Genomic DNA, 57,671 nt, shown 5'->3' with positions numbered 1-57,671 from the left:
TAAATCTCCAATATGACGTGTAACTGGACCAATAATTCCTAATGCTAACACACCTGTTACGACAATCGTTGTAATTGGTACAACTAATAATTGAATTGCATTTGGTACATGTTTCTTCAAGAAAATTTCCACTTTACTTAATACGAATGCTGCTACTAAAACCGGCAAGATTTGACCTTGATACCCTACCTTTTCAATTTGAAATAATCCTAAAATATCGAAGTACTCAATATTTTTCCCATCTAAACCAGTTGCTGCTTTTCCGTAATCCCACGCGTTTAATAAGGATGGATGCACAAGCATTAATCCCATAACAATCCCTAATATCGGACTACCACCAAAACGTTTTGTTGCTGACCAACCGACAAGTGCTGGTAAGAATACGAATGCTGTATTCGCCATCATATTAATTAAATCCCAAAGCCCACTTAAGTTTGGATATACATCTAATAAATTTTTACCTTCAAAAAATAAGTCCTTTGCTCCTAATAGGTTGTTAATCCCCATTAGTAATCCAGCTGTTACGATTGCTGGTAATATCGGCATAAATACATCTGAAAATACTTTTACAAACTTTTGAGCTGGATTTAATTTTTGATTTCCGGAATCTTTCACGTCAGCTACTGTCGCTTCCTTCATACCTGCAAGCGTTATCAATTCAGCATATACTCGATCAACATCTCCTGGACCGATTACAATTTGAAATACCCCAGCGTTATGAAACGCTCCCTTCACTAATGAAATAGACTGCAATTTATCGTTATCTATTTTACTTTCATCTTTTAAAGCGATACGGAGTCTCGTTACACAGTGTGCAGCTTGTTCAATATTGTCTTTCCCACCAATATACTGCAACACTTCCTCTGCTGTTTTACGATAGTCTTTCCCCATATTCCCGTCCCTCTTTTCTTTTTTTGATACCGTTTACAATTACATATTAACTCGTATATATAAGTTAGTCAACACTCGTATATACGAGTTTGCGATTTTTTTATAAAAAAAGAGATGAAACGTTATTACGTTCCATCTCCTTATTTTCTCCGCGCCACATCTGAAAAATGAAAAATATCTAAGCGATGGCGGGATTCTGTATATTCGAACTGACTTCCATCATAAAAATGCGTAAAGTTTTTCACAACGACAACATAGTCTGTTCCATTTAAATCTAAATACTTTCTATCATCCTCTGTGCATGGCTGCACTTCAATTACCCTCTGTGAGTAACTAATATGAAGACCTAGTTCTTTCTCAATGTATTTATAAATAGACTCTGCTGCAATTTCACTCGTTAATCCAGGAATATATTCCGATACAAAATGATTAATATCCAAAATTACTTTTTCTCCATCAATATTTCGAACGCGTTTCATATGATCTATTTCTGTTTTCTCTTTCACATTTAATAGCTTTGCAACCTCTTTTGTCGCTTTTACTTTCTCCATTTCCACGACTTCTGTAATACAATGGCGTCCTAAACGTTCATTTTCTTCTTGGAAGCTTACAATACCACCAAAGTTAAATTCAATGTTTTTTCGCTTTAAAACGAAGACACCTTTTCCATGTATTTTTTGAACATATCCACGCTCTTGTAATAAATCTACAGCTCTTCTTACCGTACCTCGGCTCGCTTCATATTGCTTCATTAATTCAGTTTCTGATGGGATTTTGCATCCCTCTTTTAATTGTTTATTATCAATAGACTCACTGATATCTGTATAAATTTGTTCATACTTACTCATCATCTACAATAGCCCCTTGTCACCTTCTAATTCTATATGTATTATACCATGCTACACTCTTCTGCCAATCTCTCACTTATTTTCCAGTATAGGAAAAATACAGGTAAATATTTAATCTCTAAAACGTATTTTTATAAAAATTTTTATATTTTTCTTTTCATTCAAAAAAACATGTAGTATACTAACTTCAAAATCAGAGGAGAAAGGGAGCAAAGAACTATGCTTACTTATACAACAATTGTAGTTACATTTGCACAAAAACATCATCATCATACGTAACCCTTGAAACCTAGCGGAAAAATTACGCGTAGGTACAAGGGTTATTCCCGTTGTACCTACGCTTTGGCGAAGAGCCATGTAGGTATTTTTTATCTACATGGCTCTTTTTTTTATTGCCAAAAAGCTAGTAAAAAATGATGTTTCAGCAAAACTTACTACAAAGGAGTTAACAAAAATGGAAACGAAAAAATGGGGATTATGGATTTTAACAGCTTTTGTGATCGGAAATATGGTTGGCGGTGGCGTATTTATGCTCCCAGCAAATTTAGCACAAGTATCAGGTCCAATGGGTTCTACACTTGCATGGAGTATTACAGGTCTTGGCGTATTTATGATTGCACTCGTATTTGGAAATTTAGCAATTCGAAAACCAGAATTAAAAGCAGGACCACAAAGTTATGCTCAAGCGATGTTTCCTTCCAAAAGAGCGGGAAAAGTTGCAGGATATAGTATGGCATGGGGATATTGGGCTGCGAACTGGGCTGCAACAGCATCTGTTATTATTTCCTTCGCTGGATATTTATCAACATTCTTTCCAGTTTTACAAAGTAAGCAAATTCTCTTTTCTATGAACGGATTTTCACTAGAACTCGGAAAAGGATTAACTTTCCTCGTATGTAGCCTTATGTTATGGGGAATTCAATATATTCTCTCTCAAAATATTGACCGCGCTGGCAATATGAATCTTCTTGCTACCATTGCAAAAATTATCGGATTTACAATGTTTATTGTAATCACATTATTCATTTTCAATGCCTCTAATTTCGGAGACGGTCAAACATTTTTGAATGAAGCAGGACAATCCATTTCGTTAGGTGGACAAATTAATTCAGCTGCTATCGCAACACTTTGGGCATTTATCGGTATTGAATCTGCGGTAATGCTTTCTAACCGTGCAAAATCTCAGCGCGATGTAAAAAAAGCTACCCTTCTCGGATTAATTACCGCTCTTCTTATTTACATGTCAATTACTCTACTTACAATGGGAGCTCTCCCACAAGATGCTTTAAAAGAGTCTCAAAAACCATTAGTAGACGCATTAAATTTAGCAATTGGCAATAAAGGCGCCTATATCATGGCTTTACTTGCACTTGTATCTTTATTTGGATCTACAGTTGGCTGGATTGTTGTTAGTTCAGAAGTACCTTATCAGGCAGCAAAGAATGGGCTCTTCCCTAAGTTTTTTGCGAAAACAAATAAAAAAGGTAGCCCTTCAAAATCATTATTTATTACAAATGTGATGACACAAATTTTCTTATTCTCAACGATTTCTGGTACTGTGTCAGAAGCTTATAATTTCGCTATCGTTGTAGCAACATTAGCTTATTTAATTCCATACCTTGTTTCTACGCTGTACCAATTCAAATTGGTTATTACAGGAGAAACATATGATATAATGCCTGGCTCTCGAATAAAGGATGGGATCATTGCTACATTAGCATTTGTATACTCTATTTGGGTTATCAAAACAGGAACTGCTGATTTAAAAACATTCTTCTTAGGAATCGGATTGTTCGTATTAGGTCTTATTCTTTATCCAGTACTAATGAGAAACTCAAAAAAATGAATAAAAAAAAGAGAAGCTACCAGCTTCTCTTTTTTTTAAAAATCTGTAATTAACTTCTCCTTTAACTCTCCTACCGATAAAGGTTTCGCATAATAAAATCCTTGTACATAATCACAACCCATAGATTGTAATAAACTTTCTTGCTCTACTGTTTCTACCCCTTCAGCAACTACTGCTAAATGTAAGCTATGGGCAATTTCAATAACAGATTTTACAATCGTTCGTTCTGGCTGTGCATGATCATAATGAAATTCACGAATAAAATTACGATCAATTTTCACTATATCCAGTGGTAATTTTTTTAAATAATATAAGGAAGAATAGCCCGTTCCGAAGTCATCTAAAGCAATTAAAATACCCATATTTCTTAATTCTTGTAATGTAGCAATAATATAATCAAAATGGCGCACAGCAATGCTTTCCGTTATTTCTAAAATTAAACGATTCGGCGGAAAGCTAGTTCTCCTTAAAATGCTACGCACAGATAAAATAAAACGCTTTTGCATTAACTGTTGTATGGATAAGTTCACAGATAACTTTAGTCCGTCTTGATACTCTGGCAATGTTTTAAACAAGCGACATGACTTTTCTAATACCCAGTCTCCTAATTTTATAATAAGTCCAGATTCTTCAGCTACTGGAATAAATTCGCCTGGCGAAATAGGTCCTTCTTCTGTCGAGCAACGCACTAAAGCCTCAATCCCAATATATTTCTTCGTTTTCAAATCAATAATGGGCTGTAACGCCACCTCTAACTCTTCATCACGAATTGCCTTTTGCAAAGCAAATTCAATTTTCATTCTACGATTTATTTTTGCACGTAACTCGTCTGTAAAGAAACAAGCGGCATTTCTGCCTTGTTCTTTCGCACTGTACATAGCTAAATCCGAATTTTTCAATAGTGTTTCCACATCTTGTCCGTCTTGCGGATATGAGCACAGTCCTAGACTAGCTGAAATATATACTTCATGACCTTCAAGCATAAATGGTGCCTGAAAACACGACAACACAGATGTTGCTAACTGCCTCATTTCATCTTGTGTATGATTTTTTGTTAACAGCACAAATTCGTCGCCACCCAGCCTAGCCAGAACATCTTTCTCTCCTAGCACATAATGCAACCGTGAAGCAACTTCGCTTAAAAGTAAATCCCCTATCATATGACCTAGCGTATCGTTTACTAACTTAAAACGATCCAAATCAAAGTAAATCATACCAAATTCTTTTTTACCTGCAATCATCTCGTTTACAGTCGTTATTAACTGCAATCGGTTCGGTAAACTCGTTAAAGCGTCATGATACGCAAGCTCCCTATAACGACTTTCGCTTAACCGCAACCTCTGTTCAGCTTCTTTCCTACTACTAATATCATTTCGGATCGCAATAAATTGATATGGCTCTCCTTTTTCATTTAAGAATGGAACAATTGTTGTTTTAACCCAATAATATGTCCCATCTTTTGCTTGATTTCGAATTTCACCTCTCCATACTTTTCCGCTCAAAATGCGCTTCCAAAGAATTTGAAAAAATGTTTTCGGGTGATATCCAGAATTTAAAATACGATGATCTTTCCCTATTAGCTCTTCTCGTGTATATTTGGAGATTTCACAAAACTTATCATTTACATATGTAATACGACCATTTCGGTCTGTAATTGCAACAATTGAAGACTCATCTAATGCTAACTTTAAATCTCGCAATGAAGAGTCATATAATGCATGACCTCTTTGTTCTAGCATGCGCCTCTCTCCTTGCTTCCTATCTGACTAAAACACAACTTGTTTCTTTTCATAGAAATAGAGATATTTCATTTTCTAATAATCGTCCTTTACATACATCACTTTTGAAATATGCCGATTCAAATAACATAATATTATTTGTAATAAAAAGCAATATAATACCGTTTCAATTATAAATAGTAGTTTCCTATCGCTCTAATTAGCTTACTTTATTATACCGTATTCATTCTCTTACATTCCTTTATAGCTAGCTCTATACAACCACTGTTTCCTACTAATCTCGCTCACATTTAATCTCTTTACTTTACTAGCGCAATAGAAGTTTGAGCACACTCCCCAACTATTCACGAATAATAATATAAAAATTAAAATTAGTATATATGTTTTTAAATTACAATAACAAAATATTAACATATTTTTACCTTTATTTTGGAAGTATTTTATAAATAAATACTTTATTAAACTAAAAAAAGAGGAAATCCTCTTTTTTTAGTTTAATACGTATATGGTATTTGCTGATAACCCGGATATGGCGTTGGATATGGGGCTGGATAAGTTACTGGATACGGGGCTGGATAGTAGCCTCCACTTGCTGCACCCGTTAACGCGCCAGCTGTAAGTCCACCTAACACGCCTCCTGCAAAACTTCCAGGGAAAAATCCACCGCCCCATGAGCTACCACCCCAGCCCCATCCGCCTCCGTGATGGTGGTGATGATCATGGTGATTGTGACCTCCATGGTGGTGATGTCCTCCATGATTATGACGATAATACAATCCTTTATTTTCTATATAATTCATTATTCTCCTCTCCTTTTCCATTTTCTCGCCTTAATAGTACCTATATAATAAGAAGAATCTGCGTAATACGGATAACCATATCCCCTGTATAAATGGCAAGGGTTTTGTCCCTCCTGCACGGATTATTAACGAACAAATAGCAGGATAATAACGTAACAATATACTGTATGTAGGACAAATGCGGAAAGTATGGGGCAAATGTCTATATTTTGTAAAAAAAATAAAACACTTTATAATAAAGATGTCATATTATATCTTTTATTTAAAAAGTATATATTTAAGAAAGATTAGAGGAATTTTATAGAAATGAAGAAGCCTATCGTTCAATTACTATTAATATTTACAATTGTATCAATCGTTCTTTTCCTTTTAAATACATCTGTTATTTCGTTATATACATTTGTCGGTGCTCTCTGGTCCATCACAATTGTAGGGATTTCGTTCGTTATTTTTATAGAAAATAGATCTCCACAAAGTACCTTAGCTTGGTTTTTAGTATTAGCACTTCTTCCTCTTGTAGGTGTCCTTTTGTATGCGATTTTCGGGCGTAGCCGTTGGAGAAGAAAAAAGCATCTACATCGTTCAGAAGAGCAAAGGAAATTATTCCGTGAAATATTAGAAGGAAGACGAGTAGAACTATCACTCACAGTCCCCTTACATGAACGTTCTACACATTTAACAAAAGTCGTACAAAAATTTGGAGGCGGACCTGCCGCAGATAAAACAACTACAAAACTTTTAACAAATGGAGAGCAAACATTCTCAGAAATTTTGCAATCTATCGAGCATGCAAAACATCACATACATATTCAATACTATATTTATAAGTCTGATGAAATTGGTACAAAAGTGCGGGATGCTTTAATAAAAAAGGCAAAAGACGGTGTTATTGTACGCTTCCTTTATGATGGACTCGGAAGTAACACTTTAAGAAGGCGCTTTTTACAACCTATGAAAGAAGCTGGTATTGAAATTGTAGAATTTGACCCTATTTTTTCAGCTTGGTTACTTGAAACTGTCAATTATCGGAACCATCGAAAAATCGTTATTGTAGATGGAGAAATCGGCTTTACTGGTGGGCTCAACGTCGGTGATGAATATCTTGGCCGATCAAAAAAATTCCCTGTTTGGCGTGATAGTCATTTAAAAATAGAAGGAAAAGCATTATATAAATTGCAAGCCATCTTTCTAGAGGACTGGCTCTATGCATCTAGTGGGTTGAATACTTATTCTTGGGATCAATTTATGAATAGACAATACTTCCCAGGTAAAGAAATTTTAAGTGCAGAAGGTGTTGTGCAAATTGTAGCGAGCGGACCGAGCTCAGATGATAAAAGCATTCGCAATACATTATTAGCTGTTATGGGCTCCGCAAAAAAATCGATTTGGATTGCTACACCGTACTTTATTCCAGATCAAGAAACTTTAACATTATTACGTTTAAGCGCAATATCTGGCATAGATGTACGTATTTTATATCCTGGTAAAAGTGACAGTATTATTAGTGATCAAGCATCTCAGTCCTACTTTACTCCACTTTTAAAAGCTGGTGCCTCTATTTACAGTTATAAAGATGGTTTTATGCATGCAAAAATTGTACTTGTTGATGATCAAATCGCGACAATTGGAACAGCAAATATGGACGTACGCAGCTTTGAATTAAATTACGAACTTATTAGCGTACTTTATGAATCAGAAACTGTTCATGATATAAAACGTGATTTTGAAGAAGACTTTAAGCATTCCACTGAAATTAAATGGAACGCTTTCCAAAAAAGAAGTATCAAAAAACGAATATTAGAGTCTTTCATGCGACTCATTTCTCCATTACTGTAAGCAATCAATGTAATATTGATTGCTTTTTCTTTTGCATTTCTCCTCTTTCCTTTTCTTTGCATACCATATTAAAACGAGTTATCATAAGGTGTATTACTTTATGAAAATAATGTTAGGTGGGAAATACATGTTAGAACAATTTCATATACATGCTGATTTAAAAGAGCAGCTCTCTACAATTCACGAAAAGAATAAGCAAGAAGCTGGTGAAAATGCACATTTAATTGGAAAGAAAATATATAAAGCATCTGATAATAGCATTATTGAAGATGCCATTACAGCGCTTCTTCTTGGAAAAAACATTCTATTAAAAGGGCCGACTGGTAGTGGTAAAACAGTACTAGCTGAAACTCTTTCTTCTTTATTTCAAAAACCAATGCATAGTATTAACTGTTCTGTTGATCTTGATGTAGAAGGTATTTTAGGATACAACACACTACAAACGAAAGATGGCGCATCTGAAGTTACATTCGTTAACGGTCCTCTTATGAAAGCAATGAAGAACGGTCATTTCCTATATATTGATGAAATCAATATGGCAAAACCTGAAACGTTACCACTTCTTCACGGTGCATTAGATTACCGTAAAATGATTACAAACCCGTTTACACAAGAAGTTGTATACGGTGATGACGAATATCGTGTAATCGCAGCGATTAATGAAGGTTACGTTGGAACAAGCGAACTAAACGAAGCATTAAAAAACCGTTTCGTTATTATTGAAGTTCCTTACATCCAAGGTGATACATTAAAAGAACTATTATTAGCTGAATCCAAATTAAATGATGTTGCAACAATTGAAAAGTTCGTTGCATTCGCAAGCGACCTTATGCCTTTAGCTCGTGATGGACGTGTAAGTGAAGAAGCAGCAAGTATTCGTGGCATTATCGACGCATGTGATTTAGGTGTATATATTCCTGTTATGCGCGCAATCGAACGTAGCATTATCGCAAAATTAAACGATGAAACAGAACAAATGACTATCCGTGAATTAGCAGAAAGTTATTTCTTTGAGGGATAATTCATGAGACAAATTTTTAGTGACAAAAAAATTGATGCGTCGCTGTTTCTACAAATGGAAAACTTAATGTATGCTCTTTTAAAAGAAGACGATGCCTACCTTGAGTATGGCTATAAAGCATACTACGACGAAATTGAAAAAAAGGTTGTCATTAGTCACTTTTGGGATGATCGAAAAGAAGAAGATACAGTAATCGGATTAAAAAGCGAAGTGTTTTTAAAAGCACTTGGTAATAAACATTACTCGGACATGACTTTAATTCGTTCTTATGCGATTGAATTACAAGAATCACCTTTAAAAAAGTTTTTAACACAATTATTTGTTCTATTAGAAGATTTACGTGTTGAGGAAATCGTAAAAAACTTACGCCCTGGCACAAAGCATGTTTTTAAAAGAAGAAAAGAAATGTATCGCAATTACTTTGGTTCACAAAATGAAATCAATCGTGTTCGTAACTATCACGGTGATCGTCTATTTTGTCTCTGCTATCTTTCATTAACGAGCGATAAATATGAAATGTTTAATAATGAATATTTCGAGCAAATTGAAGCAATTTTGCATGAAACATTCCAAGCTCGTAATACGGAAGATATTATGTATATCGTTGAAAAGATTCGCTATCGCTTAGAGGAGCTTCTTGAAAGTGATATGCTTAATAATTATTTCGGACATGCTCCGCTTTATTTATCTGTCATTGCAGACGAAAAGAACTGTCGCGTCGAAGATTTAGCAAATGATGATACGCAGCTCATAGATGACGATGAAAATAAAAATAAAATGGATGAAAGTTTCTCCACATGGCATCGTGAAAATAAAAATAACGAAAACGAGAACTTTTTACGCTTTGAATTAGAAAGCGGAACAAAAACAAACATGATGGGCGATACTGCTCGTGAATCAGAAGATGGCGACCAAGCACTTGGTTCTGTGCAAGGTACTTCTCAAAAAAGTACACAATCCAACTTTGATGGCGCTGATACAGAAGAAGCAAGAGCTTCACACGCTTCTAGCCAAAACGAGGGTGCATACGGTAAGTATAACGTTGGTGCTTCTCATATATTTAAAGAAGCTCGCAAATCAAATACCGATGAGAAAAAAGATTACCAAGCTATCAAATCAGTCGTTAATAAAGATGTAAAAGAATTAAAGAAAATTATCGAAAAAACGATTGAAAATAAAACGAATGCAAATAGTGATAAATATTACGGAAGACTTCGTAAGAAATTCCTTCGTATTTATACTGAAAAGCAGCCGCGCATGTTTTATAAAAAAGGACAGGAATCACAAGAACTTGACGTTGCATTCCAATTACTAGTGGACTGCTCTGGTTCTATGTATAACAAGATGGAAGAAACGAAAAAGAGTGTGGTCCTATTCCATGAAGCGTTGAAATCTTTAAAAATCCCGCACGCTATTAGCGGATTTTGGGAAGATGCTTCTAGTGCTAAGCCTGAAGATAAGCCAAACGTTATCCATGAAGTGGTAACGTATAAAAACTCAACGTTACCAAACGTCGGTCCAGAAATTATGCAGCTTCGCGAAGAAGAAGATAACCGCGACGGATATATTATTCGTATCGTTTCTGAAAAACTTGCAAAAAGACCAGAAAAGCATAAATTCTTACTTGTCTTTACAGACGGTGAGCCTTCTGCGCTAGACTATCAACAAGACGGTATTTTAGATACGCATGAAGCTGTCAAACTCGCTCGAAAAAGCGGTATGGAAGTAATCGGGATCTTTATCGAAGAAGGCGAAGCGAAAGAAGCAACTTATCAATTAATGAAGAACATTTATAACCATCACTTCTTAGTTGCAAATCACGCTGAAGATTTACGTCTGAAGATTAAACCACTATTGAAAAAGTTATTACTGAAGACGATTGAGTAGAAAAACAGGAGCCTTGCGCTCCTGTTTTTTCTTTCAATCACTTTGTTTCTGGTTGAAACTTGTATGGAATGGCTATTTCTAATAATGCCTCGAAGCCTCCATCGTAGAATGGGAATCGTTCATTTGCGATTGTTCGATCCACCCACTCTATTGCAGAAATTTCATCTTCATCTTCTGCAATCAGTTCACCCTGTACTACATTTGCTCGGAAAGTAAATAGTATCGCATGATTCCCTGATGCTTCAAAGAATTTTTCATTGATCGCAACAAGTCCACCTGCCACGGCAGTTAAACCTGTCTCTTCTTTTACTTCTCTTATTAGTGCTTCCTCTAACGTTTCATCCTTTTCAACAGCCCCGCCTGGCAATGACCAAACGTTTTGTTCTGCATTATGTACCATTAATACTTTATCCGTTTCTTCATCATGTATTAGTGCATATACGACGTCAACTCTTTGCATGAGACTTCTCTCCCTCCCAAAATAATGAAGAGCCAATTCCTAAGAATCGGCTCTTCCTCTCAATTCATCACTAACTCAGCTGTGAGCTTTTTTTTTAACTTAGCCAACATGTCCGTTGTCATTTTGTCTAAATCGTATTCGGCTTTAAAGCCCCACTCTTTCATTGCTGCTGTTGCATCAATCGAGTTTGGCCAGCTATCGGCGATTGTTTGACGAGCAGGATCTACAGCGTAATCCATTGTAAACGTCGGGATGTGTTTACGAATTGATGCTGCGATTTGCTCTGGCTCAAAGCTCATTGCTGTAATATTGAACGCGTTTCTATGCACAAGTTTACTTGGATCTGCTTCCATTAATGAAATGATTGCTTGTAAAGCATCTGGCATATACATCATATCCATGTATGTTCCTTCTGCAATGTATGAGGTGTATGTGCCTTTTTTAATCGCCTCATAATAAATTTCAACTGCATAGTCAGTTGTTCCGCCTCCTGGAGGAGCTACGTAAGAAATTAAACCTGGGAAACGTACACCGCGCGTATCAACACCAAATTTTTGATGATAATAATCACATAATAATTCTCCTGCTACTTTGTTTACCCCATACATCGTAGTAGGACGCTGAATTGTATCTTGTGGCGTATTATCTTTCGGCGTTGATGGACCGAATGCACCGATAGAACTTGGCGTGAAAAACTTACAGTTTAATTCACGAGCTGCTTCTAATGCATTTACAAGTCCGCCCATATTTAAATTCCATGCAAATAACGGATTTTTTTCTGCTGTTGCTGAAAGTAAAGCTGCTAAATGAATAATTGTATCTACTTCATTACGCTTTGCGATATCATGTAGTTTTTGTCCATCTGTTACATCTAACGTTTCAAATGGACCAGACGTTACTACTTCACTATCTGTTTCACGAATATCTGTTGCAATAACATTTGATGCACCGTATACATCACGAAGTTTCATTACTAGTTCAGAACCAATTTGCCCTAAAGAACCGGTTACTAGAATTTTTTTCATTTTCCCCACTCCTCATTTGCAAGCTATTCAAAAGTTGTCCTTACTTAAATGATGCCCATTTCTTTCCCTACTTTTTCATACTTACGAATTGCTTCATCTAACATTTCTTTCGTATGAGCTGCTGTAGGCATATTACGAACGCGTCCTGTTCCTTTAGCTACAGTTGGGAACACGATAGATTTTGCGTATACGCCTTCTTCATTTAGACGCTTACTAAATTCTTGTGTTAACACTTCGTCACCAATAATACAAGGTGTAATTGGCGTTTCACTTTCTCCGATGTTAAAGCCAAGTTCTTTTAATCCTTGTTTTAAATAGCGACCATTTTCCCATAAACGATCATGTAGCTCTGTGCTTTCCATTAAGATTTCAATTGATCGCATACATGCAGCTGCGTCAGCTGGTGTTAATGCTGTAGAGAATAAGAATGGACGTGAACGAACTTTTAACCAGTCAATTAAGTTTTGTTTCCCTGCTACATATCCACCAATTACCCCAATTGCTTTTGATAATGTACCAATTTGGAAATCAACTTTATCAGACAGACCGAAGTGTTTTACAGTACCTGCACCTTTTCCAAGTACACCTGAACCGTGTGCATCGTCTACGTATGTCATTAAATCTAATTCTTCTGCAATTTCAACAATCTCTGGTAATTTTGCAATATCTCCATCCATTGAGAAAACACCGTCTGTAATTACCATTAATTTATTGTAAAGACCTGATTCTTTCGCTGCGATTGCTTTTTGGCGTAAATCTTCCATATCAGAATGCTTATAAACGATGATTTTCGCTCTTGATAGACGACTACCATCAATAATAGAAGCATGATTTAATTCGTCCGAAAGAATCGCATCATTTTTATCCATAACGGCTGAAATCGCTGCCATATTACAGTTAAATCCTGATTGGTAAGCAATTGCTGCCTCTGTATGTTTAAACTTTGCAATTGTCTCTTCTAATTTAATATGCAAATCTAAAGTACCGTTAATTGTACGAACAGCTCCTGCTCCAACGCCGTACTTATGAATTGCACCAATTGCTGCTTCTTGCAAACGACTATCTGTTGCTAATCCAAGATAGTTGTTTGAAGATAAGTTAATATATTCTTTTCCGCCAATTGTAATGATCGGTCCATTTGAACTCTCAAGCGGATCAATCACGTTATAAAGCCCCTTTGATTTTAAATCCTCTAAATTTTCTTCTAAAAATTTTGCAAGTGTTTTACTAGACATTGTGAAGCCTCCCATCGTTCATGTAAGCGAATTATTGTCTTAATAGTTCTAATAATCCCTCTACTAGCTTAACACGTTTTCAGAATTTATTATAGAAAAATAGCTTAAAGTAACCGCTTACAATTCTAGATTATAAATGATTCATTACAAGAAATCTATCATTTACTTTTCATATTTACGAGCTGGCTCGTCGATGATTATTTTAAAATGGGAAAACGCGTTGAACCGTGGATTGATCAAGAAGTTATTAAATATCATCGTACAATGGAAGAATATTTTACATTATTACAACAAACTGGATTTACGATTACAAACATAAAAGAAGCTACACCAAATCAAACTTATTTTCAGAGTGAAGAAGAATATGAACGACGTTTACGAATTCCCCTCTTCCTCTTATTCTCTTGCCGAAAATAAAAAGACGATGAATTCCTCATCGTCTTTTTTCATTATCTCATTGCCTGAGCAACCTCTTTCACTACACGTCTTCCTTTTCCATGCGGGATACAAAGTGGTGTCCCAAACAATGGATCTGTACTGATTTGACATTCCATTCGGAATACATCACGTACTAGCTTCTCATCCACTACTTCTTCCGGCTTACCTTGTGCATATATTTGTTTATCTTGAATGGCTACAATATTGTCTGCATAACGGCATGCTAAATTTAAATCGTGTAATACCATAACAATTGTTCTTTGTTCTGTTTCATTTAATTCGAATAATAAATCTAGCACTTCAATTTGGTGAGTCATATCTAAATATGTAGTAGGCTCATCCAGTAAAATAATATCTGTATCTTGCGCAAGCGTCATTGCAATCCAAGCACGTTGACGTTGGCCACCTGAAAGAGCATGCACATCACGCTCAGCAAATTCTGTCATACCTGTTGCAGCAAGTGCTTTTTGTACCATTTCCTCATCTTTTTCTGACCATTGTTTCAGCCATGTTTGATATGGATAACGTCCTTGCTTTACAAGTTGCAATACTGTAAGCCCTTCTGGCGCTTGCGGTCCTTGCGGTAAAATTGCCATTTGACGAGCAATTTGCTTCGTTTGCATACTTTGAATGGCTTGATTATCTAACAAAATGTCACCAGTTGTTGGCTTTAATAATCTAGCTAGTGAACGTAATAAAGTTGATTTCCCGCAACCGTTAGAACCAATAAAAATTGTAATTTCGCCTTTTGGAATTTCTAAATTCAACTCATCAATAATAATTGTTTCGCCATAAGACAGCGTCAAACGTTTCGTCTCCAATGCTTTTTGCATATTCATCTCCCTTTATGAATTCCGACTTTTATAAAGTAAATAAATAAAATAAGGTGCACCAATTGCTGATGTAAATACCCCTGCTGGAATTTCAAGTGGGGTAAAAACTGTACGCCCAATTAAATCTGCAGCGAGTACTAAAATTGCACCAACGATCGCCGCAACTGGGAGTAATGCACCGTATAAAGAGCCAACTAGTCTTCGTGAAATATGAGGTGCCATTAAACCGACAAATCCAATTCCTCCAGCAAAGGCAACTGCCCCGCCAATTAAAGCTGTACTCAGTAATAACATGAATACGCGTGACTTCGTTAAAGGAACGCCCAGTCCTACCGCAATATCATCCCCTAGCTCTTGCGCATTTAAATGTCTGGCAGCTATAAATGATATTACCGTTAAAATGAGAACCCACGGCGCAAGTACCATAACGTTTTGCCATGAAGAACCGTAAACAGTACCTGTAATCCATACATTCGCTTGGCTCGCTTGATAAATTGGCGCTAACAACATAAACAAAGTCGTTGCTGCTTTCGTTAATGCCCAAAACCCAACACCTATTAAAACGAGACTAATTGGTGATAATCCGTCATTTCTCCATGCAAATAAATATACAAAAAGCGCTACAATCGTTGCCCCAACAAAGGCTGCGAGCGGCATATAATGAATGCTTACGGTTAGCGCATTATTTTTATCACTAAATATAGCTAAAAATAATACAACTGCAACACTTGCACCACCTGTAATCCCGATGATATCAGGAGAAGCCAGTGGATTTCGAACGAGACCTTGTAAAATACATCCTGCTACAGCAAGTGCGATCCCTACAAGGATGGCAATCAAAATACGCGGCATACGAAACTTATTTACAACCATATTTGACATCGCATCACCATTTCCAGTAATCGCTTGCCATACATCATAAGGAGCAATTTTCATGTCTCCCATACCTGCACTCGCAAAAAATAATCCAATTAAAACAACTAATAAACTGAATAAGACGAGACAAGCTCGTTTATACATTAAAAACGAGAGCCCGCCTTTTCCTATGCGAAACGGAATATACTTCTTCATTTGCTAAGCCCTCTCTTACGTGCAATATAAATAAAGAATGGTGCCCCGATAAAAGCTGTCATGACCCCTACTGGTACTTCTTGTGGCATAATGACATATCTTGCTGCTATATCTGCTAATATTAATAGTATTGCACCTAACAAGCCGCTATACGGTACTCTCCACCTGTGATCTACTCCAACAAGAAATCTGGCAAAATGCGGGGTAACAATACCAATAAATCCAATTGGGCCAGCGACCGCAACTGAACCACCAGACAACAGGACAATAATAAGTAGTACGAATGATTTCATTAAAATTGTTCGTTGTCCAAGCCCTTTCGCAACGTCTTCCCCCATCATTAATGTATTTACTTTCCCTGCCATCATAAGAGATGCGATCCAGCCTACTAATAAATACGGAAATACAGATTGTAAAATTTCTAACTTTCTTCCTTGCACAGATCCGGCAAGCCAAAACAATACCTCTTCAAGTGCTTTTTCATTTAACACAAGTAACCCTTGTGTTAATGATGAAAATAACGCACTAATTGCGACCCCTGCTAACGTTAACTTAAGAGGCGTCGTCCCTTCTTTTCCTAAAGAACTAGAAGCAAATACAAGGACTGCAGCAACTGCTGCCCCTAAAAAGGCAATCCACGTGAAAGCCGATAATGATGTCACGGAAAAAATCACAATTGCTACAACTATGAAAAACGCAGCACCTGAATTTAGTCCAATAAAATCTGGAGAGGCAAGTGGATTCTTCGTTAAAGTTTGCATAAGACAACCTGCAATGGCTAAACTAGCACCAACACTAGCTGCAATTAACGCCCTTGGTAGACGCACATTTTGAATAATAATATGTTCATTGGAACCATTAAAATGAAAAAAAGCATCTAACGCTAATTTCCAGCTCGTATTTGTATATCCGAAAATAATACTTCCCCAAATACAAATAACGACTGCCATGATTAGAGCAAATAATCCAATCCATTTTGCTTGATTTGTTTTTAATAACATGCAGCGTTTCCCCTTCAATGTATAATGATACGTTGTAAGTGTATTTCAACTTAATTCTCATTGTCAACGATAATGAGAATTATTTTCATTGACAATTGGACCATGAAGTATTATTATCATGCTTGCTATTGAAAAAACTTCTCAGTATGTAGGGGGTACATAATGAATTTAACACGCAAGAAATCGTTTACAGTATTTGTATTTTTACTAGCCTTTTCATTACTTTTAAGTGCTTGTGGAAAATCAAATACGAAAGAGGAAACAAAAGAAAATACGAAAAAGGAAATGATTACGGTGGAACATGCAATGGGTAAAACAGAAGTTCCTGCTAACCCAAAACGTGTAGTTATTTTAACAAACGAAGGAACTGAAGCTTTACTTGAACTAGGTGTGAAACCAGTTGGGGCTGTAAAATCTTGGACTGGTGATCCATGGTATCCACATATTAAAGATAAAATGAAAGATGTAAAAGTTGTTGGTGATGAAGGACAAGTGAACGTGGAAACAATCGCTTCTTTAAAACCAGACTTAATTATTGGTAACAAAATGCGTCACGAAAAAGTGTACGAGCAACTAACAGCAATTGCACCTACTGTGTTCTCTGAGACGTTACGTGGTGAATGGAAAGACAACTTCAAATTTTATGCGAAAGCATTAAATAAAGAAAAAGAAGGTCAAAATGTTTTAGCTGATTACGATAAAAGTATGAAAGATTTAAAAGCAAAACTAGGTGATAAAGTAAATCAAGAAATCTCTATGGTTCGCTTCATGCCTGGTGATGTTCGAATTTATCATGGTGATACATTCTCTGGTGTTATTTTAAAAGAACTTGGATTTAAACGTCCTGGTGATCAAAATAAAGAGGACTTTGCAGAACGTAACGTTTCCAAAGAACGTATTTCTGCAATGGACGGCGACGTATTATTCTACTTCACATTCGATAAAGGAAACGAGAAAAAAGGCTCTGAATTAGAAAAAGAATATATCAATGATCCACTATTTAAAAATTTAAATGCAGTGAAAAATGGTAAAGCATACAAAGTTGACGACGTTATTTGGAATACAGCTGGTGGTGTAATGGCCGCTAACCTACTATTAGATGATATCGAAAAACGCTTTGTTAAATAATACTTCCTTAACCAGCTCCCCTTCTATGGAGCTGGTTATTTTTCGATTCACTTAAATGTCACATTATTTCGTTTTGTATTTTTATTCCCAATATGTTATATTATAAAAGTAAATAAAATATATTTTCTCTATATCAGAATAAATATTTTAATCTAAATTTTCTGATTAATCACTATTTTATTTTCTTTTAGAATTCAATTATTACATTTGAAAACGCTTATCATCTTGTTTTCAGGGCAAAATACAGTAACGGTTGAAGAAAAATAGAACTTTTTTAGAAATTTTCTTTCTATTTCCATATAATTCTATTGACTTCTAAATATTTTGTAAATTAAAATGATTACATAAATATCCGTTATACAGGATTAGGGGGAAACAAACATGGATGCAGCTTTAAAATTAGACAAAGCTGGAGAGCAACAATCACCAAAAAAACATCCACCAGGGTTATACTTGTTGTTCTTTACAGAAGCATGGGAAAGATTTAGTTATTACGGAATGCGTGGCTTATTAGTTCTTTATTTAACAACGAGCTTAGTAAGCGGCGGTTTAGGATTTGATAAAGCAGTTGCCGTACAAATTTACGGTATTTTCACAATGTTAGTATACTTCACTCCGATTATCGGTGGTTGGTTAACTGACCATTTCATTACGAAACGCCATGCTATTACCATTGGTGGTATCATTATGGCACTTGGTAACTTTGTACTATTTTCAATGAACACGAAAACTGGACTATTTTTAGGATTAGGATTATTAGTTATTGGTAACGGATTCTTCAAACCAAATATTTCGACTTTATTAGGTCAATTATATAGCGACAACGATTCTCGTCGTGATAGTGCATTCACTATCTTCTACATGGGAATTAACTTAGGAGCTTTTATCGCTCCATTCATTTGCGGTTATTTCGCAGATTATAAATACGGATTCTTAACAGCTTGTATCGGTATGATCATTGGTCAAATTGCCTTTAATACATTAGCACCTCGTTACTTAGGATCTATCGGAACAACTGTTGTCGGAAAGAAATCTAAAGAAAACAATGCAAAAGTAATTGAGAAAAAACCTTTAACAGCACAAGAGAAAAAACGTACAGCTGCAATTTTAATTTTAACTTGTTTCGTTGTATTCTTCTGGGCAGGATTTGAACAAGCTGGTAGTTCTTTAACACTTTACACAGATAAGTTCGTGGATCGTACAATTGGTGGATTTACAATTCCAACACCTTGGTTCCAATCTATAAACCCACTGTTCATTATCTTACTAGCATTACCAGTTTCTGCATTATGGATTAAACTTTCAAAAACAAAAAATGGTGACTTAAAAATCCCAACAAAAATGGCATTAGGTATGATTTTACTAGGGGTTGGATATTTAGTTCTAACTTTAGCTGTTTTAAAAACTGGTAGCGATGAAGGTAATATTGCAATGAAAGCAAACTTATTCTTCATTATCTTCACTTACATGTTCCATACAATTGGTGAATTATTCTTATCACCAATCGGATTATCTATGGTAAGTGCAATTGCTCCTCTTAAATTAGCGTCATTATTAATGGGTGTATGGTTAGCTGGTACTGGCTTCGCAAACTTATTAGCAGGACAATTAGCTGCTTTCACTCAATCTTTAGGATATTTAGAAGTATTCGCAAGCATTGGTGTTATCGTAATCGTGCTAGGATTAGTACTTCTTATGTTCTCTAAGAAAATTGCACATATGATGGAATAAGAAATAAAAAGACGCTTCTAAAATTAGAAGCGTCTTTTCTATTACTTCTCTTCTAAAGCCGTCACGTTCACGTGAACGCTTTCTCCAGGATTAGATACATCATACACTTGAGCAACTCCACTCTGCTCGTCACAGCTCTCAATCCATACTGGTACGCCCTCATATGTAACGTCAATTCTACTTGAAGAAGATAAAATTTGTTTCACACGTTTTACATCCATACTACTATTCCTCCTTTTCCTTACTACACTCCTTTCTATCTTTTCTTTCCCCTTTAGAATATATTCCATATAGCATCATTTTAATGGATAGCCTTTTCTTCCCTTCATGCTAACATTTTCTATCCTATTATCTTTCTGACAAATAAAAAAAAGACGTATATCCCACACGTCTCTTTCCATAATATTCAAATTTTAAGAAAATAATGTCTTTACAACTTCACTTACTTTATCATTATGAATTTGATAATACACTTCTAGTCCTCGTCTTTCAAAGCGCACTACTTTATTTTGTTTTAATTTCGTTAAATGTTGCGAAACCGTTGATTGTGGAATTTCTAACACTTCCTGTAATTGTGTTACATTACAAGTTCCACGTTGCATTAGTTCCATTACTAGGCGTAAACGTAACGGATGCGCTAGCGCTCTTAACATTTGTACATCTTCTTCTGAAATACGACATTCGAATTGATTTTGGCTCATAAAGTTCCCCTCATTTTCGTTTTTATTTTCTTTTTATTTATTTATATATCTGTTCTTATATTTCCTGTTACGACATAACTTTATCAACCTATAAAGATGAAAATTTTTTCCATCTTAACCAACAAAGAGCTCAGGAAAAAATCCTTGCTGATTTTGAATATTATACTATATGATATAACGAAAAAGCAAAAGTAAGAGCTAGGAATACTTTGCTTACAAACGTTGTTTTATCAGGCTTTTTGTTATATTTTCACCGCATTGCAACGTACAGTAATGATATTGTAAAATACCGTCTATAATTGATAACCTATCGTAACGTATTTGGGTCATATTTAACCTCTTTGTTATGCAAAAAGGAATTTTCAGTAAAAAAGATAATGTAATATTAAAAATTGACTTATTGTTGTTTTAATTCGTATTGTACTTGCTCAGACTGTTATTCAAAACTTCCTATTAAATGCATTTACTTTCTCTTTCTTACTAGATCAACTCAGACCAGCATGTGACACCTATCAAATTTCAACATCCTATATACTTAATGCAAAGACGTCATCTAACATATAAGATTAATGATATGCGAACAAACAAAAAAATATGGAAATAACTTCAAAAAGCGCACTCAAATGGATTTGAGTGCGCTTTTTGTCTACTTTATGAACAAAGCATTCCTTTTAACACTATTATGGAATAATTATACTTTTTTACGTTGACAATAGTGTTGAAGGAGAATATACTAAGCATGTAAGTTGATTGTGAATAGTTTCACAAATAATGTGAATTTCTTCACATAAAATAGATAGGAGTTGTCATTATTATGAGTACTTGGACACAAATTTATGACCCATTAAACAATATTTGGTTATCTGCACTAATCGCAGCACTACCAATTTTCTGCTTCATCATTTGTTTAATGGGACTGAAAATGAAAAGTTATATCGCTGGTCTTTACAGTGTGATTGTCGCTATTATTCTTGCTATATTCGTTTATAAAATGCCAGCAACAGTAGCTGTAGCATCTGCCGGATTCGGTGTTTTATCTGGATTTTATCCAATTTGTACTATCGTTATCGCAGCAATTTTCCTTTATAAATTAACTGTTAAAACAGAGCAATTCAATGTCATTCGTGATAGTATTTCAAGCATTACAAATGACCAACGTTTACAAGTATTATTAATCGCTTATTCTTTTGGTGCTTTCTTAGAAGGCGCGGCTGGGCTAGGGGTTCCAGTTGCTATTACAGCTGCATTACTTGTAGGTATGGGCTTTAATCCATTAAAAGCAGCAGGTATTTGTTTAGTAGCAAACATCGCTGGTGGTGCTATGGGTGCTATGGGTATCCCAGTTACAGTACCAGCCCAATTAACTGAGCTAGACGCATTAACTATCGGTCGTCAAACTGTTCTTATTTTACCATTCATTAGTATTGTTTTACCTTTCTTACTTGTATCAATGGTTGATGGAATTAAAGGTATTAAAGAAACTTGGCAAGGTATTCTTGTAAGTGGTGTTTCTTTCGCGGTTACTCAGTTCCTTGTAACTTACTTCTTAGGTGCAGAACTTACTAATATTTTCGCAGCCGTTGTAAGTATGATCTCTCTTGCATTATTCTTACGTGTTTGGCAGCCAAAATCTTCTACTAAAAAAGAAAAACAAGAAGAAAAAGCATCTCATACATTCAATCAAATTTTATATGCTTGGTCTCCATTCGTATTCTTAACTGCATTCGTAACAATCTTTAATTTAAAACCAATTAAAGCTTTATTTGCTCCGGATGGCGCACTAGCAAACTTAGTATTTAACATTCAGTTCCCTGGTCTTCATAATGCTGTTATGAAAACTACACCTATTACAAAAGCTGATACACCTTTCGCAGCTGTTTTCAAGTTTGATGTATTCTCTTCTACAACTACTGCAATCGTATTGGCAATTATCGTTTCACTTATCGTGTACCGCGTAAAAGGTAAAATGGTTAAAGAATTAGTAGTAGAAACAATGAAAGAACTAAAAGCTCCAGTATATACAATCTGTAGCGTTATCGCTTTAGCTTACGTAGAGAACTACTCTGGTATGTCATCTACACTTGGACTTGCATTCTCTTCTACTGGTAATGCATTCCCAGTTCTTTCTCCAATCTTAGGATGGATTGGCGTATTCATTACAGGATCAGTAGTATCAAGTGGTTCATTATTCGCACCGCTTCAAGCAGTAACTGCAGATCAATTAAACATCGTTCCTTCTACACTCGTTGCATTAAACGTAGTAGGTGGTACAATGGCAAAAATGGTTTCACCACAATCTGTAGCAGTTGCTTGTGCAGCAGTTGGACTAGTGGGTAAAGAATCTGCCCTATTTAAAACAGCAATGAAATACAGTTTAATCTTCTTAGCGATTATTAGCTTACTTCAATTAAACGCTGTATTTAATATCTTTTAAAAAATTCAAATACATGATAATAAAAAAGGAAAAAGTCCCGTTAAAAATCGAGGCTTTTTCTTTTTTATTTCCTAATAAATCATTTTCTTTATATTGAGCATAAAGCTTTTCCTTTTTATATCTACATTATGAAAAGACAAATATAAAACCGATAGAAGAGTGAATAATAAACTAATTTGTGTAAGAATCAAACTAGAAAACAACTTTTTCTTCAATCTGAATAATTCTGTGTAGTTTAATTTTTACACCCTAAATAATATAAAAATTAATTCTGTTTCACCCAATAGTACGCCCCATTTCCCTAGAACCTTACCTTATGCAATATACTCTCCCTTCACTTAGAATGATTAAACCACAAATGATTTTACACGAACAATTTGATATGAATTATTTCACTCCAAATCTAAAGCAAATATTTTTCATACTCAATTTATAGATTAATATTCTTCAAAATATATTTCCTATTGAACCCTTTATCTATTCCTTAAATAATAATACCTCTTATGCAACAACACATTTTCAATATTTACCCTTCTTTATAATAAAAATATATAATTAGATACAAATAACAAATATTACTTAATATAACATTTTTAGTTGACTTAACCTAACCAAAACAATATCCTTATATAGAAATATAAAATAGGGGGCGTCATTTTGAACAAGTATTTTATTAGTTTAATAGCAACATTATTTATAGTTTGCGGTTTCAATTCATCTATTTTCGCAGAAGAGAATCAAATTGATTATTCATCACTATATAATCAAGCTATACAAGAAGGTGCCCTAGATAGAAATACTGTATCCTTAGAGCAATGGACACAACAAAATAAAGAAGAGTTTTATCCTGTATATGTAGAGGGTATTCAAGAAAAAGTGTTCGATCAGCCATTAACGTATGCAGAATGGTTAAAATTAAACAATTATGGACAAGCTCCTAAAACTAACTCAGATACATTAGAAGACGTAACATTACAGTATGCAACATGGAAAGGTGTTTCGATAAAAGCGGGAGATATTTTTATCACAAACGCCGCTATGTCTAAAGGAATTTTAGGTCATGCAGCTATTGCAAATGGGGATAATTATATTTTAGATATGCCTGGTTATGGCGAGGGCAATAGACAATCACGTGCTACAGATTGGTTAAACGAGTACTCACAAAATGGGCGCTGGATTAAAGTATATCGGGTTAAAGATCAAGCATTAGCTAGACAAGTCGCTAGCTATGCCGATAGAAACTTTTACTCTAGTACAGGAAGTGCTACTAGAAACATTAAGTTGGACTATAACCTGAGTCCACATTTATACTCAAAGAATCCTACATATTGTTCTAAATTGGTTTTCCAAGCATACTATTATGGATCGGGTTCAAAACCTGTAATGAAATCTCCAAGTGGATATGTTCTTCCATATGGTTTAGTTGACACTTTTAATGACTCATATAAGCCATCATTAGTAACGCAATTTAATGGTTGAATTTAGGAGGGAAGGAAGATTGAATAAAAAATTGATTATATTAATCTCAATTCTAATTCCTATCGTTTTAGTTACTGTATACTTTTTATTTACTAAAGAGCAAGCGAAAAAAAGTATTTATAACTATATATCCAAACAAGGAATTGCGGAAAAGCAATTAAAATACGTCGATTTTAAAAAGGATTATAAGCGCGGCGGATACAACTTGTTTACGTACGTGAATGATGAAAAAGAAAACATTCACTATGTATATCACTATCAAGATGGGAAAGTAACTTTCTCCGCTTATCTCAACGACCCAGATTATATTAAAGAGAAAGCTTGGGGTGGAAATAGGTTAACTGCTGAGGAATTAAGCACACTAAAACATCCTCCATTAAAATAGTTCTTTAACCGATTTAAAAACGTCTTTTATAAGACGTTTTTTCCTGTTATAGCGTTGTTTATGTATATAACTCATAGAACCTTTTAACCAGAAGTCCAATTGAATAATGATATAAAAAACACCTCCCGAATTCATATACTAAATATACAAATTCAATGGAGGTGTTTTTTCACATTACATCTTCTTATTCTTTAATAAAGAAGCACCAGCAATTTCAGGATGCGTCATTTCGAATGGATCTAAAATAATATCCAATTCTTCTTCTGTTAGTACACCATGTTCTAAACATAACTCCCTAACAGATTTTCCTGTTTCAATTGCTTCACGTGCAATACGAGATGCTGCTTCATAACCAATATGAGGATTAACTGCTGTAATAATTCCGACACTTTTCTCAACATATTGCTTCAGCAATTCTTCATTTGCTGTAATTCCTTTAATGCAATATTCACGGAATACACGGAATCCGTTATTCATAATACTAATAGATTGAATTAAATTAAATACGAGTACAGGCTCCATTACGTTTAACTCTAATTGGCCTGCTTCTGATGCTAAGCAAATTGTATGATCATTACCAATTACTTGGAAAGCAACTTGATTAATTACTTCTGCCATAACAGGGTTTACTTTCCCTGGCATAATAGATGAACCTGGTTGACGAGCTGGCAATTGAATTTCCGCCAATCCAACACGTGGACCAGATGCCATAATACGAAGGTCATTCGCAATTTTAGACATATTCATCATACATACTTTTAATGCTGCAGATACTTCTGTGTATGCATCTGTGTTTTGCGTTGCATCAACTAAATGCTCTGCGCCAACAAGTGGGAATCCGCTAAATGTTCGCAAATGTTTAACCACTTGCTCAATGTACGTAGGGTTTGCATTTAATCCCGTACCAACAGCTGTCGCCCCCATATTCACTTCATATAAATGTTGGCGAGACTGTTTAATTCTTTTTATATCACGCTCAAGCACTCGGCTATACGCTTCAAATTCTTGTCCAAGACGAATCGGAACAGCATCTTGTAAATGTGTACGCCCCATTTTAATAACGTGATCGAACTCTTTTGCTTTTTCACGGAAAGCAGCATGAAGTTCTTCCATTGTAATAAGAAGTTCTTCTAACATCATAAGAGTTGCAATATGAATTCCCGTTGGAAACGCATCATTCGTTGATTGAGCCATGTTCACATGCGTGTTTGGGCTAATTTTCGCATACTCGCCTTTTTCATATCCCATACGTTCTAACGCTCGATTAGCGATTACTTCATTTGTATTCATATTAATAGAAGTTCCAGCACCGCCTTGGATTGGGTCCACGATAAATTGATCATGTAATTTTCCATCAACAATTTCTTGCGCTGCCTCTGCAATTTCATGTCCAATGTCTTTCGCTAAGTAACCAGTATCCATATTTGCAAGTGCCGCCGCTTTTTTCACAATTGCCATTGCCGTAATGAGTGACGGATGAATGCGATATCCTGTAATCGGGAAGTTTTCTACAGCACGTAATGTTTGTACACCATAATAAGCTACACTTGGTACTTCCTTTTCACCTAAAAAGTCTTTTTCTATACGTATATCCTTCGTTGCTATCATTTTCATCACCTATACTTTTCATTCTAAATCCTTATCTAAAAAATTCGCCCTCTAAAAATACGAGTATCATGCAGAAGAATTTTTCAGTATCCACCTTCACTATATAGCACCTTTTTTGAAAGCGCAAACATTTATCTTTCTATATATATCTTTTATAAAAAAATATAGAAAATCATTCTTCTACCCTCTTTATTTCCACTCGTTTAATTTGATGCATATCCTTTTCAAGAACTTTAAAAGAAAAGCCAGATTTTTCAATAACATCTCCTTCAGCGACGATTTGCTTTTGTACCATAATCCAACCACCAATTGTATCTACATCATCAGCGATTAAGTGTATGCCAAATAAATCATTTACTTCACTAATAAGCACTTTTCCATCTACGATCTTACACCCTTCACTTATATGCTCTATAGGCGGGTGTTCATCTTCATCGTATTCATCTCGGATTTCCCCAACAATTTCTTCTAAAATATCCTCTAATGTAACAATCCCTGCTGTACCGCCGTATTCATCATATAATACAGCTAACGGAATTCGTTTTCTTTGCATTTGTAATAGCAAATCATGGATAGGAATATTTTCTAACACCTCAATAACTGGCCTTGTATATGGTGTAATTGAGCACTCCTCCTCTCGATTACCATCCATATAACGAATAAATAAATCCTTTACATTAACCATCCCAATGATTTCATCTTTATCTTCACCAAATACGGGATACCTCGTATATTTTTCTTGTGCGATTATTTTAATATGTGTTTCAAATGGTTCGTCCTCATATAAGCCTACGACTTCCGTACGAGGTACCATAATTTCCTTTGCGACTCTATTATCGAATTCAAAAATATTATTTACATATTTAAATTCCCTTTGATTAATCTCTCCGCTCTCATAACTCTCAGATAAGATGAATCGTAATTCTTCCTCCGAATGAGCTACTTCATGTTCAGAAGCCGGATGTAATCCGAATAACCCTGTCACAAGCCTTGCTGAACCATTTAAAGCCCAAATAAACGGATACATTACTCGGTAAAAGTAAATAATTGGCTTCGATAATAATAAGCTAACTTGCTCTGCCCTTTGTATAGCGAGCGTCTTCGGAGCAAGTTCACCAATAACAACATGTAAAAACGTAATCACTGCAAAGGCAATAATAAATGAAACTGTACTTGCAATTGCAGGAGATAAGTGTAGTTTTAAAAACAACGGCTCGAGTAAATGTTTTATTGTCGGCTCGCCTAACCACCCAAGTCCTAAAGCAGTAATTGTAATACCTAACTGACATGCTGATAAATACTCATCTAAATTTGAAGTTACTTTTTTAGCTGCTAATGCTCCTCTTCGTTTTTCAATAACGAGTTGATCAATACGACTGCTACGCACCTTAATAATTGCAAACTCAACAGCCACAAAAAATGCTGTTAACGCAATAAGGATGGCTACCATCAATAATTTTAAAATATCCACATATGTCCTTTAGCTTTCTTAGCTAAAGTTACACCTCCTTTAAAAAAGAAGTTTCACTTTAGTTTCTTCATTTATTTGAAAGCAACCCTATATAAAATTCACCAATTTCAAGCCTCATACAATTCTAAAGGCAAGCCATCAGGATCTTGGAAAAAGACAAATTTTTTATCCGTAATTTCATCCATACGTATCGCTTCAGTCTCCACACCGCATTGTTTTAAATGGTTTACAGCTTCTTCTATATTTGTAACAGCAAATGCTAAATGTCTAAGTCCAGCTGCTTCTGGAAAACTTGGGCGCTCAGGTGGACTAGGAAATGAAAATAATTCAATTTGATACTCTTCCCCTACACATAAATCTAACTTATAAGAATCTCGTTCTTTTCTATATACTTCATTTATCGCTTTAAAACCTAATATCCGAGTATAAAAATCCTTTGACAGTTCATAATTCGAACAAATAATTGCAACGTGGTGCACTCTACATATATTCATGCTCTCTCTATTCCTTTCTTTACCAAAGATGCATATTCTCCCTTGAAATGAAAAACATATATAGCAGAATATCTCTTTTAGGGGGCTTACTATGAAATTTATTACTTTTTTCGTGGGACTTATCGTTGTTTTCTTCCTTGCTTATATTGCTAGCAACAATAAGAAACATATTAAATTTAAACCAATTTTCATCATGCTTATTATACAGTTGATTTTAACCTATTTATTATTAAATACAGAAATCGGCCTCATACTTATTCGGGTCATTTCCAGTCTGTTTACAAAGCTACTCGAGTATGCTGCTGATGGTATAAACTTCGTATTTGGCGGTCTTGCCAATACAGGTGAAATGTCATTTTTCCTTACTGTATTATTACCAATTGTCTTCATTTCCGTCTTAATTGGTATACTACAGCATTTCAAAATACTACCATTTTTTATTCATTGGATCGGTTACTTCCTTAGCAAAATAAATGGGCTTGGGAAATTAGAATCTTACAACGCTATTGCATCTGCTATTGTCGGCCAATCAGAAGTTTTTATTACGGTTAAAAAACAATTAGCTCAAATTCCAAAACACCGTCTTTATACACTTTGTGCTTCTGCCATGTCAACCGTATCTATGTCTATCGTAGGTGCCTACATGACAATGATTGAACCTAAATACGTAGTAACCGCACTCGTTCTCAATTTATTTAGTGGGTTTATTATCGTACTCATCATTAACCCTTACGATGTGAAAGATGACGAAGATATTTTAGAAATTAAAGGCGAAAAGCAAAGCTTTTTTGAAATGCTTGGAGAATACATTCTAGATGGCTTTCGCGTAGCCATCGTTGTCGGCGCTATGCTCATCGGATTCGTCGCATTAATTAGCTGCATTAATGACCTATTCCTCATTATATTCGGCATTACTTTCCAGCAATTAATCGGCTACGTATTTGCGCCTGTTGCATTCCTTATCGGTGTACCAAGTTCTGAAATTGTCACAGCTGGTAGCATTATGGCAACAAAGCTGGTAACGAATGAATTTGTAGCAATGATGGACCTTAGTAAAATTTCTAATAGCCTTTCTCCTCGTACAGTTGGTATTATTTCTGTCTTCCTCGTCTCTTTTGCCAACTTTTCTTCTATCGGCATTATTTCAGGTGCGGTAAAAGGATTAAACGAAGAACAAGGAAACGTCGTTGCCAGATTTGGCCTTAAATTACTATATGGAGCTACTCTCGTTAGCATTTTATCTGCAATTATCGTAAGCATTATGTTGTAATTAGGTAAAATTTTATCATTTTCTTATCCCTATCTTTTGTATACAATAACGAATAGATGTCTTTATAAATAATCAAGACATCTATTTTTTATACATGTACAATCACTTTTATTTAGCGTACAATAATTTTTATGTGTTTGAATGTACTTCTAGATGTATACACTTTGATAGTTTTAAAGGAGAAAAAATGATGAAATCCGATATGAACAAAGATACTCGAGCCAAAAAAGGACGCTCAAAGAAAAAACGTCTACTTTGGTTCCTTCTTATTCCATTACTGATTATAGCACTTGGAGCAGGAGGTTACTCCTTCCATATATATAGTAAAGCAAAGTCTATATTAAGTAATGCCTATTCTGAACTGGGCCGCGGGGATAAATCCAGCAAACGTGAAAAAGCCGTTAAACCTATGACTGATAACATTTCTGTACTTATTATGGGTGTTGATGAAAGTGATATTAGAGGTAAAAATTACGGAAAAGCAACTCGTACAGATGCGCTATTACTTGCAACAATTAATAAAAACGATAAATCTGTTAAGCTTGTCAGTATTCCACGTGACTCACGTGTCTACATTAAATCACGTGATAAATACGATAAAATTACACATGCGCACGTATTCGGTGGTGTGGACAGCACAATTGATACAGTAGAGAACTTTTTAGATGTTCCAGTTGATTACTATGTAAAATTCAACTTTAAATCATTTATTAAAATTGTCGATTCTCTTGGTGGTATTACTGTCGATGTTCCGGTTGAGTTTACAGAACAAAATAGTAAAGACGAAGCAGGTGCAATTCATCTGAAAAAAGGACGTCAACATTTAAATGGAGAAGAGGCATTGGCACTAGCTAGAACTCGTCATATCGACAGTGATTATATGCGCGGTCAACGACAACAGCTTGTTTTAGAAGCTATTGCTGAAAAAGCACTATCTCTGAATTCCATTAATAAAATTGGTGGCCTATTAGATGCTGTTGATAAAGACTTAAAAACAAATTTAACTTTTGATGATATGATGACCATTGCCAAAAATTCAATGGATTCCAATTTAAAAATGGACAAAATGCAAGTAGAAGGTACTGATAAATATATAGGTGGTATTTATTATTACGTTCCAAATGAAACAAGCGTCAATAATATTTCGACAACACTACAAGAACATCTCGGTGTTACGAATAAAAATGAACATAAAAAATTATAATAAAAAGGCTGCTAGATCTTTCTAGACAGCCTTTTTATTATAATTTTCAACATATTCCTCGTACATATTGTGACAAAAAGAGACAATTATTACAGCAATGTAACATTTTTTATAAAAACATTACACACATAGTGGAAATAATAGTATACTAGTACGTACATAATGTTATTTTCATCATTTTTATACAAAAAATGTAATACATATATTTATACAAAATTTTCTGGGGGGAAATAAATGAAGCTAAGTAAAATACTGATCGGTTCTGCAATTGCTGGGGGCATATTACTTTGTGTAGGCGGTGTTGGTGGATATCAATATGTATCCAAACTAAATAATCAATTAGATACTATTGCATTACCAAATACTACATTTGAAGGTATTTCTCTCGATGGAAAAAATAAGAAAGATATTCAAGCAATTATTAATCAAAAGGTAACTGAATTAGACCAAAAATCTCTTACCTACATATTCCAAAATGATAAACAAACGTACACATGGAAAGATTTAGGGATAAATTATAAGGAAAAAGATATTATCGACAAAATCTTTAAAGAACAAGAAGGAAACGTAATGAATCGTTACCAAATGCGGAAGCAGGCTGAAAACGGTGAATTAAAACGTGATTATAAATTAACGCCTCAATTAAATACAACTGCTTATGAAAGCTTTATGAAGGATAAATATAATGACACTTTAAAAAATCCTGTTAATGCAGAATTAAATATTGAAGGTTCTACAGTAAATATTAGCCAAAGTCAAAATGGTGAAAAAATTGACAAAGGAAAGTTAACTGATTTAACGAAACAGGCCATTACTTCTGGTACATCTGACGTTACGTTACCAGTTACACTATTAAAACCTGAACGTTCTACAGAAGATATACAAAAAATGGGTATTAAAGAAGTAATTGCTGAATATTCGACTCCAATGGCTGGTCGTAATGGGAATCAATCCTTTAACGTAAATAAGTCAGCTAATACTTTAAGTGGAGTTATTGTCGCACCTGACGAAACATTTAGTTTTAATGGCCGCGTTGGCGTAACTGATGCTGCCCATGGTTATAAATCCGCAGCAGTCTTTTCACAAGGTAAAGTTATACAAAGTGCAGGCGGAGGCGTTTGCCAAGTTAGTAGTACTTTATATAGCGCCGCTTTAAGAGCAGATTTAGGCATTGTTTCTCGAAGCAATCATTCGATGCCCGTAAATTATTTACCACTTGGGCAAGATGCAGCAGTGGCAGATTATGGTCCAGATTTAAAATTTAAAAACAATACAGGCAATCATATTTATATTCAAGCATTTTCAAATGGAGGCAGTATTACTACACGCATTTTCGGTACAAATACTGGTAAAAATGTTGAAGTTTCTTCTCAAGTAATTAGTAGAGCTAATGACAAAATAACAGCAGTTACGTATAAAAAAGTTACACAAAACGGTGAAGTAATATCTAATGGCCAAATTTCAAAAAGCGTATATAAAAGCGCTCCAAAACAATGAGGTGCTAATAAACGGGCAAATTTCAAAAAGCGTATATAAAAGCGCTCCAAAACAATGAGGTGCTAATAAACGGGCAAATTTCAAAAAAGAAAAAGGCGTGATTTACTCACGCCTTTTTCTTTTGCAATAATAGTAAAAAAGCTTCAAGATGGTCTTTCGTTTCTTCTAAGGACCACATACGATTTCCTAGCCTCGCAGCTAATACACACGCCTCTTCCCAAGCATCCTTTTTCTTCATATATAATAATTCATCGCGTAATTTCAAAACAATTTCTTCGTCTTCTTGCTCTATAAACTCTTCCATCACGCCTACTATTTCATCCTCATGAACACTTAACGTACAGTACGATTTAAGAAAGTATTGTAATGTCGTATACATATGTACTCCCCCTTCTTATTTGTCAGATGGATAAGAAGTAATGATCTTATATCCTAGATCTCCTGACTTATCTCTCGCTAAAACAGTAACAGTTTTGACTAACTTGTCTTTTACATTCATATTTTTCTTTATTACCGTTTTTCCAACCGGGAATGAATGAGTTGTATTTAATACGAGACGAGCCTCTTTAGAATTCTTTAACCAATCTTGAATTTCCTTATCATGCTGCTTCAAACTATCTTTTACAGCTTTCGTCGCTGTTTCCTTATCATAGTATGTACTTGCCGCTGATACTTTATCTGTCTTCAAGCGACTCTTTAAATCCTCTTCTGTTTTGCCTACATGTCTTTCAATCGTATGACCATTTTTAGGTGGCCCTTCCATTTCATCTAAAATATTATCACTAATTTTTTCTACTGATGTCGATTGATTCCCTGTTTGTTTCTCTGTTTTTTGTTCTTTTCCTGCACATCCACTTAAGATCAGCATTAATGCCAATAAACTACTCAAGAAAAGACTACTTATTCGTTTCATCATATCACCTCTTCCATGATTATTATCATAACTTAACTAAAAGTCAATTTCACAAAGAAAAAACGTATATATTTTTTAAATTCCTCATTAAATTTGCCCTATTACCACCATAGTTTCATCAAACTACTATTTTGGACCCTTTTTAAAATATACCCCCGTGATTTTCGAATTATTCCCCGACTTAAATCACCATTATAAATACCGAATAAACCCTTTAAATTAAGGATTTATTCGGTATTTTTTAAAACAGAAAAATATACCCCTTATTTTATATACCCAATACCTATATAAGGTATAACAATGGTGTTTCATCAACGTTTTCCTACATTATGTAAATTTGCACTTGCCTACACAATAGAAATATGGTGTAATGCAAAAAAAGATAAAGGATTTTAAACAATGGCTGAAACAATTCAAAACTTCTTAACAGACTATTATTCAATCGCAATTCCACTTAGTATCTTAATTAACATCATCATCAGTCTTTTAGGTTTTATCCCTAGTATTTTTTTGACCGCTATTAACATACAGCTCTTTGGTGTAACGAACGGAACCATTATTTCGATCGCTGGTGAGGCATTAGGGGCTATTATCTCGTTTTATATTTATCGTATAGGCCTTCAGAAATTCACTCACAACAAAGTAAATAAGTATCCAAAGGTAGAACGCCTACTTTATGTAGAAGGTAGAGAGGCCTTTCTACTCGTTCTATCGTTTCGATTCATACCTTTCATTCCATCAAGTATCGTGACTTTATTTGCCGCTTTAGGCAAAATGTCATTACTCTCTTTCAGTATTGCCAGCACAATAGGAAAAATACCGTCCTTATTGATTGAAGTATATTCTGCCTACCACGTCATAAATGGAACAAATGAAGCAAAGTGGATTATAACAATCGCGGGGTGTGTCGGATTGTATTATTTGTGGAAAAAATGGAGAAAAAAATAAAGAAGGAGCATAGGCTCCTTCTTTATTTTTGAGGTATTTTATTAATAAACTCCCCTTTAAAACCTTAGTTTACACCCACAGCACTATATGATTGCTTCACTGCTGCTACTTCTGCAGAATTTGCTCCATATAAATCAGCTGCAGCTTGTACTAAACCAGCACGAGCTTGACTAAACGTAGTAGATTGAGTGAAATATTGCGTGTTTGCACGGTAATAAATCGCTCCTACCTTATCTTTACCAATACCACTTACAGTAACACCGTAATGTGTACCACCATTCGCTAACAAATAAGCTGCTTTGTTAATAATACCGCTATTCGTATGAACGCCGCCGTTATCACCAGAACCAGTGTAGCGCTTAGAATAATGGTCTGGATCACCATACTTCGTTGGATCACTCATAGAACGAAGCGCATCTCCTGCTTTACCAGGCGTGTAAATATCTTCACCAATCTCCCAATCTGGGTTACGATTATCATAATACTCTACTAATGTACCAAAAACATCTGAAATAGCTTCATTTAATGCTCCTGATTCATTTTGATAGATTAAATCTGAGCTATACTCCGTAACAGCATGCGTTAATTCGTGACCAATTACATCGATACCGCCAGATAATGAAGTAAACGTTACACCATCACCATCTCCGTAAACCATTTGCGAGCCATTCCAGAACGCATTATTATACTTACTTCCGTAATGAACTGTTGATTTTAATGGTGCTCCTGCATCATTAATAGAGTTTCTGTTAAATGTAGCTTTATAATAATCATATGTTCTACCAGCATAGTAATGAGCATCTACTGCCGCTGCATCATACGCTGCATTGAAAACATTATCTGCATCTGCCCATAATGTTCCTGGTAATGTTGAACGGTTTTTCGCATCATATGTGAAAATCGTTGCTCCGCGCGTATTATCTTGTAAGTAGTAAGATGATCCAGATAACGTTGTATTCAAGGACTTTGTATCTCCCAATACACCTTTACCAGTTCCTACTTTATTTGTTCCTGTTACAGGCTTTACAACCGGTTTCGCTTCTTGTTTAGAAGCTTCTTGCTTAACTGGTGACTTATCTTCATTTGTTACATGATCAAGTTTATTATATTTATTTAATACTTTACCGCTATCTGCTTCAATGAAATAGTAATAGTTTCCTGGGCTTGGCTCTAAGAAGTTTAAATTTACAACATATGCATATGTTGTTTCTTCACCATTTTGATATACATATAAGTCCGCTTTTGGTTCTACCTCATATTTCGGTGTTACCCCTAAATCTTGCTGCGCGATTTCAATCGCTTTTGCGCCTTCAATCTTATTTTTATTTTTCAGCTTGTCCTTTTTGTCTAAATCAGGCGCAACTGTTCCAGACAATACTTTTAAAGAACCATCTTTACTTACGTGGGCTACTTGAGTAGACCCCCATACAGGTACTCCTTCATATACTTGTTGCAAACGTAATACCGTTGAATCCGTTACAGCATCTTTCTTCACTTGTTTCACTTTGAAAGAATCTTGCGCACTCTTTTCCCCTAACTTGTAATCACCTTTTGCTGCGTTTAAGTAATCAAACACAACAGATTCTGCTTTCTTACCAGTTGCTCCAGTTAAATCACCAGAAATAAACTCCGGTGACTGCACCGTCTCATTGTACTTCTTCGTAGAGAGCACATTTTTAGAATCTGCAAACGCAGAGCCTGTCCCTCCAAATGTTGTAACTGCCATTCCTGTCGCTAACACTAACGCTAAACTTTTCTTTTTCATGAACCTTCCCCCTAATAAATTTTTTTTGAAAAAGAGTAATTTTATCGTAGCACTATGTTTTCACTATTAATATACTAAAAATTCAATTAATTATTTTCTCAAGTGTTGTAGAATTTTGAGGAACAAATATTGAAAAAACCCCTTTCCGATTGGAAAGGGGTTTCTCAACATTATACATTTACAGTTTGTGATACACTAAAATCTAATCCATAAGTATCTGGTTTACTCGTATACTGTACTCCACCGACAATTGTAAGTACTACTGCAACTGCTAAAACTCCAGCTAATGCTTTTTTCATTTTTCATCCTCCTTATGACTTTCTAACATTTCAATAACTAGCTTATAATAGTGATTACTTTGCTCAAAGTTCAGTGATTTAGAAAAGTATTCCGCAAGCTCCACATATACTTTCTTCAGTTCTATTTTATTACCTGCTGATTTATAAAACGGAATTGCTTCTAATTCCAAAAATTGTTTATACTCTCGTGCCTCTTCAAAATACTTATTTCGAAGCATAAGCAGTAAATATAATTTTGTATTAAATCTCTCTTCACGTTTGGCAGCGACAATACCTTTATCAATCCATTCTCTCGCTTCTTCAAACTGTTCTAATTTAATACAAGCTAATGCCATTTCATATAATGTGTCTATATAATTTAAATCTATTTGTTTTTGAAGTTGTAAACTCTCTAAATAATAATCTTTCGCTTGATTATATTTTTTCTTTTTATAGTATATATTCCCAATATTACTTAAAGTAATAGCCATTAAAACATCTTTATCCGCAAAAGCCTCTGATTCCCTCAGTATACTCTCATACATTTCTAAAGCTTCTTCATATTGCCCTTGTTCCGCATAACTTAATGCAATAAGAATTTGACAGTTTATCACGTTCCGAAATTTATATTCATTTCTAAATGCCTCTAGTGCAATATTCGCAAAGTGCAACGTAAGATGCTGGATTTCCAAATGACTATAAGTAAGAGCGATATTATAATAAATTCCTGTCTCATGATACCCTAGCTCTTTTGCCATAATTTCTGTCTCTAATAAATGACTTAATCCTTGTTTCCACTTATATTGTAAACAGCATAATAATCCTTTACTATACGTATACAACAACTTCTGAAAAGGCGAGAATTTCTTATATGCCTTCTTAAGCTGCTCTAATTCTTCTGCGATTACCGGCAAGTCTCTTTTCATCAGTAAATAACGTATATTAAGTAGTTTATAATAATTTATAATTTCAAAATCTAAAACGTGTTGCATATCTTCTTGCAATTCATTATAGATGCGCTCAACTTGTGCCTTCTCCAAACGGATTAATGCATTCAGCCAATCATCCAGCTTCCCCTTCACATCTTCTTCTACATCTCTCAAATCCGTCACGGCAATTTCTAACCTTGTGCAGAGCAATTGTAGAATTTCTTCTGATGCTTCGATCTTTCCATTTTCGATTTTACTTAAGTATGAGACAGAACAAATGCCCTGACATAATTCTTCTTGTGTCATTTTTTGCTGTAGCCGTTTATAAAAGACTTGTTTGCCTATTTTTTCTAATGTTTGTTGCATTGTCCTCCTCCATTCTCATTACCCCCATTACTCTAATAATACATAAAATCTTGAGAAATATAAATTGATAAATGTTAATTTTCTAAAAAATATGCATTATTTCATTTTTTTCCCTCTTGACTCTACTTTCATATCCATTCTTTGCTACGAGCGGCGAAAAATTGGTATACTATAACCAAATTATGGAGGTGTTTTCGCGATGACTTATTATAAAGACGATAGCTATGCCTTACATACAGATTTATATCAAATTAATATGGCTTATACATATTGGAAAGATGGTATTCATAATCGCCGCTCGGTGTTTGATTTATACTTTCGAAAGCTTCCATTCGAGAACGGTTATGCTGTTTTTGCTGGCCTTGAAAAGATTGTAGAGTACATAGAAAACTTCAGCTTTACGGAAAGCGATATCGCTTATTTAGCAGAATTACAATTTGAAGAAGAATTCCTTAAGTATTTACAAAATATGAAATTCACTGGGACGGTTCGAAGTATGCACGAAGGTGAAGTTGTATTTAATAACGAGCCTTTATTACGTGTTGATGCACCGCTCGGCGAAGCACAAATTATTGAAACTGCCCTGCTAAACATTGTGAATTACCAAACATTAATTGCAACAAAAGCTGCTCGTATGAAGCATGCTGCAAATAATGATGAACTTTTAGAATTCGGCACAAGACGTGCTCACGAGTTTGACGCAGCTCTTTGGGGCACACGCGCTGCCTTTATCGGTGGTTTCTCCTCTACGAGTAACGTACGTGCTGGAAAACGCTTCGGAATACCTGTAGCCGGCACGCACGCCCACTCTTTCGTTCAAGCATATCGCGATGAATATGTCGCGTTTAAGAAATACGCTGAAACTCATAAAAAATGCGTCTTTCTCGTTGATACATATGACACATTAAAATCTGGTGTTCCAAATGCAATTCGCGTCGCAAAAGAGTTTGGAGATCGTATCGATTTTTATGGCATCCGCCTCGATAGTGGTGATATGGCTTATTTATCTAAAAAAGCAAGAAAACTACTAGATGAAGCTGGGTTTACACATACAAAAATTATTGCTTCTAGCGATTTAGATGAGTACACAATTATGCACTTGAAATCTCAAGGAGCAAAAATTGATGTATGGGGCGTTGGAACAAAATTGATTACGTCCTTTGAGCAGCCAGCGTTAGGGGCTGTGTATAAACTAGTTGCGATTGAAGATACTGATGGAAAATTAAATGATACAATTAAAATTTCATCTAACCCTGAAAAAATTACGACTCCAGGACTGAAACGAATTTATCGCATTATCAATCGAGTTAATGATCATGCAGAAGGCGATTATATTGCATTAGATTCTGAAGAACCAGGAAAAGAAGAACGCTTAAAAATGTTTCATCCTGTTCACACGTATATAAGTAAATTTGTAACAAACTTTGAAGCCCGCGAACTGCATAAAGACATTTTCGTTAACGGTGAAAGAACATATGAACTACCAGACATATTAGATATTCAAAAATACAATGAACAGAGTCTCGCCCTATTTTGGGAAGAGTATATGCGAACTTTAAATCCCGAAGAGTACCCTGTCGATTTAAGCCAAGAATGTTGGGATCATAAAATGAATTACATTCAAACTGTTCGAGAACAAGTTGAAAAAAATATACAAAAATAAAGTGAAACTTTGATCAGTGGGGGTTTTGTTCATCCCCCCACTGATTATCAGCCCTCACCAATCGGGGTCTTACTGCCCATTAAAGCGGGAAAAAACAGAGAAGCTTTTCCTTCTCTGTTTTTTCAATGCTTTATGTAGCTTTGTGGAAAATATATTAAAATAGTAAGACAAATATTTTTTATTTGTGAATTTTAATATTAGGTTATTTATTTATAAAATAATATTTGTTATTATTTTGTTGATTCAATTTCAACAAAATAACCTAAAAAAGAGGACGCGGGTTGCGTCCTCTTTTTTATAAATCTTTCACTCGTAGTACACGCATTGCATTTAACACCGCAAGTAGTGTCACACCCACATCTGAGAAGACAGCTTCCCACATTGTTGCAATACCGAAAGCACCAAGTAATAAAACTAATCCTTTTACCCCTAATGCAAAGATGATATTCTGCCATACAATGCGTCGTGTGCGTTTTGCAATATTTAAGGCCGTTGCAATTTTTGAAGGCTCATCAGTCATAATAACGATGTCTGCCGCCTCAATCGCTGCATCTGATCCTAAACCACCCATCGCAATACCAACATCTGCTCTTGCTAATACCGGTGTGTCATTAATACCATCACCAACGAAAGCAACTTTTTCTTTTCCGTTCTTCGCCGCATCAATTTTTTCAATCTCTTCTACTTTTTGTTGCGGTAATAGTTCTGCGTGAACTTCATCTAAACCTAATTCTTTACCAACAGCTTCACCAACTGATTTTGCATCACCAGTTAACATGACTGTCTTCTTAATACCTAGTTCTTTTAACTTTTGAATTGCTTGTTTTGAATCTTCTTTTACCTCATCAGAGATAACGATATAACCTGCATATTCCCCATCTACAGCAACGTGAACTAATGTACCTACCGTTTCTGGTTGCTTAAATGTAATGTTTTCTTTTCTCATTAATTTAGCATTACCTGCAAAAATTTCTTTTCCTTGTACTTTTACGACTGTACCGTGACCAGAAATTTCGTTATAATCATCGATTATTTTTTCATCAATTGATTTTCCATATGCCTTTCGAATAGATTGTGCAATTGGATGATTAGAATACACTTCAGCAAATGCTGCATACTCTAATAATTCTTCATTTGTAATACCTTCGCTTGGTTCCATTTTTGTAACTTTGAAGACACCTTTTGTTAATGTTCCTGTTTTATCAAAAACAATATATTTCACATCATTTAAAGCTTCTAAATAGTTACTTCCTTTTATTAACACACCACTTTTAGATGCACCACCGATACCCCCAAAGAATCCAAGAGGTATAGATACAACTAATGCACATGGACAAGAGATTACTAAGAACACTAAAGCTCTATAAATCCATTCTGAGAATGTAGCCCCTTCTAAAATAAGTGGTGGAATAAACGCCATGATCGCTGCTGTAATAACTACAACTGGAGTGTAGTAACGCGCGAACTTCGTAATAAAGTTTTCTGTTGGCGCTTTTTTACTGCTTGCATTTTGAACTAAATCTAAAATTTTTGATACCGTTGATTCACCAAATTCTTTTGTAACTTCAATTGTTAATACACCATTTTGGTTCACAAAACCACTTAATACATCATTTCCAACTTCAACTTCACGTGGTACAGATTCACCAGTCAATGCTGAAGTATCTACCATTGATGTTCCTTCAACTACTTTTCCGTCTAACGGTACTTTCTCACCAGGCTTCACGATAATATAATCGCCAATTTGTACATCTTCTGGTGATACTTGTTTCGTTTCATTTCCAACCTTCACATTCGCGTAATCAGGACGGATATCCATTAATGAAGTAATTGACTTTCGAGAACGGTTTACCGCAATACTTTGGAATAGTTCCCCTACTTGATAGAATAGCATTACCGCAACAGCTTCTGAATATTGTTGAATCGCGAAAGCTCCTAGTGTTGCAATTGCCATTAAGAAGTTCTCATCGAATACTTGGCCACGAGTTATGTTTCTTATCGCTCTCCAAACGATATCTCCACCTATTAATAAATACGCAAGGACGAATAACGAAATTGTGATCATTTGTGGTAAGCCAGCTAATGCAGCAATTGCTGTCAAAATTCCGCCGACGACTAATCGTCCTACCATCTTTTTCACATTTGCTTCACCATGGTCATGACTATGTCCGTGGTCATTGCTACCCTTTTCTTCACGAACAACTTTCACATCTGGTTCTAACTTTTGAACGACATTTGTTATATTTGCTACAGTCGCTTCTAATTCTCTTTTATTCACTACTTCAACTCGTAATTTCTTTGATACGAAATCAACAGTTGCTGCTGAAACAGTCGGCATTTCTTTCACTTTATTTTCAATCTTCATCGCACAGTTTGCACAATCTAAACCTTCTAATATAAACACTTCTTTTGCTACTTTTGTGTTTTTTTCTTCTTGTACTTTAATGTGCGGTTCTAATTTTGTAACGAGTTGTTTTGCTTCAGTAACAACTTCGCTCTCTTTATTTTGTGCTGTTTCTAAAATCATTGTTTTTGTCGCGAAATTTACAGAGCAAGAATTTACTCCTTCTATATTTCCAACGCCTTTTTCAATTTTCATTGCACAGTTCGCACAATCTAAACCTTCTAACATCAGTTTCTTTTTCACTAATGCTTCAGCCATCGTTCTCCCTCCTCGCGTTTTTTTATTCTTCCTCGTTTACGTGTTCAAACGCTTGCTCGAAGATATGAATTACGTGCTGGTCAGCTAACGAATAATAAACGACCTTTCCTTCTTTACGATTCTTTACAAGTTTCGCTTGCTTTAACACACGGAGCTGATGTGAAATAGATGATTGTGTCATCCCTAATAAATACGCTAAATCACAAACACACATTTCAGCTTCAAATAACGCATGTAATATTCTCGTACGTGTACGATCGCCTAATACTTTAAATAATTCTGCTACTTTACTTAAACTTTCATCAGTTGGAATTGTTTGTTTTACTTGGTCAACAACTTCTCCATGAATTATCGTCTGAGAACATGTCTCTTGTGGTGTTTCTACTTTATTTCCAGCCATTATAGCTCACCTCTTCATTTGAACATATGAACAATCATTCATATATCTTATACTCTTATTATATGAGCATTCATTCATATGTGTCAATGAAATCTCATACATTTTTCCGAACCTTTTGTTCACATTTTAATAAGGCTTGCACATATTTTCCGCATCCATTACATTCTCATACAAAAAAGAATGTACATTTTGCCCAAAAGAAAAAAGCCTTGCGCGCTCCCTAGACGCACAAGGCTTACTATACTTATATCCCTTTTAATTAGCTTGTTCTAAATTATCCTGCGAACTTCCATCGTCTTTTAAATGACTATGTTTTTTCGAATAAACAAAGTATACAACTACTCCAATTGCTAACCAAATACCGAAGTAGATCCATGTTGTTAATGGTAGGTTAAACATTAAGAATAGACAACATGCGATTGAAATAATAGGTAGCGTTGGCACAAGTGGTACCACAAAGCCACGTTGTAAATTCGGATGTGTTTTACGAAGAATAATAACCGTCACACCAACCATCGCAAATGTTAATAACGCTCCAATATTCGCTAAATTCGACAATTCTTTTAAATCGACAAATCCAGCAATTAAAGCACTACCAATACCTGTTAACCAAGTTGAGAATACTGGCGCTTCTGTTTTCTTATTAATTTTCGCAAATGATTTTGGTAATAAACCGTCACGGCTCATCGCGAAGAATACACGTGTTGTTGCATAAATGTAAGCAAAGATTACAGCCATAATACCAATTACAGCTCCAACTGCGATTACACCTGCTACTTTATCTTGTCCTACAACCTCAAGCACATATGCCATAGCTTCTGGTACATCTAATTCTTTATAAGAAACCATACCTGTCATAACAAGACAAACTACAACATAAATGATTGTACAAATAACTAACGAAGCAATAATACCAATCGGTAAATCACGTTGTGGATTTTTTACTTCTTCAGCAGAAGTTGCTAATGCATCAAATCCTAAGAAAGCAAAGAATACTGCTGCTCCTCCTGCAAATACTCCGCTAATACCGTACGGCATAAATGGTGTCCAGTTTTCTGGTTGTACGTAAAACGCACCAACTGCAATGAATAAAACAACAATACCAATTTTAATTAATACCATTATGTTATTCACACGCTTACTTTCTTTCGTACCTCTTGATAGTAACCAAGTTAAAACTAATGTAATGATGATTGCTGGTAAATTCACGATCCCACCTTGTGATGGAATCTTTAACAGCTCCGTTGGAATTTCTAATCCAAATCCACTCACTAAGTTATTAAAATAACCCGTCCATCCACCAGCTACTGCGGCAGTTGTTACGACATATACGGATAGTAATGTCCATCCCATTAGGTGGGCAATAAACTCACCAATTGTCGCATATGAATATGTGTACACACTACCTGAAACCGGAAGTGTAGATGCAACTTCAGCATAACATAATGCTGCAAATCCACAAACAATCGCTGCAATCATGAATGAAAAAATAACTGCTGGACCAGCATCTCTTGCTGCTACTAATCCTGTTAATACTAGAACTCCTGTACCAATTATCGCACCAATCCCTAGCATTGTTAGGTCGAATGCCCCTAGCGTTTTCGTTAAAGTTTTACTTTTACTTTCCCCTAACAGTTGCGTAACGGATTTCTTTTTAAATAGGTTGGCCACGATGTATGCCCCCTTTTGCCAAGAAGAGCTAAGAGATATTCACTCTTAGCTCTTATCATGTTGGTTTATATATTGTTCGATTTTGTTTTGTATAATGCTTCTATTAGCAAGATACTGTTTCTGCTTCTAATAATTCTTTAGCACCTTTGTATTCTACACCGTGAGCTTCTGCAACTGCTTCGAATGTTACATAGCCATCTAATGTGTTAATACCTTTTAGTAATGCAGAGTTGCCTAGGCAAGCTTCTTTGTAGCCTTTGTTCGCAATTTGTACTGCATATGGTACTGTTACGTTTGTTAATGCAAGAGTTGATGTACGTGGAACCGCACCTGGCATGTTAGCAACTGCATAATGAACAACGCCGTGTTTTTCATAAGTTGGGTTATCATGAGTTGTAATACGGTCAGTTGTTTCGAAAATACCACCTTGGTCAATCGCGATATCTACAACAACAGAACCTGGTTCCATTGATTGAATCATTTCTTCTGTTACAAGTTTTGGCGCTTTTGCACCTGGGATTAATACTGCACCGATTACAAGATCAGACTCTTTTACAGCTTCTGCAATATTGTAAGGATTAGACATTAAAGTTTTTACTTGGTTACCGAAAATGTCATCTAGTTGACGAAGACGTTCTGCACTTAAGTCGATGATTGTTACATCCGCACCTAGTCCAACTGCAATTTTAGCAGCATTTGTACCAGCTTGTCCACCACCGATGATTGTTACTTTACCACGTTTAACCCCTGGAACACCTGCAAGTAAGATACCTTTACCGCCTTTGTTTTTCTCAAGGAATTGTGCACCAATTTGTGCAGCCATACGACCAGCTACTTCACTCATAGGTGCAAGTAATGGTAGAGAACGGTTTTCTAATTGCACTGTTTCGTATGCAATCGCAACAACTTTCTTCTCGATTAACGCTTTTGTTAATTCTGGCTCTGGAGCTAAGTGTAAGTATGTGAATAAGATTAAACCTTCGCTGAAGTGTTTGTATTCGCTTTCAATTGGTTCCTTAACTTTCATAACCATTTCCATGTTCCAAGCTTCTTCAGCTGTGTCAACAATTTTTGCTCCCGCTTCAACATACTGAGCATCTGTGAAACCAGATCCTAAACCTGCACCCTTTTGAATGAATACTTCGTGATTGTTACGAATTAAATGTACAACACCTGCTGGTGTCATTGCCACACGGTTTTCGTTGTTTTTAATTTCTGCTGGTACCCCAATACGCATAATGAAATGCCCCCTTATAATTAACAGAAAAAAGAAAGTCTTTTTTCTTTTTGTAATAATTAATAACTTATGTCCTTATTCTAGCATAACTTAAAAGTTATGAAAACGCTAACATATCATTTTTTTAAAGTTTATATATTTAGAATAGTGTAAATATATGGAACATTGATTCTATTAGCCTCTTCGTTACATTCCATTATCTATCACTCTATTTTTATTATACTCCTGAAAAATAAGCCTCAATCATTTATTATTCGACAATAATGTAACAATGTAAAAAATACCATTGATACCGTATACATATACAGTTATTAATTTGCACAATACTTTAGGAATATATTCTTTTCGTAAAAAAACAGCTGCGGGCATTTAGCCAGCAGCTGGGTAACTGATAAATAACTTAGAAAATAAATCATCTGTTGTTTCAGTAATTTTATCAAACAGATCACTTTCTTCCGCTTCTTGCTCTTTTAACATCTTAATTGTTTCACGTGCATCTTCAGGGTAATCGGTAATGATACCATCTACGTTTAACTTATAATATCCCTTTAAACTTTCCATATCATTTACTGTCCATACGTAAATTGGTTTGTTTAATTTCCTTGCTTCTTTTACTAATTTTTTATTTAACATATATTCTTCTGCTACATAAAAATCAGCTTGTACATATTTTAAATTCGCCCTACTTGCATACAATATATATCCTACTTTTATATTTGGATTTGCACGCTTAAACTCTTTTATAAGTGGATAGTGTAACGTTTGAATGACACATTGCTTCTCAAATTCATTATCTTTAATCGTTTTTAATACTTTGTTTACGAAATCCTTTTCGCCACCATGAAGTTTCACTTCAATGTTGAGTTTAATTTTGTCCTTTGACAGCTTAATGATTTCATCAAGCGTACTTATTTGTCCTGAAAGTCCGTCTTGACTAAGAGTAAGCTGCCTTAACTCATCCATCGTTAAATCTGACACATGCACATTGGCATTAGCAAGACGTTTTAACTTCAAATCATGTATAACTGCTAGTTCACCGTCTTTTGTTTGTAGTACATCAATTTCAGCGTAGTCTGCTTTTGCATCAATAGCACCTTGCACAGCTTCTTTTGTATTCTCTACACCTTTTGAAATATAACCACGATGCGCCATAATAATCGGCTCTTTATATGTGTTTGTAATAAAGGTCACAATGAAGGCAACTACCATGCCCGCAGTAATAATCCCTACAATATATACACCAATAAATTTCCAGCGATGTTTTTGGAAGAAACATTTATCTGCTTTTGTTTTCGAATAATCTAATCCTTCTTCTAATAAAACATCTTCAACTGGAACCTTTTGTAAATACAACCTTGTTAACGCCATAATATAAAACGGCGTCATAATAAAGCTAAATAAATACAATGTACTCGTTAAGAAGACTGAAATAGTTGACTCTGCTAGTAGTGCAAATGTCCCTTCTGGGTTTGTAAATTCATATACTCCCCACAGACAAAGCAAATAAATCCCTACACATAAAAGAAAGACGATTCCTACAGATATGAAAAAACCTACTAAAAAGAACAATACTTTAAAGAAGCTTTCTTTTACTAAGTTTGCGCTTTTGCGTGCTGCCGTGCGAAACGGCTTTTCCTCTAAAACAATAATAGGTAAAACAAAAATCCAACGAAGATTTAAATAGGCAACTACAGCAAAGAAAGTAAAATATCCAACTTGGCCCATTGTTGTCTTAAATAGTTCACCTGTAATAAAATTAGGAATTTGAATTTCAGGAATCAATGCAGATTTATATCCCATACTTAATAGTGGTAATAGTACAACTGCATACAAAACCAATCCAGGCAAGCAATATGTAAACAGAGAAGGTAAATACGTTACGGTTTTATATAAAATCGGACGTAATCTCACCTTTTGTCTTTTATGAGCGAAGTACGAAATGATAATAAGTACTGCAAACTCTGTAAAGATAAGAAACAATGCCAATATAGATAAAACTACAATCGCCAAAATCCCGTATGGTGTTTTCAAAAATGCTAATAACTCATCATTTGTTGCATTTGCATACCCACCAAAGTACAACAACTTATTGAAAATAATACCGAAAAGTGGGATAAACACAATCGCTGCTAACAATTTATAAGCAAGTTGGAATGTTAACACATTCCAAAAAGCAAATCTAACAGTTTGAAAGGAATGTCTCATTACTCCTGGTATAGATAGTCTTTTACGGTGTTGCATATATTCCTCCACATTCTAAAACGATATTTGAGATGGATTCCATATTTCCATTTCCAATCCATCTTTTTAATAATAATATATTCCGCCTAACATGAACACTCTTATACATATAACGAAAAAAGTGATGGCTACTTCCCATCACTTTTTCATCTACTCTATTTTTTCTCTAGCCCTTGTCCAAATGCTTTTAAGAAACTAAACCCGAATGTAATGGCTCTATTGATATCCGGATCTTTTAGTACTTTAAAGAAATCCATTACCTTTGTTTTTTTACCACTATTTAATTCGTCTGTCGCAAATTGCAACCCTGTAACTAAACTTGACGTAATTTGCTTTGTTACTTCTGGGTCAACTGAAGATAGTGCTTCTCCTGCCCCCATCATATTGTTTAATGCATTTTTCACTGGCTCACGATTTAATTGCTCCACAGCGATTTTCGAAACATCTTCTTTCGCCGCAAGTAAACTAATCGCAGCATCTAAAATACCCGCTTTTTGTAATTGTGCTAGTAACTGCATCGTTTCCTCGACTGCTTCACGATTATTTGCTAATTCAGCAAACAGTTCATCCGCTACTTGCTGTTTCTGCTCTTCCTCTGTTACAACTTTCTTTTTAATTAACGTAATTTCCTTCGCCACTATCTCAGCCCCCTAGTCCACAAGTGATACGTATTGTTTTCTTTGCCATTTTTGCTCGATTTCAACACCATTTTGCGGATTACGCTGTTTATCTCGCGGGTTTGAAGATGGTAACGGACGGTTTCCTTTCTCACGTAATACACGCATTTTCACCATCGTTTGTTTATACGCCGGTGTACACGTATACAAGTCTGTTGCCGTCCCAGTTAAAATATTAATCGCTTCTTCATTTATCGTTGCATGCATCGGTAAATATAGCTCTTTCCCCGTTACACGGTCAGTAATAAGCGCTTGTACTTTAATTTTTCCAAATGGTGATGCTAATTCTACAAGACCACCATCTTTCACATTGCGCTCTATAGCGAGTTCAGGTGAAATTTCAACGAATACTTCAGATACTTTAGATAAAATACCAGCTGATTTATTCGTCATATTCCCTTCATGGAAATGTTCTAGCATGCGTCCATTATTTAACAGTAAATCATACTCATCTGGCGCTACAACCGGTGGTACCCATTCATCTAATGATAAACGAGCAAGTTTATCTGGGAAGTTAAATCCATCTACATATAATAGCGGTGTATCACTACCATCATGACTACCCCAACATAAACTATTCCAGCCTTCTAGACGGTCGTACGTTGCTTGAGAGTATAACGGTGCAAGTGACGCAATTTCGTCCATAATTTCACTTGGATTTTCGTAATTCCAATCCCCGCCTAGTGCACGAGCAACTTTTTGTAAAATCCACCAGTCTGGTTTTGAATCACCAAGTGGTTTCAATACTTCATATAATCTTTGAATACGGCGCTCTGTATTCGTAAACGTTCCTTCTTTTTCTAAACTTGGTGCCGCTGGTAAAATAACATCGGCGAAACGAGCTGTTTTTGATAAGAACATATCTTGAACAACAAGGAAGTCTAGATTCGATAAAATATGTTGTACATGGTTCGCATTGGAATCGACTAAAGCCATTTCTTCACCCATGACATACATACCACGTAGTTTTCCTTCTTCCGCTGCCAGTAACATTGCAATATTATTCAATCCTGGTGCTTTCGGAATAGTTGTGCCGTATGCTTTTTCAAACTTCGCACGAAGCGTATCATCTGATACTGCTTGATAACCAGGAAGCCAGTTTGGTAATGTTGCCATATCACAAGCACCTTGTACGTTATTATGTCCACGTAATGGATATGCACCTGCACCAGGACGACGATAGTTACCCGTAACGAGCAGTAAATTTGAAATGGCAGCGGACGTTGTACTTCCTCCTGTATTTTGCGTTACACCCATTCCCCAAAGTACACAAGTACCATCAGCTTCATATACCATACGAGCCATTTCTTTCAGTTTTTCTTTTGAAATCCCCGTAATTTCTTCTGTATAATCAAGCGTATACTTTTCTAACATTTTGCTGTATTCATCAAAGTTCTTCACATTTTCAGCTAAAAACTTTTTATCGTGCCAATCTTGATCAATAATATATTTCGTAATACCAGCAAGCCATACGTAATCCGTACCTTGGCGCGGATGAATAAATAAATCCGCACGCTCTGCCATTTCATGTTTACGAAGGTCTGCTACGATTAGCTTTTGCTCGTGTAATTTATGAGCACGCTTTACTCTCGTAGCAAGTACAGGATGTCCTTCTGTTGGATTCGCACCAACGATAATAACAAGGCCTGCTTCAGCTATATCTTTCACTGTTCCAGCATCCCCACCCATACCGACAGTTTTAAATAAACCGTCTGTCGCTGGAGATTGGCAATAACGGGAACAGTTGTCCACATTATTCGTTCCATATATTTGACGAGCTAGTTTTTGCATAAGGTAATTCTCTTCATTTGTTACTTTCGAAGAAGAAATGAATCCAAATGCATCGCTGCCGTATTCAGATTTAATATGCTGCATGTTAGAAGCAACAACTTCTAACGCTTCTTCCCAAGTAGCTTCAACAAACATATCTCCTTGGCGAATTAATGGCTTCGTAATGCGATCTTCACTATTTACAAAGTCCCATCCAAATTTACCTTTTACACATGTGGAAATACCATTAACCGGTGCATCTGAAACAGGTTGCACTTTTAATATATGGCGATCTTTCGTCCATACTTCGAAGGAACAACCGACACCACAAAATGTACAAACTGTTTTTGTTTTATTAACTTTCGTCTTACGCATCGCAGCCTCTACTTCTGAAACCGCTAAAATACTACTATATCCAGGCTCTACATCCTTTACAAAATCAATCATCGGATCTAACACATCTGGTTTCAATCCAGTCATAAACCCTGCTTCACCTAGCATTGTTTTTTCCATTAACGCATTACATGGACATACTGTTACACACTGCCCGCAACTTACACAAGATGAGTCATTTATGCTTACACCATGATCCCATATAACACGTGGACGATCTAAGTTCCAGTCTATCGATATAGTTTCATTAACCTGTAAGTTTTGACATACTTCTACACACTGCCCACAAGCAATACATTGATTTGGATCATATCGATAGAACGGATGTGACATATCCACTTCACAAGCACTTACTTTCGGCTCATACGGATATTTCTGTTCTTCAATTCCCATCATATGTACTGTGTTATGTACTTTACAGTTACCATTATTGTTATCACAAACAGTACAATACAATAAATGATTCTCTAATATTCGATCCATCGCCTCAGTCTGTGCCTCTTTCGCACGCTGGGACTGTCTTTCAATATGCATACCGTTCTCGAGTTTCGTTGAACAAGCACGCATTAACTTTCCATTTACTTCTACGATACACGTATCACAAGTTTGAATTGGATCTACTTCTGGTACATGACAAATTTGAGGATGTTCCAAATTACTCTCATTAAATAATTGTAGTATCGTCTTTTCACCCGTTGTGGAAAATTCTTTACCATCCACGGTTACACGGACTGTCTGTTCTGCCATAGTTTCCCCTCTCCTTACAACCAACTGTACAACACAATTATGAATCCGTTTTCAAAATCGTATTACTGTACATATTTTTGAAACGCTCTGCTGAAACACTTTCTTATGAAGTCGATTCTAGATGTTATAAGGTATAACTACGAAAGCTTGAAAATATCACTATTCTACAGTTCTATTATATCGTACATATACAATAATAACCAAAATAATCTGAGATCTTCTTGCTAATAGGTGTTTTTATTTTTCCATTGTTTTATGATAAATATGGGAGAGAAATACATATAAAAGGGGAATTTAATATGGGGCCTACGCAAGAAACTTCTACAATTGTACGCTATCAATCTGGCACATTTTCAAAACAACTTGATGAGATTGTTACAGAAACTCCTATTACTATTAAATTAAATGGTGAAGAATATGTAACAGTCGTATGCACACCAAATTATATTGAGGATATGGTAATTGGTTTTTTAATTTCTGAAGGAATTATTTCTTCCTATAAAAATGTTGAAGAACTATGGGTTCAAAAAGATAACGGAATTGTCCATGTAACATCATCAAAAGTAAATCCACTCTATCAAACTTTATATAATAAACGATACATCACTTCTTGCTGTGGAAAAGGTAGACAAGGTTTTATTTTCGTAAACGACGCAGCAAAAGCAAAAGATTTACATGATATACATGTAAAAATTACTCCTGAAGAGTGCTTTTACTTAATGAATACTTTACAACAATCTTCCACTACCTTTCGTCAAACCGGCGGTGTTCACAATACCGCGCTATGCGATCGAAACAATATCCTCCTATCAAGAATGGATATCGGAAGACATAATGCATTAGATAAAATATACGGTCATTGTTTACGTAACGATATATCTGTTAAAGGAAAAATAATCGCATTTAGCGGACGGATTTCATCAGAAATTTTACTTAAAGTTTCAAAAATCGGATGTGAAATTGTTCTATCAAAATCAGCCCCAACAAAATTAGCGTTGCAACTTGCTCATGATTTAGGCATTACAGTCGTAGGGTTTATTAGAAATGAATCTTGTAATATTTACACACATCCAAAGCGAATTGATGGTTATCAATCGAATAACTAAAATAACTCCTCAATCGAGGAGTTATTTTAGTTATGAAAATGTAATATATTAAACACTTGAATAGTTAATAAAGTTAATATATAATTTCATTACATAAAGTAAAGCTTTAATCAGTAGGGAATTTGTTCATCTCGGGCCTAACTTCTTTGTTCCAGCCGAATTTTGAGGTGGAAGTTTTACTACCACAAATAGCAGGATAAATTAAAACAAAACATTGTAGCATATATCTTTTCATTCTTTTACAAATTAAAAGAGACTGCTAACAAAACGCATACACAATCTTATAGAAGTAATGGATTTATTTTATTTGAAATCGACCAAGGAGGTTACAACTATGGAAATTCGCTTATTAACGACAGAGGACGCAGAAATATATTTAAAAGTTTGTATGGAAGGTTTAACGAAGAACCCGGAAGCTTTTAGCTCTTCTTATGAAGATGTTCTGAAACATGAGGATCCTGTAGCTGCTATGGCAAAACGATTAAGCAATCCGGATAAGTATACTCTAGGGGTCTTCAAAGATAACGATTTAATTGGCATTGCTACTTTAGAAACAAAACCATTTATTAAACAAGAACATAAAGCAAAAATCGGTTCCGTTTTCGTTTCCCCAAAAGCACGTGGCCTTGGAGCAGGACGAACTCTCATTAAAGCAATTATTGAAAATGCCGATAAATTACATGTAGAGCAACTTATGCTCGACGTTGTAGTTGGTAACGATGCCGCAAAAAAATTATATGAGTCATTAGGTTTCCAAACTTACGGCGTACAAGAGCGTTCATTAAAACATAACGGTCAATATTGGGACGAAGAACATATGGTTCTGTTCTTAAATGATTAATACTTCACTATAGCTTTTTAAAAGCATCTTCTTATTAAGGAAGGTGCTTTTTTCATTACAACAATGTAATCTTCATGTCACCTTTATCGATCGTACCAAACCTTTCCATTCATTATACTAGAAGTATAAAGTGAGGCACCAATCATGAAATGAACGTATAGCATTCAATTGATATGTAGAGGAGAATGTGACATGAAACAAAACAAACGAGCTATGCTTTTAATATTTACTACAGCAATTGTAACTTCTGGGTTAGCAATTTTACCTTGGTTTATCATATAGAATAATTCCCCTAATAATGAAAAAAGCTTATCGCTTCTTAAGAAGTGATAAGCTTTTTTTATATTATAAAATCCCCAAAATTTTATTTACACAACTTATAATAATAACCATAGATACGGCAATGCACATGACAACCGTATTACGATCTTGCTTTTCTTTTTTTGAAATTTCTTCTTTTGGATTCATGTGTATGATCTCCTTTTAAAAAAAGTGTGAGATAGGAAATTTTTCTTATCCGATGCGAGGTGAATACGAAAACCCTCTCTATCTCACATACACAATAGAATGGAATTGTCATTTTATAAATAAAATGACATGACGTTATGTCGCAACATAGGGTATTTTGTGTCGCTACGTTTTCTATTATAAAAAATAGTTGTGCAAAACTAGTGCATTTTTTATGTCAATTACTCTGAGCGTAAAAATAACTCTTCCACTCAATCACATAAAAAGAGTTTTTTATTATTTTCATGTAAACTATACAAGTAGAATGAACAGTTTGGGGTGCACAAGATTATGGTTAAAATTTTATTAGTAGACGATGAAGAACGCATGTTACGATTATTAGATCTGTTCTTAAGTCCTCGTGGCTATTTTTGTATGAAAGCTACCTCTGGCCTTGAAGCATTAAAGTTAATAGAACAAAAAGACTTCGATATTATTTTGTTAGATGTTATGATGCCGAATATGGATGGATGGGATACTTGCTATCAAATCCGTCAAATTTCCAACGTTCCAATTATTATGCTAACAGCTCGTAACCAAAATTACGATATGGTGAAAGGCCTCACTATGGGCGCAGATGACTATATTACAAAACCCTTTGATGAGCATGTATTAGTCGCAAGAATCGAGGCTATATTACGCCGTACAAAGAAAGATGGCTTCGTTAGCTTCAATGGTATCGAGTGGGATAAAACAAAACATACTGTCACAGTATATGATGAAAAAATTTCACTAACTCCTATCGAATTTTCGTTACTTGGACTATTTTTGCAAAATACAAACCGTGCTTATAGCCGAGATGATTTAATCGAAAAAATTTGGGGTTACGAAACAGACATTGAATATAGAACAATCGATTCACATATTCGCAATATCCGTGATAAATTACGCAAAAAAGGATTTCCTGTTGAAAATTACTTAGAAACTGTCTATAAAGTCGGATATAAATGGAAAAGTGAATAATTACTTCGGTCAGTGGACAATAGTATATCACTGACCCTTTATCCCGCTTTAATGGGCAGTAAGACCCCCACCTCAAAATTCAGCGAAAGCAAAGAATTTAGGTGGGGGTCGGGCTGCCCATTAAAGTCCGATTGGTGAAGGCTAATAATCAGTGGGGGATGAAGAAAACTCCCACTGATTAAAGTTTCACTTTATATGAAATAAGGTATGGTGAGAAAATGAGTAAACTTTCACTTAAAATTGGGACATACTTTTTAATATTAGCTTTATGTATTGAAACAATTGCTTTCGTATCTTTTTACAAAAGCATTTCAACAATGCGGATTGAAGAAGAAACACTTGCTCTTTTAGAAAAAGGCAATCGCTATAGTAGCAAAATTACAAACCGTGCAAAGTGGAATGCATTTGCTAAAGAAAAGAAACATATCGAACGCACTGAATACAATAAAAATCCTAACCGTCCTGTGTATCCAGAGTTCGATATCGCAGATGAAGCTGAACACTTAGTAGAATCAGAATTAATTGCTAACTCTGATATAGCTATCATTATAACTGACAATAACGGAAAAATTATTTCCACCTCAGAACCCGTAACAAAAGCAATGCAAAAACAACTTACTTGTAAAACAGAAACTATTCCAAAAGGCGGATTGATCGTCGAAAAGAACTGGAAAAAGTCAAAATTCATCACAACGGTAAGCCCACTTAACACAGAAGAGTTTCAAGGAAAGTTATATATGCTATTAAAAACATCTTTCTTAGAAAATATGTTACTTAAACTCATGAATCAATTTCTTATCATTAGTGTTTTGACAATTATTTTAACGACTATTTCTGTCTTTGTTTTTTCTCGTGTTATTACCGAACCGCTTATAAAAATGAAGAGGGCAACAGAAAAAATGTCAAAATTAAATACACCAATTCACTTAGGTATTAAACGGAATGATGAACTTGGAAGCTTAGCAAAAACGATTGAAGATTTATCCAGTGAACTGACTTATATGAAAAAAGAACGCAATGAATTTCTCGCTAGTGTTGCCCATGAACTATTAACTCCATTGACCTATATGAAAGGTTATGCGAAGGTAGCAAAGAGAGACTCTTTAACGAAAGAAGAGCGTGAAGAATACTTACAGATCATTGAGGATGAAACAGATAGTGTAACCGATCTCGTCCAAGATTTATTTATGCTAGTGCAATTAGAACAACATCAGTTTGTTATAAAAAAACAAAAAGTGATTCTTAAACTATTTTTAGAACGAATGGTTGAAAAAACAAAAACAACATTAACAAATAAACAAATGCAACTTCATGTATATTGCAAAGATGATTTGGAAGTTTGCATAGACGAAAGACGTATGGAACAAGTTATGTTAAATTTATTACACAATGCTTATCAACATTCGCCAGAAAACACATCTATTACGATACGTGTACTCACGGAAACAGATTCTTTTACAATAAGTGTAGACGATGAAGGAGAAGGTATTCCTGAAGAGGATATCCCGCATATTTTTGATCGTTTTTATCGTGTTGATAAATCCAGAACGAGAGCTACTGGTGGAAAAGGTATCGGGCTAGCTGTTGCAAAAGAAATTGTAGAATTGCATAACGGTTCCATTCTAGTAAAAAGCCAATTAGGAGTAGGAACAAACTTTATAATCGAGCTACCTTTTGAATAAGATGCGTGTGAAAACACCAGTAGTAGTAAACACTACTGGTGCTATTTTGTTCATAAAATCAGCTCATATAAGCTAAGCTTTTGAAATTATTCTTATTTCAATATAAAATAAAGTGAAACTTTAATCCATGGAAAGGTTCACCCATGGATTATTAGTTGAACCAATCGGGCATTTACGGGCAGTTGTCTCCCACCTAACTCCCGCGCGTTCGCCGAATTTTAAAGTTGGAGTCTTACTGCCCGTTAATGCGGGGTAAAGGTGCATTTGCAAAGATTTGGAGGGTGATATAATTGGATATCCATGTATTAACAAAAGACGAAGCGGAAATTTACTTAGAACTTCGTGTAGAAGGATTAAAGCAAAACCCTGAAGCTTTTAGCTCTTCTTATGAAGATATTATTAATAAAGAGTGCGCGATTGAATATAAAGCACAAAAATTAGCACAAGATGAAAACTATACGCTAGGTGCATTTAAAGATGGAAATTTAATTGGGGTTGCAACACTGGAAACGAAACCATATGTAAAACAAGAACATAAAGCTAAAATCGGTTCTGTATATGTATCTCCAAAAGCACGCGGACTTGGAGCAGGAAAAGCACTTATTAAAGAATGTCTTGAACTTGCTAAATCTTTAGAAGTAGAACAAGTTATGCTTGATGTTGTTGTTGGCAACGATGGAGCAAAAAAACTTTATGAATCATTAGGATTTAAAACATTCGGTGTACAAGAACGTTCATTAAAATATAACGGACAATATTGGGACGAAGAGCATATGGTCTTATTCTTAGATGAAAATAAATAACAAAAAACATCCTCTCACGTATGAGGATGTTTTTTACTCTTTTCTAAACCACGCTGTATTTAATAATTGAATCGCTTTCGCAATTTCTTCATCTGATAAAATCGCAAATCCAAGTAAAACTACATTTTCAGGTGCAGTACCGTCTTTATAGTACGTAGAAACAGGATATATTTTAATACTATATTTTGCTGCTTCTTGAATTAGTTCTTCTTCTCGCATTCCATTATGCACTTTTAATAAAATGTGCAATCCTGAATCTTCTCCTATCACTTCAACACGATTAGAGAAATACTTTTCTATTTCAAAGACAAGTCGATCCCTCTTTTTCCGGTAGACGACACGCATTTTATGAATATGTTTTTCCCAATAGCCTTCATTTAAAAACTTTCTAATCACTTCTTGGTCCATTCTTGAAACACTTTGCGTATAAAACAAATATTCCTTTTGATACTTTTCAATTACATTCTTCGGTAATACTATATAGCTCATCCGTAATGAGGGCAACAAAGCTTTTGATAGCGTCCCCATATAAATAACTTTCCCATTTGTATCTAAACCTTGTAGTGCCGGAATTGGCTTTCCTGAATAGCGAAATTCACTATCGTAATCATCTTCAATAATATACCTGCCATCTTCTTTCTTTGCCCATTGTAAAAGCTGCGTTCTTCTCGTAATAGGCATAATCATTCCATATGGGAATTGATGAGAAGGAGTTACAAATACAACATTTGCATCGCTATTTTCTAAATCTGCCATACAAATTCCGTCTCTATCTA

General features: G+C 35.1%; 48 protein-coding genes and 1 pseudogene (2 of these 49 cut by a window edge). 20 read left to right on the top strand and 29 right to left on the bottom strand.

Annotated elements, in window-relative coordinates; genetic code table 11:
- Both treP and treR read right to left on the bottom strand, forming a co-directional pair.
- On the bottom strand, nt 1–891 hold the 5' portion of the coding sequence (treP, locus tag ACTFOB_RS16030; protein WP_440026902.1) for a PTS system trehalose-specific EIIBC component. 537 nt of this gene lie to the left of the window's left edge; the window shows 891 of its 1,428 coding nt (coding positions 1–891); its start codon is at nt 889–891; its stop codon lies beyond the left edge, outside the window.
- Nucleotides 892–1,031: 140 nt separating this feature from the next.
- Nucleotides 1,032–1,742 carry a trehalose operon repressor gene (gene treR, locus ACTFOB_RS16025; RefSeq protein WP_440026901.1) on the bottom strand — a complete coding sequence of 237 codons (711 nt, stop codon included), beginning with the start codon at nt 1,740–1,742 and terminating at the stop codon, nt 1,032–1,034.
- A 451-nt stretch (nt 1,743–2,193) separates the two neighbouring features.
- On the opposite strand from treR, the gene ACTFOB_RS16020 reads away from it, so the two are divergent.
- Nucleotides 2,194–3,585 carry an amino acid permease gene (locus ACTFOB_RS16020; protein ID WP_440027034.1) on the top strand — a complete coding sequence of 464 codons (1,392 nt, stop codon included), beginning with the start codon at nt 2,194–2,196 and terminating at the stop codon, nt 3,583–3,585.
- A gap of 35 nt (nt 3,586–3,620) precedes the next feature.
- Here ACTFOB_RS16020 and ACTFOB_RS16015 read toward each other — a convergent pair whose 3' ends face one another.
- Together ACTFOB_RS16015 and ACTFOB_RS16010 are read right to left on the bottom strand one after the other, a co-directional pair.
- A complete protein-coding gene (locus ACTFOB_RS16015; RefSeq protein WP_440026899.1) occupies nt 3,621–5,324 on the bottom strand; it encodes a putative bifunctional diguanylate cyclase/phosphodiesterase in 1,704 nt (567 codons plus the stop codon).
- 494 nt (nt 5,325–5,818) lie between these two features.
- Nucleotides 5,819–6,124 carry a cobalt transporter gene (locus ACTFOB_RS16010; protein ID WP_440026898.1) on the bottom strand — a complete coding sequence of 102 codons (306 nt, stop codon included), beginning with the start codon at nt 6,122–6,124 and terminating at the stop codon, nt 5,819–5,821.
- A 306-nt stretch (nt 6,125–6,430) separates the two neighbouring features.
- Between ACTFOB_RS16010 and ACTFOB_RS16005 the strand changes: the two genes are divergently transcribed.
- From ACTFOB_RS16005 to ACTFOB_RS15995, 3 genes are all read left to right on the top strand, one after another.
- Complete coding sequence (locus ACTFOB_RS16005) at nt 6,431–7,960, top strand: cardiolipin synthase (RefSeq protein WP_440026896.1); 1,530 nt, start codon at nt 6,431–6,433, stop codon at nt 7,958–7,960.
- Nucleotides 7,961–8,087: 127 nt separating this feature from the next.
- Complete coding sequence (locus ACTFOB_RS16000; protein WP_440026895.1) at nt 8,088–8,981, top strand: ATP-binding protein; 894 nt, start codon at nt 8,088–8,090, stop codon at nt 8,979–8,981.
- 3 nt (nt 8,982–8,984) lie between these two features.
- Nucleotides 8,985–10,868, top strand: coding sequence for a vWA domain-containing protein (locus ACTFOB_RS15995; RefSeq protein WP_440026893.1), 1,884 nt, complete (start codon nt 8,985–8,987; stop codon nt 10,866–10,868).
- Nucleotides 10,869–10,905: 37 nt separating this feature from the next.
- Here ACTFOB_RS15995 and ACTFOB_RS15990 read toward each other — a convergent pair whose 3' ends face one another.
- Genes ACTFOB_RS15990 through ACTFOB_RS15980 form a run of 3 tightly spaced genes read right to left on the bottom strand, consistent with a single transcriptional unit; the run spans nt 10,906 to nt 13,588 of the window.
- Complete coding sequence (locus ACTFOB_RS15990) at nt 10,906–11,328, bottom strand: NUDIX hydrolase (RefSeq protein ID WP_440026892.1); 423 nt, start codon at nt 11,326–11,328, stop codon at nt 10,906–10,908.
- 59 nt (nt 11,329–11,387) lie between these two features.
- Nucleotides 11,388–12,353, bottom strand: a complete 966-nt coding sequence (locus ACTFOB_RS15985; protein ID WP_000723139.1) for an L-threonine 3-dehydrogenase — start codon at nt 12,351–12,353, stop codon at nt 11,388–11,390.
- 44 nt (nt 12,354–12,397) lie between these two features.
- The gene (locus ACTFOB_RS15980) at nt 12,398–13,588 is read right to left on the bottom strand and encodes a glycine C-acetyltransferase (RefSeq protein ID WP_076542357.1); all 1,191 of its coding nucleotides are present in this window, start codon (nt 13,586–13,588) and stop codon (nt 12,398–12,400) included.
- Between the two features lie 177 nt (nt 13,589–13,765).
- Between ACTFOB_RS15980 and ACTFOB_RS15975 the strand changes: the two are divergent.
- Nucleotides 13,766–14,005: pseudogene (locus ACTFOB_RS15975) on the top strand (SAM-dependent methyltransferase); the annotation flags it as partial.
- Between the two features lie 32 nt (nt 14,006–14,037).
- On the opposite strand, the gene ACTFOB_RS15970 reads toward ACTFOB_RS15975, so the two are convergent.
- Genes ACTFOB_RS15970 through ACTFOB_RS15960 form a run of 3 tightly spaced genes read right to left on the bottom strand, consistent with a single transcriptional unit; the run spans nt 14,038 to nt 16,931 of the window.
- The gene (locus ACTFOB_RS15970) at nt 14,038–14,859 is read right to left on the bottom strand and encodes an ABC transporter ATP-binding protein (RefSeq protein WP_427231845.1); all 822 of its coding nucleotides are present in this window, start codon (nt 14,857–14,859) and stop codon (nt 14,038–14,040) included.
- A 12-nt stretch (nt 14,860–14,871) separates the two neighbouring features.
- On the bottom strand, nt 14,872–15,930 hold the full coding sequence (locus tag ACTFOB_RS15965; RefSeq protein WP_088095119.1) for a FecCD family ABC transporter permease: 1,059 nt from the start codon (nt 15,928–15,930) through the stop codon (nt 14,872–14,874).
- The gene (locus tag ACTFOB_RS15960) at nt 15,927–16,931 is read right to left on the bottom strand and encodes a FecCD family ABC transporter permease (RefSeq protein WP_440026888.1); all 1,005 of its coding nucleotides are present in this window, start codon (nt 16,929–16,931) and stop codon (nt 15,927–15,929) included. Before ACTFOB_RS15960 ends, ACTFOB_RS15965 begins: the two co-directional genes overlap by 4 nt.
- A gap of 162 nt (nt 16,932–17,093) precedes the next feature.
- On the opposite strand from ACTFOB_RS15960, the gene ACTFOB_RS15955 reads away from it, so the two are divergent.
- Both ACTFOB_RS15955 and ACTFOB_RS15950 read left to right on the top strand, forming a co-directional pair.
- On the top strand, nt 17,094–18,059 hold the full coding sequence (locus tag ACTFOB_RS15955; protein ID WP_440026886.1) for an ABC transporter substrate-binding protein: 966 nt from the start codon (nt 17,094–17,096) through the stop codon (nt 18,057–18,059).
- A gap of 381 nt (nt 18,060–18,440) precedes the next feature.
- Complete coding sequence (locus ACTFOB_RS15950; RefSeq protein WP_120342208.1) at nt 18,441–19,790, top strand: peptide MFS transporter; 1,350 nt, start codon at nt 18,441–18,443, stop codon at nt 19,788–19,790.
- 41 nt (nt 19,791–19,831) lie between these two features.
- Here the strand turns inward: ACTFOB_RS15950 and ACTFOB_RS15945 are convergent, their stop codons facing one another.
- On the bottom strand, nt 19,832–20,011 hold the full coding sequence (locus tag ACTFOB_RS15945; RefSeq protein ID WP_000382683.1) for an acid-soluble spore protein H: 180 nt from the start codon (nt 20,009–20,011) through the stop codon (nt 19,832–19,834).
- A 192-nt stretch (nt 20,012–20,203) separates the two neighbouring features.
- Complete coding sequence (locus tag ACTFOB_RS15940; RefSeq protein ID WP_000081429.1) at nt 20,204–20,491, bottom strand: ArsR/SmtB family transcription factor; 288 nt, start codon at nt 20,489–20,491, stop codon at nt 20,204–20,206.
- Between the two features lie 814 nt (nt 20,492–21,305).
- Between ACTFOB_RS15940 and ACTFOB_RS15935 the strand changes: the two genes are divergently transcribed.
- The 3 genes from ACTFOB_RS15935 to ACTFOB_RS15925 all read left to right on the top strand — a co-directional run bounded on the left by ACTFOB_RS15935 (nt 21,306) and on the right by ACTFOB_RS15925 (nt 24,789).
- Nucleotides 21,306–22,925: an L-lactate permease gene (locus ACTFOB_RS15935; protein WP_440026883.1), complete on the top strand. Its 1,620-nt coding sequence runs from the start codon at nt 21,306–21,308 to the stop codon at nt 22,923–22,925.
- 657 nt (nt 22,926–23,582) lie between these two features.
- Entirely contained in the window at nt 23,583–24,404 is an 822-nt protein-coding gene (locus ACTFOB_RS15930; RefSeq protein WP_440026882.1) for a hypothetical protein, read from the top strand.
- A 19-nt stretch (nt 24,405–24,423) separates the two neighbouring features.
- Entirely contained in the window at nt 24,424–24,789 is a 366-nt protein-coding gene (locus ACTFOB_RS15925) for a DUF3139 domain-containing protein (RefSeq protein WP_440026880.1), read from the top strand.
- A 174-nt stretch (nt 24,790–24,963) separates the two neighbouring features.
- On the opposite strand, the gene aspA is transcribed toward ACTFOB_RS15925, so the two are convergent.
- The 3 genes from aspA to gloA2 form a co-directional block, all read right to left on the bottom strand.
- Nucleotides 24,964–26,397: an aspartate ammonia-lyase gene (gene aspA, locus ACTFOB_RS15920; RefSeq protein WP_440026878.1), complete on the bottom strand. Its 1,434-nt coding sequence runs from the start codon at nt 26,395–26,397 to the stop codon at nt 24,964–24,966.
- Between the two features lie 172 nt (nt 26,398–26,569).
- On the bottom strand, nt 26,570–27,868 hold the full coding sequence (locus tag ACTFOB_RS15915; protein WP_440026876.1) for a hemolysin family protein: 1,299 nt from the start codon (nt 27,866–27,868) through the stop codon (nt 26,570–26,572).
- A 107-nt stretch (nt 27,869–27,975) separates the two neighbouring features.
- The gene (gene gloA2 / locus ACTFOB_RS15910; RefSeq protein ID WP_001017670.1) at nt 27,976–28,362 is read right to left on the bottom strand and encodes an SMU1112c/YaeR family gloxylase I-like metalloprotein; all 387 of its coding nucleotides are present in this window, start codon (nt 28,360–28,362) and stop codon (nt 27,976–27,978) included.
- A gap of 91 nt (nt 28,363–28,453) precedes the next feature.
- On the opposite strand from gloA2, the gene ACTFOB_RS15905 reads away from it, so the two are divergent.
- The 3 genes from ACTFOB_RS15905 to ACTFOB_RS15895 all read left to right on the top strand — a co-directional run bounded on the left by ACTFOB_RS15905 (nt 28,454) and on the right by ACTFOB_RS15895 (nt 32,333).
- Nucleotides 28,454–29,632, top strand: a complete 1,179-nt coding sequence (locus ACTFOB_RS15905; RefSeq protein ID WP_440026874.1) for a NupC/NupG family nucleoside CNT transporter — start codon at nt 28,454–28,456, stop codon at nt 29,630–29,632.
- A gap of 187 nt (nt 29,633–29,819) precedes the next feature.
- On the top strand, nt 29,820–30,836 hold the full coding sequence (locus tag ACTFOB_RS15900) for an LCP family protein (RefSeq protein WP_440026872.1): 1,017 nt from the start codon (nt 29,820–29,822) through the stop codon (nt 30,834–30,836).
- A gap of 234 nt (nt 30,837–31,070) precedes the next feature.
- The gene (locus tag ACTFOB_RS15895) at nt 31,071–32,333 is read left to right on the top strand and encodes a VanW family protein (RefSeq protein ID WP_440026871.1); all 1,263 of its coding nucleotides are present in this window, start codon (nt 31,071–31,073) and stop codon (nt 32,331–32,333) included.
- 106 nt (nt 32,334–32,439) lie between these two features.
- Here the strand turns inward: ACTFOB_RS15895 and ACTFOB_RS15890 are convergent, their stop codons facing one another.
- Nucleotides 32,440–32,712, bottom strand: coding sequence for a hypothetical protein (locus tag ACTFOB_RS15890; protein WP_440026869.1), 273 nt, complete (start codon nt 32,710–32,712; stop codon nt 32,440–32,442).
- Nucleotides 32,713–32,727: 15 nt separating this feature from the next.
- Nucleotides 32,728–33,246: an RNase A-like domain-containing lipoprotein gene (locus ACTFOB_RS15885; protein ID WP_440026867.1), complete on the bottom strand. Its 519-nt coding sequence runs from the start codon at nt 33,244–33,246 to the stop codon at nt 32,728–32,730.
- 399 nt (nt 33,247–33,645) lie between these two features.
- Here ACTFOB_RS15885 and ACTFOB_RS15880 point away from each other — a divergent pair, with 399 nt between their 5' ends.
- Nucleotides 33,646–34,194: a TVP38/TMEM64 family protein gene (locus ACTFOB_RS15880; RefSeq protein ID WP_440026865.1), complete on the top strand. Its 549-nt coding sequence runs from the start codon at nt 33,646–33,648 to the stop codon at nt 34,192–34,194.
- Nucleotides 34,195–34,258: 64 nt separating this feature from the next.
- Here ACTFOB_RS15880 and ACTFOB_RS15875 read toward each other — a convergent pair whose 3' ends face one another.
- The 3 genes from ACTFOB_RS15875 to ACTFOB_RS15865 all read right to left on the bottom strand — a co-directional run bounded on the left by ACTFOB_RS15875 (nt 34,259) and on the right by ACTFOB_RS15865 (nt 37,532).
- On the bottom strand, nt 34,259–35,959 hold the full coding sequence (locus ACTFOB_RS15875) for a M4 family metallopeptidase (protein WP_440026863.1): 1,701 nt from the start codon (nt 35,957–35,959) through the stop codon (nt 34,259–34,261).
- Nucleotides 35,960–36,129: 170 nt separating this feature from the next.
- Nucleotides 36,130–36,258 carry an NprX family peptide pheromone gene (locus ACTFOB_RS15870; protein ID WP_440026862.1) on the bottom strand — a complete coding sequence of 43 codons (129 nt, stop codon included), beginning with the start codon at nt 36,256–36,258 and terminating at the stop codon, nt 36,130–36,132.
- The gene (locus ACTFOB_RS15865; RefSeq protein WP_440026861.1) at nt 36,255–37,532 is read right to left on the bottom strand and encodes a tetratricopeptide repeat protein; all 1,278 of its coding nucleotides are present in this window, start codon (nt 37,530–37,532) and stop codon (nt 36,255–36,257) included. Before ACTFOB_RS15865 ends, ACTFOB_RS15870 begins: the two co-directional genes overlap by 4 nt.
- Nucleotides 37,533–37,731: 199 nt before the next feature.
- Between ACTFOB_RS15865 and ACTFOB_RS15860 the strand changes: the two genes are divergently transcribed.
- Entirely contained in the window at nt 37,732–39,195 is a 1,464-nt protein-coding gene (locus tag ACTFOB_RS15860) for a nicotinate phosphoribosyltransferase (RefSeq protein ID WP_440026859.1), read from the top strand.
- A 295-nt stretch (nt 39,196–39,490) separates the two neighbouring features.
- Here the strand turns inward: ACTFOB_RS15860 and ACTFOB_RS15855 are convergent, their stop codons facing one another.
- The 7 genes from ACTFOB_RS15855 to fdhF all read right to left on the bottom strand — a co-directional run bounded on the left by ACTFOB_RS15855 (nt 39,491) and on the right by fdhF (nt 50,993).
- Nucleotides 39,491–41,857 carry a heavy metal translocating P-type ATPase gene (locus tag ACTFOB_RS15855; protein ID WP_440026858.1) on the bottom strand — a complete coding sequence of 789 codons (2,367 nt, stop codon included), beginning with the start codon at nt 41,855–41,857 and terminating at the stop codon, nt 39,491–39,493.
- A 22-nt stretch (nt 41,858–41,879) separates the two neighbouring features.
- Nucleotides 41,880–42,257 (bottom strand): ArsR/SmtB family transcription factor, encoded by a 378-nt coding sequence (locus ACTFOB_RS15850; RefSeq protein WP_440026856.1) that lies wholly within the window; start codon nt 42,255–42,257, stop codon nt 41,880–41,882.
- Nucleotides 42,258–42,512: 255 nt separating this feature from the next.
- Nucleotides 42,513–43,928, bottom strand: coding sequence for an amino acid permease (locus tag ACTFOB_RS15845; protein ID WP_440026854.1), 1,416 nt, complete (start codon nt 43,926–43,928; stop codon nt 42,513–42,515).
- A 103-nt stretch (nt 43,929–44,031) separates the two neighbouring features.
- A complete protein-coding gene (gene ald, locus ACTFOB_RS15840; RefSeq protein ID WP_088083212.1) occupies nt 44,032–45,165 on the bottom strand; it encodes an alanine dehydrogenase in 1,134 nt (377 codons plus the stop codon).
- Nucleotides 45,166–45,534: 369 nt separating this feature from the next.
- On the bottom strand, nt 45,535–47,406 hold the full coding sequence (locus tag ACTFOB_RS15835) for a glycerophosphoryl diester phosphodiesterase membrane domain-containing protein (protein WP_440026851.1): 1,872 nt from the start codon (nt 47,404–47,406) through the stop codon (nt 45,535–45,537).
- 155 nt (nt 47,407–47,561) lie between these two features.
- Entirely contained in the window at nt 47,562–48,044 is a 483-nt protein-coding gene (locus ACTFOB_RS15830; RefSeq protein WP_088083210.1) for a DUF1641 domain-containing protein, read from the bottom strand.
- 12 nt (nt 48,045–48,056) lie between these two features.
- The gene (gene fdhF / locus ACTFOB_RS15825; RefSeq protein WP_440026849.1) at nt 48,057–50,993 is read right to left on the bottom strand and encodes a formate dehydrogenase subunit alpha; all 2,937 of its coding nucleotides are present in this window, start codon (nt 50,991–50,993) and stop codon (nt 48,057–48,059) included.
- A 299-nt stretch (nt 50,994–51,292) separates the two neighbouring features.
- On the opposite strand from fdhF, the gene fdhD reads away from it, so the two are divergent.
- Both fdhD and ACTFOB_RS15815 read left to right on the top strand, forming a co-directional pair.
- Nucleotides 51,293–52,099: a formate dehydrogenase accessory sulfurtransferase FdhD gene (fdhD, locus tag ACTFOB_RS15820; protein WP_440026848.1), complete on the top strand. Its 807-nt coding sequence runs from the start codon at nt 51,293–51,295 to the stop codon at nt 52,097–52,099.
- Nucleotides 52,100–52,433: 334 nt separating this feature from the next.
- The gene (locus tag ACTFOB_RS15815) at nt 52,434–52,940 is read left to right on the top strand and encodes an N-acetyltransferase family protein (RefSeq protein WP_440026846.1); all 507 of its coding nucleotides are present in this window, start codon (nt 52,434–52,436) and stop codon (nt 52,938–52,940) included.
- A gap of 345 nt (nt 52,941–53,285) precedes the next feature.
- On the opposite strand, the gene ACTFOB_RS15810 is transcribed toward ACTFOB_RS15815, so the two are convergent.
- Entirely contained in the window at nt 53,286–53,408 is a 123-nt protein-coding gene (locus ACTFOB_RS15810; RefSeq protein ID WP_001068388.1) for a hypothetical protein, read from the bottom strand.
- Nucleotides 53,409–53,738: 330 nt separating this feature from the next.
- Here ACTFOB_RS15810 and ACTFOB_RS15805 point away from each other — a divergent pair, with 330 nt between their 5' ends.
- The 3 genes from ACTFOB_RS15805 to ACTFOB_RS15795 all read left to right on the top strand — a co-directional run bounded on the left by ACTFOB_RS15805 (nt 53,739) and on the right by ACTFOB_RS15795 (nt 56,895).
- Nucleotides 53,739–54,410 carry a response regulator transcription factor gene (locus ACTFOB_RS15805; RefSeq protein WP_000238949.1) on the top strand — a complete coding sequence of 224 codons (672 nt, stop codon included), beginning with the start codon at nt 53,739–53,741 and terminating at the stop codon, nt 54,408–54,410.
- Nucleotides 54,411–54,628: 218 nt separating this feature from the next.
- Nucleotides 54,629–56,092 carry a HAMP domain-containing sensor histidine kinase gene (locus ACTFOB_RS15800; protein WP_440026843.1) on the top strand — a complete coding sequence of 488 codons (1,464 nt, stop codon included), beginning with the start codon at nt 54,629–54,631 and terminating at the stop codon, nt 56,090–56,092.
- A gap of 290 nt (nt 56,093–56,382) precedes the next feature.
- Nucleotides 56,383–56,895 carry a GNAT family N-acetyltransferase gene (locus ACTFOB_RS15795; RefSeq protein ID WP_000351214.1) on the top strand — a complete coding sequence of 171 codons (513 nt, stop codon included), beginning with the start codon at nt 56,383–56,385 and terminating at the stop codon, nt 56,893–56,895.
- 33 nt (nt 56,896–56,928) lie between these two features.
- On the opposite strand, the gene pdxR is transcribed toward ACTFOB_RS15795, so the two are convergent.
- On the bottom strand, nt 56,929–57,671 hold the 3' portion of the coding sequence (gene pdxR / locus ACTFOB_RS15790) for a MocR-like pyridoxine biosynthesis transcription factor PdxR (RefSeq protein ID WP_440026841.1). It continues 658 nt past the right edge of the window; only the last 743 of its 1,401 coding nucleotides appear in the window; the start codon falls outside the window, past its right edge; it ends in the stop codon at nt 56,929–56,931.

The sequence above is a fragment of the Bacillus cereus group sp. MYBK79-1 genome (assembly GCF_051915365.1).
Taxonomy (GTDB): Bacteria; Bacillota; Bacilli; order Bacillales; family Bacillaceae_G; genus Bacillus_A.
Note: the sequence above shows the minus strand (reverse complement) of the source record. Positions and strands in the feature narration are given on the sequence as shown.

Excerpts from the sequence above, each read along its gene's own strand:
- treR (WP_440026901.1), bottom strand. The coding sequence starts at position 1,742 with ATGATGAGTAAGTATGAACAAATTTATACAGATATCAGTGAGTCTATT.
- ACTFOB_RS16020 (WP_440027034.1), top strand. The coding sequence starts at position 2,194 with ATGGAAACGAAAAAATGGGGATTATGGATTTTAACAGCTTTTGTGATC.
- ACTFOB_RS16015 (WP_440026899.1), bottom strand. The coding sequence starts at position 5,324 with ATGCTAGAACAAAGAGGTCATGCATTATATGACTCTTCATTGCGAGAT.
- ACTFOB_RS16010 (WP_440026898.1), bottom strand. The coding sequence starts at position 6,124 with ATGAATTATATAGAAAATAAAGGATTGTATTATCGTCATAATCATGGA.
- ACTFOB_RS16005 (WP_440026896.1), top strand. The coding sequence starts at position 6,431 with ATGAAGAAGCCTATCGTTCAATTACTATTAATATTTACAATTGTATCA.
- ACTFOB_RS16000 (WP_440026895.1), top strand. The coding sequence starts at position 8,088 with ATGTTAGAACAATTTCATATACATGCTGATTTAAAAGAGCAGCTCTCT.
- ACTFOB_RS15995 (WP_440026893.1), top strand. The coding sequence starts at position 8,985 with ATGAGACAAATTTTTAGTGACAAAAAAATTGATGCGTCGCTGTTTCTA.
- ACTFOB_RS15990 (WP_440026892.1), bottom strand. The coding sequence starts at position 11,328 with ATGCAAAGAGTTGACGTCGTATATGCACTAATACATGATGAAGAAACG.
- ACTFOB_RS15985 (WP_000723139.1), bottom strand. The coding sequence starts at position 12,353 with ATGAAAAAAATTCTAGTAACCGGTTCTTTAGGGCAAATTGGTTCTGAA.
- ACTFOB_RS15980 (WP_076542357.1), bottom strand. The coding sequence starts at position 13,588 with ATGTCTAGTAAAACACTTGCAAAATTTTTAGAAGAAAATTTAGAGGAT.
- ACTFOB_RS15970 (WP_427231845.1), bottom strand. The coding sequence starts at position 14,859 with ATGCAAAAAGCATTGGAGACGAAACGTTTGACGCTGTCTTATGGCGAA.
- ACTFOB_RS15965 (WP_088095119.1), bottom strand. The coding sequence starts at position 15,930 with ATGAAGAAGTATATTCCGTTTCGCATAGGAAAAGGCGGGCTCTCGTTT.
- ACTFOB_RS15960 (WP_440026888.1), bottom strand. The coding sequence starts at position 16,931 with ATGTTATTAAAAACAAATCAAGCAAAATGGATTGGATTATTTGCTCTA.
- ACTFOB_RS15955 (WP_440026886.1), top strand. The coding sequence starts at position 17,094 with ATGAATTTAACACGCAAGAAATCGTTTACAGTATTTGTATTTTTACTA.
- ACTFOB_RS15950 (WP_120342208.1), top strand. The coding sequence starts at position 18,441 with ATGGATGCAGCTTTAAAATTAGACAAAGCTGGAGAGCAACAATCACCA.
- ACTFOB_RS15945 (WP_000382683.1), bottom strand. The coding sequence starts at position 20,011 with ATGGATGTAAAACGTGTGAAACAAATTTTATCTTCTTCAAGTAGAATT.
- ACTFOB_RS15940 (WP_000081429.1), bottom strand. The coding sequence starts at position 20,491 with ATGAGCCAAAATCAATTCGAATGTCGTATTTCAGAAGAAGATGTACAA.
- ACTFOB_RS15935 (WP_440026883.1), top strand. The coding sequence starts at position 21,306 with ATGAGTACTTGGACACAAATTTATGACCCATTAAACAATATTTGGTTA.
- aspA (WP_440026878.1), bottom strand. The coding sequence starts at position 26,397 with ATGATAGCAACGAAGGATATACGTATAGAAAAAGACTTTTTAGGTGAA.
- gloA2 (WP_001017670.1), bottom strand. The coding sequence starts at position 28,362 with ATGAATATATGTAGAGTGCACCACGTTGCAATTATTTGTTCGAATTAT.
- ACTFOB_RS15905 (WP_440026874.1), top strand. The coding sequence starts at position 28,454 with ATGAAATTTATTACTTTTTTCGTGGGACTTATCGTTGTTTTCTTCCTT.
- ACTFOB_RS15900 (WP_440026872.1), top strand. The coding sequence starts at position 29,820 with ATGATGAAATCCGATATGAACAAAGATACTCGAGCCAAAAAAGGACGC.
- ACTFOB_RS15895 (WP_440026871.1), top strand. The coding sequence starts at position 31,071 with ATGAAGCTAAGTAAAATACTGATCGGTTCTGCAATTGCTGGGGGCATA.
- ACTFOB_RS15890 (WP_440026869.1), bottom strand. The coding sequence starts at position 32,712 with ATGTATACGACATTACAATACTTTCTTAAATCGTACTGTACGTTAAGT.
- ACTFOB_RS15885 (WP_440026867.1), bottom strand. The coding sequence starts at position 33,246 with ATGAAACGAATAAGTAGTCTTTTCTTGAGTAGTTTATTGGCATTAATG.
- ACTFOB_RS15880 (WP_440026865.1), top strand. The coding sequence starts at position 33,646 with ATGGCTGAAACAATTCAAAACTTCTTAACAGACTATTATTCAATCGCA.
- ACTFOB_RS15875 (WP_440026863.1), bottom strand. The coding sequence starts at position 35,959 with ATGAAAAAGAAAAGTTTAGCGTTAGTGTTAGCGACAGGAATGGCAGTT.
- ACTFOB_RS15870 (WP_440026862.1), bottom strand. The coding sequence starts at position 36,258 with ATGAAAAAAGCATTAGCTGGAGTTTTAGCAGTTGCAGTAGTACTTACA.
- ACTFOB_RS15865 (WP_440026861.1), bottom strand. The coding sequence starts at position 37,532 with ATGCAACAAACATTAGAAAAAATAGGCAAACAAGTCTTTTATAAACGG.
- ACTFOB_RS15860 (WP_440026859.1), top strand. The coding sequence starts at position 37,732 with ATGACTTATTATAAAGACGATAGCTATGCCTTACATACAGATTTATAT.
- ACTFOB_RS15855 (WP_440026858.1), bottom strand. The coding sequence starts at position 41,857 with ATGGCTGAAGCATTAGTGAAAAAGAAACTGATGTTAGAAGGTTTAGAT.
- ACTFOB_RS15850 (WP_440026856.1), bottom strand. The coding sequence starts at position 42,257 with ATGGCTGGAAATAAAGTAGAAACACCACAAGAGACATGTTCTCAGACG.
- ald (WP_088083212.1), bottom strand. The coding sequence starts at position 45,165 with ATGCGTATTGGGGTACCAGCAGAAATTAAAAACAACGAAAACCGTGTG.
- ACTFOB_RS15835 (WP_440026851.1), bottom strand. The coding sequence starts at position 47,406 with ATGCAACACCGTAAAAGACTATCTATACCAGGAGTAATGAGACATTCC.
- fdhF (WP_440026849.1), bottom strand. The coding sequence starts at position 50,993 with ATGGCAGAACAGACAGTCCGTGTAACCGTGGATGGTAAAGAATTTTCC.
- fdhD (WP_440026848.1), top strand. The coding sequence starts at position 51,293 with ATGGGGCCTACGCAAGAAACTTCTACAATTGTACGCTATCAATCTGGC.
- ACTFOB_RS15815 (WP_440026846.1), top strand. The coding sequence starts at position 52,434 with ATGGAAATTCGCTTATTAACGACAGAGGACGCAGAAATATATTTAAAA.
- ACTFOB_RS15810 (WP_001068388.1), bottom strand. The coding sequence starts at position 53,408 with ATGAATCCAAAAGAAGAAATTTCAAAAAAAGAAAAGCAAGATCGTAAT.
- ACTFOB_RS15805 (WP_000238949.1), top strand. The coding sequence starts at position 53,739 with ATGGTTAAAATTTTATTAGTAGACGATGAAGAACGCATGTTACGATTA.
- ACTFOB_RS15800 (WP_440026843.1), top strand. The coding sequence starts at position 54,629 with ATGAGTAAACTTTCACTTAAAATTGGGACATACTTTTTAATATTAGCT.